Source organism: Phaeobacter sp., assembly GCF_022825805.1.
Lineage (GTDB): Bacteria > Pseudomonadota > Alphaproteobacteria > Rhodobacterales > Rhodobacteraceae > Phaeobacter.
Window position 1 is genome coordinate 1 of sequence record NZ_JAJDWC010000120.1, and the last position, 43,579, is coordinate 43,579.

Below are 43,579 nucleotides of genomic sequence, written 5' to 3' on the forward strand. Positions count from 1 at the left end.
CCTTCTTCTTGAGCTTCGAGCTTAACGGCCCGCGCCCCGTTCGATTTTTGAATATTTAAGGTTCAAAAATCGCCCAGGACGCTACCAACTGGGGAAATTTCAAACGCCCCTTTTGGGGAGATTACATCCGGCACTTACACCTCGCTAGGCGCCTCCCCAACGGACGCTGCGCCGAGAGCCGGGCGCTCGCCGCGGTTCATCGCTTCAAGATGGGTCGAAAGACCGGTGGGACCGGCCTCGCGCAACAGCGATTGCACCTCTTTGATCGACAGCCCGTGGTCATGCAGCAACCCTTTGATGCTGCCGAGCAAATCGACATCGGCCGGACGATAATAGCGTCGCCCGCCTGCACGTTTCACCGGTTTGATTTGGTTGAACTTACTTTCCCAGAACCGCAGAACATGCGCCTGGATCCCCAACCATTCCGCAACTTCACTAATCGTGCGAAAGGCATCCGGTGATTTTGACATTTGAAAATTTGTCCTGTGGTATCAGACCGTTACTTTCGGTTGCCGCCAGCAACCCGGTCTTTCATCAAATGAGACGGGCGGAAGGTCAACACCCGGCGGGGCTGAATGGGCACCTCTTCGCCGGTCTTGGGATTGCGGCCAACGCGGGCAGATTTGTCGCGCACGCTGAAGGTGCCGAAGGACGAAATCTTCACCTGTTCGCCTTTTACCAGCGCGTCAGACATATGCTGCAACATGCTTTCGACCAGCTGTGCGCTTTCGTTTCGCGACAGTCCGACTTCGCGGAATACAGCTTCACTCAGGTCCATTCGTGTAAGTGTTTTTTCGCCCATGACTATCCCCATTGTTTCATAAAGCATATGGCGCGGGGAATTTAGCTGTCAATATCAATGAATTGCATCACCGGGCGTGCTCCGTTAATCGGCCGCCAAAAGTGACCTTTATGGCAGCATCCTTCGCGGGTTTTGGCCGAACCACCTGTTTGGAGCACGATCTGGCCCAAAACTGTGGCGGTGTGAGGCTGAGCGTTGAGCGCAGGTTGCCACCTGTCTGATACCAGCCAGAAACCGCGCGAACAGGAGGCGAAGGACCAGAGCAGGAGCCGCCGCGAGACCCTTCGCAATGTCGCAGCTACCCTGTTACCAGCGCAGCACCACGGATCCCCAGGCGAGACCGCCGCCAATGGCCTCCGTCACGATCAGATCGCCAGGTTTGATCTGACCACGGGATTTGCCAACCGACAGGGCCAGCGGGATGGAGGCCGCGGAGGTGTTGCCGTGATCCTGAACGGTGACTACAACTTTCTCCATGGGCAGACCCATCTTTTTGGCAGTGCCCTGGATGATGCGGATATTGGCCTGATGCGGCACGATCCAATCCACGTCATCCGCGCTCAGCTCTGCGCGCTCAAGCGAGGTATGCGCTGTGGAGGCCAGTTTTTCCACCGCATGGCGGAACACCTGATTGCCCTGCATCCGCAGATGCCCGGTGTTCTGCGTGGACACGCCGCCATCCACATAAAGCAGATCCTTGTAGCGGCCGTCGGAATTGAGATCGGTTGCCAGAATACCGCGGTCGTCGCTTTGGCCGGTGCCATCCTGGGCCTCCAGAACCAGCGCGCCGGCACCATCGCCAAACAACACGCAGGTGGAACGATCGGTCCAATCCATGATCTTGCTGAAGGTCTCGGCCCCGATCACCAACACCCGGTTCGCCTGACCAGAGGCCACCAGCGCGTTTGCATTGCTCAGCGCATAAACAAAACCGGCGCACACCGCCTGCACGTCAAAGGCAAAACCGCGGGTCATGCCCAGCTGCGCCTGCACCATGGTGGCAGCAGAGGGGAACGTCAGGTCCGCGGTGGAGGTGGCAACCACGATGGCGTCGATGTCATCTGCGCTCAGCCCCGCATCGGCCAGAGCGTTCTGCGCTGCTTTGGTCGCCATGTTGGAGGTGGTTTCGCCTTCGGCCGCGAAATGGCGCCGCTCAATACCGGATCGGCTGCGAATCCATTCATCGGTGGTGTCCAGCGTCGCTTCAAACTCTGCGTTTTCGACAATGCGCTCCGGGAGATAATGCCCGATTCCTGCAATAACTGCGCGTCGCGTCATGTTTGCTGCTGCCTCTATGCGTCGTTGGTCACCGGCGTCCGGTTACTCTGCCGGATCGGCAGAACGCGAAGCGGACGCAGCGTTATCTTGGGTAAGCGCCGCAGAGGATGCAACCCGCGCCGCCAGTTTTTCTGCAAAGCCTTGCTGCGCAAGACGGAATGCCAGTTTCACCGCAGCGGACACACCGGTTGCATCGGCCCCGCCGTGGGATTTGATGACGGTGCCATTCAGGCCCAGGAACACCCCACCGTTGACCCGCCGTGGATCCAGCCGCTTGGACAGGCGCCGCAGGGATGTCATCGCCAACAAAGCGGCCATTTTGGACAGGATCGAATAGGAGAACGCATCCCGCATCGCGGTGCGCATCAGGCTTGCGGTGCCTTCGCCGGTTTTGATGGCGACATTGCCGGTGAACCCGTCGGTCACAATCACATCGACCACATTGCCGGGGATGTCGCCGCCTTCGACAAAACCCACAAATTCGAACTGGGCGTCGTCAGCATAGCTGGCGATCAGGCTGTGCGCCTCTTTCAGTTCGGCGTGGCCTTTGTGCTCTTCGGTGCCCACATTCAGCAGACCCACCCGGGGGCGGGTGATGTCCATCGAGTTGCGCACATAAGACGTGCCCATCAGCGCATACTGCAGAAGATCCTGCGCGTCGGCGCGCACATCCGCCCCCACATCCAGCATCACGTTGAACCCTTGGGGGTTCAGCGACGGCCAGAGGATGGCGATGGCCGGGCGATTCACACCCGGTAGCTTGCGCAACCGCAGCATCGACAGCGCCATCAGGGCGCCGGTGTTGCCACAGGATACTGCACCGGCAGCTTCACCCTGTTTGACGGAATCAAGCGCCGACCACATGGACGTGCCTTTGCCATTGCGCATGACCTGGCTGGGCTTGTCCTCCATGGTCACCACATCCGGGGCATCGCGAAAGGCAACGCGCCCGTCAAGAATGCGCTTCTTGGCGACCAGGGGTTTCAGCTCGGCTTCGGGGCCATGCAGGATAAAGCCGATGTCCGGGTTCTTATCCGCAGACATAGCAATACCGGCCACCACAACCGCGGGGCCGGCATCTCCGCCCATGGCGTCAACCGAAATGATTATGCGGCTGGCATCTTTATCACTGTGATCGGGTTTACCCGCCATAAAAATGCCTGCCTGCCATAAATCTGCTTCGGACGCAGCTTAGGCCGCGTCTTCGTCCATGTCGATCTCGTTTGCAGCTGCGACGATTTCTTTATCGTCGTAGTGGCCGCAAGACGGGCAGACGTGGTGAGGACGACGCAGTTCACCGCAGTTGGAGCATTCGTTCGGGTTTGCAGCAACCAGTGCATCGTGCGCGCGGCGGTTGTTGCGACGCGACTTGGATACTTTGTTCTGTTGGACAGCCATGTCTCAACCTTTGTAACTTGGGGCCTTGGGGCTGTCCCCGCGGCGCGTTTCACTTTGTGTTTCGATCGGTCTGCCGAGCGTTTAGGCCCAGGCTGCGCCGATGTCCAACCAAAATTCCGATGAGCGCGCGAAAATACTGTGAATTGTCGCTGGCGCAAGCGGTTTTTTGTCCGAACCGGCCCTCAAGCCCGTGTCTGGCCCATTACAGCTCCTATAGAGACCTGTGACAGACCCTGGATTGCCCCGCGATCTGCCAGCAGCTGGCCTCTCGCGATGGGTCCGGGCGGTGCGGACGGAATCGACTTCCTGCTGTATTCTCAGTCTTCTGCAGCGCCGTCAAGCTGGTCGCGCAGGGCCGCGAGCCCGGCAAAGGGGCGGGTGTCTTCGTCCCGCATGGGCGTGACACCGGCTTCGGCGTGAACCGATTCCCCCAGAACAGCGCCGTCTTTGCGCGGGTATTGCGGCAGATAGAGCGCGAGGGCTTCGGCCATCACCTCAGCCACATCAATATGACTGCCGAGCGGTTCGCTGCTGTCGTCCTCGGGCATCTCGACCTCTTCCTCAGAGGTGTCAAACGCCAACCCGGCGATGAACTGGAGGCGGACCGGCTGATCGATGCGTGTGGTCACCGGATCCAGCGTGACAACGCAGGGCTGCACCACTGTGGCGCCGATTTCAGCGACCAGTTCCCAGTCTTTTTTGCCCATGGCGCGCAGCTCGCCTGCAAACCGCAGTTTGCGCAATTCGCTCAGGCCCATGGCCTCTGCCAATGCGGCCCGCTCGGAAGAATCGGGGCGCAAATCAAAACGGGTGGCGCGATTCTGCGGCAGATCTGCGACGCGAAATGCGGTGGTCTCGGACATTTGTTGAACTTTCGTTTCTTGAACCGGAGGCCGGGTTTAGGTAATCCGGTTCCAAGGCGTATTCAAGCCGGGGGGCAAGAGAGTAGCATGGTACCAAAACACGCATCGTCGCTGAAAACAGCGGCACGGATCCTGGTTGTTGGTCTGGCAGGGCTTGCTGCAACCGCCTGCGCCCCGATTTATTCCAAACACGGCTACGTCCCAACAGAGGAAATGCTGGCCGAAGTGGTTGTTGGCGTCGACACCAAAGACAGCGTTGCCGAAACCATTGGGGTGCCAGCCGCTGAGGGCGTGTTGACCGATGGTGGTTACTACTACGTCTCAACCCTGATGCGCCGCCGTGGGGCCTCTGCGACCAAGCCGGTTTCGCGTGAGTTGGTGGCCGTCAGCTTTGATCAGCGCGGCGTTGTGAGCGGGATCGAACGTTATGGCCTGGAACAGGGGCGGGTGATTCCCCTGCAACGGCGCGTCACCAGCTCCAACGTGCAGGACAAAACCTTCCTGCGGCAGCTGCTGGGCAGCCTCGGCAACTTTGGCCCCGGTGGTTTGATCGAGTAACTGTGGTCTAATCGAGTAACTGTGGTCTTGGCCGTTCTGCGCGCCGGACCTCTGGCTGTAATGATCAACCTCTGTCGTTAAACGCTGCCCCGCAGGATCGGGGCAAGATCGCGGTACAGATGCGCATGATCGCCGCTGTGGTTGTCCATCCCCGGTTTGGTCAATGTTCCACTGTTGGGCCTGATGTAGCTGTCGATGCGGCGCACGGGGGCCTCTGACCAGGTCAGGTTGAATGCCGCGTTCTTTGGGAAGAAGAACATCTTGCTGTAGGGCAGGTGATCATGGATCCACCAGGCCAGCGCGGTCCAGCTGACACCGCGCTCATAAAGCGGGACAAAGGTAGGCACCACCAGACAGACCGTAGCCCCCATGTGACCGGCAGCATCGCGTTCGTCCCAGATGTGGCAGCCATAGGTGCGTTCGTTCGCAGAACAGCTGTAGCCGGATTTGCCCGCTCGCTGTTGGGCATTGCCAAAGGCGTTGACCGTTTTCGACCGATAGGCCGAGCGGATGGCCAACCGGCCAAATTGATCTTGCAGCGGCTCCAGCAATTCGGTGCAGATCTTGCGACCAGCGGCGATGGCCAGATCGGGATTTTCGGGCCAGTTTTCCAAACCGTGGAAATGCGCGATCTCACTATAGAGAAAATCCCGCATGAAAAAGCTGCGCGACAGTTGTACGCGGCCCAGATCGTCCAGCGCGGCAACGGATTTTGGCGGATGTTTGGGTCTTGATGACGACATGTCCGAACCTGTCCTTTATGCGGTCGATTGCGTGGGGCCGCCTTTCGGGTGTTGCCTGTGTGGGTGGCTTTGATGGTGGCGGGCCGCTGCGGAATTGACGCTGGCCTTTTAACGGCGCAGCGCCTAGCAAGGGTGGCGCAGCCCGCAGTCGATGACAAGCGGCCATCGGCTCAGGTGCCAACACCAGAAACGGGGTCCGTGCACGTGGCACGCCGGATCTGTGCAATCATCCTATGGGTGGTCAGACGGGTCTCAAAGCTGGCAACAGCTTAAGTAGCAGGGCAGATGAACGGGGCAATTGAATGGGGCAGGTGACAGGAATGACATTGACCACAGCCAGCCCTGCAGAAGCCGCCAGCGGGTCCCTTGTGTTTGATCCCACAGCCCTGGCACAGGGCAGATACAGATTGCGGCTGGTTGCGGGAACGGACCCGGCGGTTGCGGTGGCGCAACAGCTGCGCGCCACGTGTTTTGGACTGCCAGAGGCCGATAAGGACCAGTTTGACGCCGCCGCACAGCATTTGCTCGTGGAAACCACAGATGAAGGCGAATTGGTGGCCTGTTGCAGGCTCTGTCTCTTGACGGCGGCTGAAGCGGGGAACGCAGCGGCAACTGCAGGGGCCGATCTGTCGGGCAGCTATACCGCCAGTCGATACGATCTCTCCGCGCTCACGGCGCAGAACCTGCCGATGCTGGAGCTGGGCCGTTTTTGCATCCACCCTGAACGGCCGGATGCGGATATTCTGCGGCTGATCTGGGGCGCGCTGGCGCAGATGGTGGACCACGCCCAGGTGCGCATGCTGATCGGTTGCACCTCCTTTGTAGGTTGTGATCCAGCGCCTTATCTGCAGGCGCTGACCCAGCTGTATCACCACCATCAGCCGCCCAATGGATGGTCGATCACTGCGCAGGTGGAGCCGCATCTGCCGCTGGCGGATCTGGCACTGCCGACCTGTGATCTGCGTCAGGCCCAGCGACAGATGCCTGCGTTGCTGCGCAGCTATCTGGCTATGGGGGGCTGGGTTGGCGATCATCTGGTGGTGGATCATGCGCTGGACACGCTGCATGTGTTTACTGCCGTGGATATCGCCGCCATTCCGCCTGCGCGCAAACGCTGGCTGCGGGCTGTGTCTGATACCCGGTCCTGACTGACCCATCTGTCTGGGACATCTTTCTGGCACATCCTTCTGACAATCGCTTGGCCGCGGCGCGGGACACCAGGCGCCGCGGATGATCTCTGACATCGGTGCCAACGGTGCCCATCTGAACTGCGCGCCGCTCGGGATATGCGGGGCGGACTGTGCCATTCTTGACGCGCTCGCCCTGCCGGTTTAGCTGGCTGTCATGGCACGTATTCCTCTCTTACAGATGTCCGGCATCTCCCTTACCTTTGGGGGCGATCCGGTGTTCGCGGATCTTGATCTTGTGGTGCAGCCCGGCGACCGGGTCGCTTTGGTTGGGCGCAACGGGTCTGGCAAATCCACCTTGATGAAGGTGATGGCCGGTTTGGTGGAGGCCGATCAGGGCAGTCTGGTGATTCCGCCAGGCAAATCCGTCGGCTACATGGAGCAGGATCCCAAGATGGAGGGGTTTGCCACGCTTGGTGATTTTGCGGCCAGCGGGCTGGAGCCGGGCGAACTCTACAAGGTGGAACGCGCAGGCGAGGGGCTGAAATTTGATCCCGCCCGTCCCGTGGCCACCGCATCCGGTGGCGAGCGGCGGCGCGCGGCACTTGCCAAACTGATGGCCGAAGCGCCGGATCTGATGCTGCTGGATGAGCCGACCAACCACCTGGATATCGAGGCGATCACCTGGCTCGAAGATGAGCTGAAATCGACCCGCGCCGCCTTTGTGCTGATTTCGCACGACCGGGCGTTTCTGCGCGCTCTGACACGGGCCACGCTTTGGGTGGATCGGGGGCAGGTGCGTCGCCAGGACAAAGGGTTTGAGGATTTCGAGAGCTGGCGCGACAAGATCTGGGAGGAAGAAGACCAGCAGCGCCACAAGCTGAACCGCCTGATCAAATCCGAAAGCCGCTGGGCGGTCGAGGGCATTTCCGCCCGGCGCAAACGCAACATGGGCCGGGTGCGTGCGCTGCAGGATCTGAAGGCCGAACGCGCCAACCAGATCAAACGGCAGGGCACCGCGGAACTGGCCTTGGAGTCCGGTCCAAAATCGGGTCGCAAGGTGATCGAGGCGGAGGGGCTGACCAAATCCTTTGGTGACAAAACTCTGGTGCGCGATTTCTCGATCAAGGTGCAGCGCGGCGACCGGGTGGCTTTTGTCGGGCCAAACGGGGCTGGGAAGACCACATTGCTCAAAATGCTGCTGGATCTGGAACCGGCGGACGCGGGGACTGTGCGGCTGGGCACCAATCTCGATCTGGCGCTGTTTGACCAGACCCGCGATCAGCTCGATGGGGATGCGAGCCTGTGGGAAAACCTGACCTCGGATCCGTTGCTGGGGATTTCCGGCAAGGCCGATCAGGTCATGGTGCGCGGCCAGCCCAAACATGTGGTTGGCTATCTCAAGGAGTTTCTGTTTGACGAGGCGCAGGCACGGGCCCCGGTTCGGTCCCTGTCCGGCGGTGAAAAGGCACGTCTGCTGCTGGCACGTCTGATGGCGCGTTCGTCGAACTTGCTGGTGCTCGACGAGCCGACCAACGATCTGGATGTCGAAACGCTCGACCTGCTGCAGGAGCTGCTGGACAGCTATGATGGCACCGTTCTGTTGGTGAGCCACGACCGGGATTTTCTGGATCGCGTCGCGACCACCACGATCGCTATGGACGGGCGGGGCAATGTGACGGCCTATGCCGGTGGGTGGACCGATTACCTGTCGCAACGCGGCCCGGTGGCGGGCGCTGTTGAGAAGGCGGAAAAGGTGAAATCCGCCAAACCGAAACCCAAGCAGGAACAGACCCCGAAAGAGGGGCTCAGCTTCAAGGAAAAGCACCGGCTGGAGGCTTTGCCCGGGGAGATGGCGCGGCTGGAAGCGGAGATCGCAAAGCTGCAAGAGTTGATGGCAGATCCTGATCTGTTCACTCGCGAGCCTGTGAAGTTCAAGAAGGCCACAGAGGCGCTGGTGGAACGGCAGGAGAAGCTGGCGGCGGCCGAAGATGAATGGCTGGAGCTGGAAGAAAAAGCCGCTGGGTGAGCCGTCGTGGCGGTGCAGCTGACGCTGGGATCCGCTCGTTTATGCGGCCTGGAGCGGTGGCAGAAACAGCGATGAGACTGGCGGCTGGGGCGGGGTATTGAGGCGATTTCTAACGCCTGATTTAGGACAGCCTGACTGACCGAATGTTTCGCACGCGAAACATTTGGTCAAAGAACCTGCCGTAAATATCTGATAAATAACGAAACCCTGCCGCAACATATTGCGGGGCGGTTAACGCGGCGCACGCAACAGGGCGCCAGGATATCTTGTGGCGCGGGGCCGCGTTCTACCGGATTTTGTAGCGCAGCCTGCGCCATTTGGGGGCGGGGCAGAAAGGGTTAACATTCTGCCCGGCTCCGCGCGTTGTGTTTGGCTGCGCGTAAAGGTCAGCGCATCCGCAGCGCGCCATCAAGGCGGATCACTTCGCCGTTGAGGTATCCCATTTCAACGATGAAGCCCGCCAGTCGGCCGTATTCCGCCGGGTCGCCCAGACGTGCGGGGTTGGGCACATCTGCGGCCAGTTGCTGCTGCACCTCTTCCGGCAGGCCCGCGAGCATCGGTGTCATGAAGATCCCCGGTGCGATGGTCATCACCCGCACGCCGGAGGACGCCAGATCGCGCGCCATCGGCAGGCACATGCCAACCACGCCCCCCTTTGAGGCGGCATAAGCGGCCTGGCCTTTTTGGCCGTCGAAGGCGGCGATGGAGGCCGTGTTGATGATAACGCCGCGACCGCCATCCTCGGCGGCGTCGCATTTGGCGATCTCAACCGCGGCCAAGCGGGCCACATTGAAGGTGCCAACCAGGTTGATGTCGATGGTGCGCTGATAGGCATCCAGCGGATGGGCGCCGTCGCGGTCCACGGTTTTGATGCCAAGGGCGATGCCCGCGCAGTTCACACAGGCGTTGATCTTGCCCATCTGCTGGCTGGCATGGGTCATAGCTGCGGCCACGGAGGCTTCATCGGTGACGTCGGTTTCAGCGAAATGGCCGCCGATCTCGGCAGCGACCGCCTGGCCGCGTTCCACATCGCGGTCCAGCAGGGTGACCTGCGCGCCGTTGGCGGCAAAATGACGGGCCGTGGCCTCGCCCAGACCCGAAGCCCCGCCGGTGATGACGGCGGCGGTTTGCGACAATTGCATGAGACTGTCCCCTCCCAAGGATCGATGTTCGTGAACATCGGTAAATGAACATGTGTTCAGATAACCATGCCGACAGCGGACTGTCCAGCGTGATCCTTGGGCCCGGCCTGCAGAGATGCCTGTGTCGCGGGAGGCGTGGAAGGGAGGAAGGCGCGCCACAATGGGCGGCGCGCCTTAGCTGTAGCTGGATAGACCGCCGCTCATCAGCTTTTTGTCCAGCGCCGCAATCGGGCGCAGCAGGCGACCCATCGGGCCCCAATAGGCCCAGGTGCCGCCCAATTGGTGCAGCTGCGCGCCTGTGCCCAGTTTGAAACGAGCCAGACCCGCTGCGTCCTCGGTGTTGATCACGCCGAGATCGAGCCGCGCCACGCCCTGTTTCGCGAGCCAGGTCATCACCTCCCACATCAGGAGATTATGGGCAGACAGGCCCCGGCCGCGCGCGGTGGTATGGGCGATGTGATAAGTGGCGCCGCGACCATGGCGCAACACGACGATACCGGCGACGACCTCTTTGCCCTCATGGGCCTCGAAAATCTTGGCCTGGCTTTTGTTTTCGCGCGCGTAGGCCAGCGTCAGCTCGACCGGCCAGCCGGTATAACGGCGGGCGCTTTGCTGGGCGGCATCGGCGGCAAAAATCCAATGTGCAGGGTTTTGCGGCAGCGACTGGCGGGTGATACGCAGCCCCTGACGTTCGGCGTGGACCAGCCGGTTGCGCCATTTCTGATGCAGCCGGGCGCGGCGCTGATCGGGGTCACCGGTCAGATCGAGCAGGCCGATATGGGCGGGGCTGACCAGGGGCACGGCACCGTGGCGGGCCAGCGCGGGTGTTGGCTGTTCCGGCGAGAGAATCACCGGCGTGCGGTGCAGGCCCTGTTCGCTCAGCACTTCGATCAGGCGCAGCGGCTTGTCGATGTTGGCACGGGTCACCATGGCGGCGTCAAACCGGCCCAGCAGTTTGCGGCGCAGCACCACGGTGTTTTTCAACTGCTCCAGCACCAGCGGCGCTTGGCCAGTGGCGGTCAGCGCGCGGGCGAATTCTTGCGATTGTTGCAGCGCTAGGATGGTCTCGTCGCGCGGGATCTGGCGGGGCATGACATCAGCAGGCGTAAAATCAAACATGGCGCCATTAACCGCTGGGAAACCTAAATGATGGTTAATGGGATCATGAAAAATGAAAATAAAATTTTGAAGCACTCCGCACCAGGCGCGCGCATGACACGGTCGGCGGCATTCTTGCTGGCTGTCGCGCTCTCGATGCCGGTGGGCATTGTATTGATGTTGGTGGATATTCTGCTGATTTGATGCCCAAGTTGGTGCCCAGTTTGATGCCCGGTTAGCGCCTGGTCAGAGGCCTGTTAACGGCCTGTGTGATCCCAGGGGTCACCGTGCGACTGCGCCAAACTGGTTAAAACAGCCTGGTTAAACAGCCTTATAAAACAACAAAGGGGGCCGCGGTGGCCCCCTTTTTCATCGTCATAGACTGGCGATGTCGATCGCGTGATGACGGATCGGCAGGCGATCAGCACTCCAGCTGGACCAATGCGTGGCGTTTTTTGCCCGCAGACAGTTTGATCGGGGAGGCCAGGGCCGCGGCATCAATCATCAGGCCTGCGTCTGTCAGCGGCTTGTCATCGATCTTGGCGCCATTTTCGTTGATCAGGCGTTTGGCATCCTTGCCGGATTTGGCCAGACCCGATTTGACGATCAGCTGCACAATCGAAATCCCGTCACCGAGATCAGCGGCGGAGAGTGACAGGGTGGGCAGGTCGTCGCCAATGCCGCCTTTTTCGAACACTTCACGGGCGGTGGCCTCTGCGGCCTCGGCTGCGGCGCGACCATGCAGCAGGGCGGTGACCTCATTGGCGAGGATGACCTTGGCGGCATTCACCTCGGACCCCTGCAACGCGCCGAGACGGTTGCATTCATCCACCGGCAGTTCGGTGTAGAGTTTCAGGAACCGGCCCACATCGGCGTCGGTGGTGTTGCGCCAGAACTGCCAGAATTCATAGGTGCTGAGCATATCCGCGTTCAGCCAGACGGCGCCGTTTTGGGATTTGCCCATCTTCTTGCCGTCCGAGGTGGTCAGAAGCGGTGAGGTCAGACCGTAGATTTCGTGGTCCAGCACCCGGCGGGTCAGGTCGATGCCGTTGACGATATTGCCCCATTGATCCGAGCCACCCATCTGCAGGATGCAGCCGTAGCGGCGGTTCAGCTCCAGGAAGTCATAGGCCTGCAGGATCATGTAGTTGAATTCAAGGAACGACAGCGACTGTTCCCGATCCAGCCGGGATTTCACGCTTTCAAACGACAGCATCCGGTTGACCGAAAAATGCCGACCGATGTCGCGCAGGAAGCTGAGGTAGTTTAGATCGTCCAGCCATTCGGCGTTGTTCAGCATCATGGCGCCATTTTCGGCACCGGTGTCATAGTCGATGTAGGCGGCGAAGACTTTTTTGATGCCCGCGATATTGTCGTTGATCTTATCATCGGTCAGCAGCGGGCGTTCGTCCGCGCGGAAGGAGGGATCGCCCACTTTGGTGGTGCCGCCGCCCATCAGGGTGATCGGTTTGTGGCCGGTTTTCTGGAACCAGCGCAGCATCATGATCTGGATCAGCGAGCCGACATGTAGCGAGGTCGCAGTGGCGTCAAAGCCGATGTAGGCGGCCTGGCCGGGGGTCATCAGTGCCTCGTCGAGCCCCTGATAATCGGTGCAGTCGGCCAGATAGCCGCGCTCCATCATGGTTGCGATGAAGTCCGATTTGGGATGATAGGTCATGACGTGCCTCGGGTGACTGAATTGCGCGCTGCTGTATAAAACGCAAATGGCGCGGGGGAAAGCTGTCTGAACGGCTTTGCGGCAGAAAATCCCTGTTGTAGTTTGGGCTTTGCCACGCGCGGAGTGCGTTTGGCGCGACTTCTGACAGGCAAAACAGCGAGCAGACGAACACGATGTCCAGAACACAGAACCGAGCCATTGCAAAATCGGGTGTCGTCCGGGCCCTGGGCACCATGAGCGGCACCTCGCTGGATGGGGTGGATGCGGCGGTGGTGGAGACCGATGGCGTGGTGATTGCGGGCTTCGGGCCCAGCCGCTATCGCGCCTATGAACCGGTGGATCGGGCCTTGCTTGCCTCGGCGCTGGGGCAGTGGGATGGCCCGCAGGTGGCGGCGGCAGGCGAAACGGTCACGCGGGTGCATCAGTATCTGTTGGCCCCCTTTCTGGAGGCGCTGCGCGCGGCAGACGGCGACCCCGAGACGCAGGAAGATGCGGGCAAGGCGGTAGAGGTGATCGGCTTTCACGGCCAGACATTGGCCCATGCACCCAGACAACAGGGCACGCTGCAGGTCGGAGATGGCGCGGCGCTGGCGCAGGCGCTGGGCACGCCTGTGGTCTGGGATTTTCGCAGCGATGATGTGCGTCTTGGCGGCGAGGGCGCGCCACTGGCGCCGTTTTTCCACTTTGCCTGCGCCAAATATCTGAAGCGGGACAAGCCGTTGTGTTTTCTGAACCTCGGAGGGGTCGGCAACATCACCTATGTCGATCCACGGTTTGATGCGCCCGAAGAGCCCGGCGCGTTGCTTGCGTTTGACACCGGGCCTGCCAATGCGCCGATCAACGATCTGGTGCAGGCGCGCTGTGGTCAGGCGATGGATGAAGGCGGGCGGATCGCGCTGGGCGGTGAGGTTGAAACCGGCGCGTTGGAGCTGTTTCTGGCGGAGCCTTATTTTGCGCGGATGCCGCCCAAGTCGCTGGATCGCAACGATTTTGCGGAGATGATCAATCTCGTCAGCGAGCTGAGCGACCGGGATGCGACGGCGACCCTGACCGCGATGTGCGCGGCAGCTGTGGCGCAAGGAATGGATCATTGCCCCGAGCCGCTGGAGGTGGTGCTGGTCACCGGTGGCGGACGGCACAATCCGGTGTTGATGGAAATGCTGCGCGTGTCGCTTGATTGCCCGGTGGCGCCAATCGAAAGCGTCGGGCTGGACGGAGACATGCTGGAGGCGCAGGCCTTTGCCCATCTGGCGGTGCGGGTGGCGCGGGGATTGCCGACCTCCTGTCCCGGCACCACCGGCGTCAGCGCTTGTGTCGGTGGCGGCGTGGTCAGCGTACCGGGACAGGAAGGCTGAGCGCGCCTGAGCGGAACGCTCTGTGACGAGATGCGGGTTCAGCCGCGGGGGATATCAAATCCCGGCGCGGCCAGTTCAAAGCCCTCGAACATGAACCCCGGCGAGACCGTGCAACTGACCAGCGTGTACTCCCCGGTGGTGCGGGCGGCCTGCCAGTGGCCTTCGGGAACGATCAGCGGCGGCGCGCCCTCGGCCAGATCGGGGCTGAGCAGATGGTCCTGTGCGGGGCCTTCGTCGCTGGCGGAGAGGGACAGCACCAGCGGCGCGCCTGCGTGATAGAGCCAGATCTCGGTGGCATCGACCCGGTGCCAATGGCTGCTTTCGCCGGCTTTCAGTAGGAAATAGATGCAGGTGCCGCTGGCGCGGCCATTGTGGCTGTCGGCGTTCTCGGCAATCCAGGTCTGGCGGTAATAGCCGCCTTCGGGGTGCGGTTGGAGGTCCAGCTTGGCGATGATCTCATCTGCGGTCATGTCTGTGCTCCGTTTGTTTTGTTGGTTATGCGCATCTGCGGCTCTGGCAATTTGGCGTTTGCCGCATATGTTTGGGCCATGACATTGCACATCCCCTTTGACAATACATATGCCGCGCTGCCGCCGGTGTTCTACACGAAACAGGCCCCCGTTCCGGTCAAGGCACCTGAGTTGCTGGCCTATAACGCAGCCCTTGGGGCAGAGCTGGGCATTGTGCCGGGCGAGGCGTCGGGTGAGGCGGCAGATCAGGCGGAGCAGGCCGAACTGGCCGAGATTTTTGCGGGCAATCATGTACCGGAGGGCAGTGATCCCCTGGCGCAGCTCTATGCAGGCCATCAATTTGGCAACTACAACCCGCAGCTGGGGGATGGGCGTGCGATTCTGTTGGGCGAGGTTGTTGGTACGGGCGGGCAGCGGCGTGACATCCAGTTGAAAGGCTCGGGGCGCACGCCTTATTCCCGTGGCGGGGACGGGCGGGCCTGGCTTGGCCCGGTTCTGCGGGAATATGTGGTCAGCGAAGCGATGCACAGCCTTGGCATTTCCACCACCCGCGCATTGGCGGCGGTGGCCACCGGCGAACTGGTCTGGCGGGAGCAAGGCGGCTTGCCCGGTGCGGTTCTGACGCGGGTGGCCAGCAGCCATCTGCGCGTCGGGACATTCCAGATCTTTGCCGCACGGGGCGAGCAGGCGGCGCTGCGCCAACTGACAGAGTATGCGATCCAGCGCCACTACCCCGAGGCAGATGGGCCGATGGGGTTGCTGCGCGCAGTGCGGGACCGCCAGTCAGAGCTGATTGCAGCCTGGATGTCGGTGGGGTTCATCCATGGGGTGATGAACACGGACAATTCGTCCATCTCGGGCGAGACGATTGATTACGGGCCATGCGCCTTCATGGATGTCTATCATCCCAGCACCGTGTTCAGTTCGATTGACCGGATGGGGCGCTATGCCTATTCCAACCAGCCCGATATCGGCGTGTGGAACCTGGCGCAGCTGGCCACCGCGCTGATCCAAGGGAGCGAAGATCCGCAAGCGATGGTGGAGGAGGCGACCGAGATCGTCCACGCCATGCCCGCCCTGACAGAGGCCGCCTGGTTGCGCCGGTTCGGGGCCAAGATCGGCATTGCCGAGGCAACGCGCGAGGATATGCCGCTGATCACCGATCTGATGCAGCGCATGGCAGCGGGGCAGGCAGATTTCACCAATACATTCCGGGCTTTGGTTGACGCAGTTGACAGTGATGCCGCATCCGCGCGGGCGCAGTTTCTGGATCCGGAGGCATTTGAGAGCTGGGCCACGGACTGGCGCGCCCGGCTGGAGCGCGAGGCGGACCCGGCGGCGGTGATGGCTGCGGCCAACCCGGTCTACATTCCGCGCAACCACCGGATCGAGGCGATGATCGAAGCGGCGGTGGCGGGCGATATGGCACCGTTCGAGCGGCTGAATGCGGTCCTGTCGGATCCGTTCACGGTGCAGCCTGATGCGGAAGATCTGCGGCGTCCCCCAGCGAAACATGAGGTGGTTGCAGCGACCTTCTGTGGCACCTGAGGCTTATTTGCGATTGATCAAAAGGATCCCGGTGGCAACCAGCGCCAGCGCGCCCCAGATCTGCGGATAGATCACCTCGGCCAGTAGCAGCCAGCCCAGCAGGGCGGCAATCACCGGCGACAGGAAGCTGAAGGAGGCGACGGCGTTGGCGCGGTAGATGCTGATCAGCCAGAGCCACAGAAGATATCCGAGGCTGGCGACTGCGACGGCCTGAAACAACACACCCGCCACATGCAGCGCGCTGGGGTCGCGCAGCAGCGGGCCAAACAGCGGTGAGATCGCCAATAGGACCACCGCTGATGTGGCCAGTTGATAGGCCAACTGATGGAGTGGTGGCACCGTCGCAAGCGGTGTGATGCGGGCGCAAAGCGCGATGCCCGCCCAGGCAAGGGTCGAAAGCAGCGCCAGCGCATCCCCCAGCAGCGATGCGGTGCCCCCGTTGCGGTGCAGCACAGCGAGGATGACGCCAGCCATGGCCAGCACCAGTCCCAGAGTGCGTGCCCGGCTTAGCCGTTCCCCCGGCAGCAGCAGGTGACCGGCAAGGGCCAGCCAGACCGGCATTGAGTTGAAGATGATGGTCACGCGCGAGACCGACGACAGGTCTAGGGCGATGTAGAGGCAGACAAATTCGAGGGTGAACAACAGCCCCGCGACCAGACCCCAGAGATGGACGGATTGGTGCCACGGGGACCGGCCAGCCGGGTGCGCGGCGGTGGAGGGGGCCCCTGTTGGGGCGGGGTTTGTGGCGCCGTTGTTTGCGGCATGAGTTGCGCGGCGGCGCCCTGCGGTCCAGGCCATCCAGGCCAGCAGAACCCCCAGCCCGATCAACGAGCGCAGCCCAGCCTGAAACACCGGGCCAAAGCCACCGTTGGTGACCTTGATGACCACCTGATTGAGACCCATCAGCCCGCTGAAGCCGATCAGCATTGCGGCGCCGAGGCCGTCCATTGCGCGTTTTTCACCCATGGCGCCACAGAAGGCCGCGGCTGGCGGAGTGTCAATGCGCGCGGCCCGGGCTGGTGTGCGATTTAGCCCTGACCGCGCGTCTTTTTATCGGCTCTGCAGGCGCTTGGTCGTATTGCGCACGTGCGGCGCTGTTTGGCCATGCGGCATGGGCTATAAACAGTAAAACCGGAGCAGATGAACTGCTCCGGTCTGATCCCCCAATATGCTGGGGTGCGGTTTTGAATGGTTCAGGTGGCGCTGCGGCGCTGGCCGCCACCGGGTTTGCCCTTGCCACGGCCCTGCCGCTGACCTTGGCCCTGACCTTGGCCCTGACCTTGCCGCTGCCCACCACCATTGCCGCCGCCACGGCTTTGCTGGCCTGCGCCACCGCCACCGCTGCGACGACGGCGATGACCGCCGGGCTTGCCACCACCGGGTTTGCCACCGCCACGTCGATTGGCGGGTGCTGTGGGATCTGGCATGGCCTCCCACGGGCGACCCGACGCCACCGGAATGGTGATCTTCATGGTTTTCTGGATCGCCTTCAGCTCGTCCATTTCATCCGGTGCGCAGAACGCCACGGCCTGGCCGTCCTTACCGGCGCGCGCGGTGCGGCCGATGCGGTGGACATAAGCGTCCGGCACATTGGGCAGCTCGTAGTTGTAGACGAATTTCACGTCCGGAATATCAAGACCACGGGCCGCCACATCGGTGGCCACCAGGATTTTGACCTCACCGGATTTGAAGGCCGCCAATGCCCGCTCGCGCTGGCCTTGGGATTTGTTGCCGTGGATTGCGGCAGCGGAGAACCCGGCGGCGGAGAGGGTCTTCATCAGTTTTTCCATGCCGTGTTTGGTGCGGCCAAAGACCAGCGTGCGCTCGTCTTTGTGCTCTGCCAGCAGCTCTTTCAGCAGCGACAGTTTTTCGGCTTTGGCGATGAAATGGACCGATTGGGTGATCTTGTCGGCGGCCTTGCCCGGAGGGGATACCTCGATCCGGACGGGAGCGTTCAGATAGGAATTCGCGATCTCGTTCATCTGCTTGGGCATGGTGGCCGAAAACAGCATGGTCTGGCGCTCTTGCGGCAGCAGGGATGAGATTTTGCGCAGAGCGTGGATAAAGCCGAGGTCCAGCATCTGGTCGGCCTCGTCCAGCACCAGAAAATCGCAGGAGCCAAGATCCAGCGCGCCGCGGTCCAGAATGTCCAGCAGGCGCCCTGGTGTGGCGATCAGGATGTCGGTGCCGCGCGACAGACGGGAGATCTGCGGGTTGATCGACACGCCGCCAACAACCAGTCCGGTCTTGAGCGGGGTGCCTTCGGTCAGGCCCTTGAGCGTGGCGGCAATCTGGTTGGCCAGTTCGCGGGTTGGTGCCAGCACCAGACCGCGCACGGTCTTGGCGGCGGGTTTGCGGCCATATTGCATCATCTGCGCAATCAGCGGCACGCCAAAGGCAGCGGTCTTGCCGGTGCCGGTCTGGGCCAGGCCCAACACGTCCTGGCCATTCAGCGCATGGGGAATGGCGCGGGCTTGGATCGGTGTAGGGTCTTTGAAGCCCATATCGGAAATACGGGTCAGGAGCTTTTCGGGCAGCCCCATGGTGGAGAATTCAGTCACGTCTCGTCCTTTCGCGGCCGGGCGGATGCCATGGCCGGTGCCGCCCACGGCTGCGGGCGGTCTGTCGTTGGGGCAGGGACCTCAGGCAGTCTGACGGCATGTCAGCCCGCTGGTCGCTGCAAATGCCCCACGCGTGATATTGGGAACGGTGGCATATCCTGTCAGGGGTCGGTGGGGTGCGCCTGTGGTCCGGTCCTGCTGTCGATGACAACGAAACCGGCCTGGCGGTTCCGCGCTTCAGCTGCGGCCCGACGCCCTCTGCTCACGCGGCAGGGAGGGATGCCTGTTGCGGCAGATGGCGCGGTTGGGCCACAAAGTCAATGGTGCAGGGCCGCATATTCCTGTGGATGAGCCGCGAAAGCCGGTTTTCAGCCCGGCTGGCATTGGTTAAACAGTGAAGCCAAGCTGATAAAGGGACGGCTATGAGCGAAACGATTATCGCACGGTGTGAAGCCAAGGGGTTGCGCATGACGGGCCAGCGGCGGGTGATTGCCCGGGTGCTGGAGGACAGCGAAGATCACCCCGATGTCGAGGAGCTCTATGCCCGGGCCAGCGCGCTGGATGGCGCGATTTCACTGGCGACGGTCTATCGCACGGTCAAACTGTTCGATGAGGCAGGCATTCTGGATCGGCTGGAATTTGGGGACGGGCGCGCGCGCTATGAAGATGCCGACCGCGAGCACCATGATCATCTGATCGACATGAATTCCGGCAAGGTGATCGAATTCTGCGATCCCGAAATTGAGGCGCTGCAGGAAAAGATCGCCGAGAAGCTGGGGTATGAACTGCGGGGCCACCGGCTGGAACTTTACGGTGTGCCGTTGAAAAAGAGCTGAGACGCCGCGCTGATCGGACTAACGCGCTGATCGGACCAGCGCCCTGATCAGGGGATGAGCGGTCCGGCCGGTATAGCGTTCGGGCTACTCTATCGTTCGGGGCGCGCGGCGCGCCTCTCGGCGGCCATACGCAGTTTCACCCCAAAATCAAAGAACGGACGCGGTGGGATCAGATTGGGTTTGATCAGCGACAGCGCATCCGACAGCAGCGGATTGTCCTGACCACAGGCGTAATCCGCAATCAGCTTGCCCATTATGCTGCCGCGCGACACGCCCGAGGCATTGTAACCGCCACATAGAAACAGGCCTGGCTGGCTTTGCTCGAACACCGGTTTGGCGTTGCGGCTGATGCAGATGCTGCCGGACCAGGAATAGGCGATTGCGTCGCGTTGCAGGAAGGGGAAGCGCTTGGCCAGCCCATCGGCATGCACCTGCACGCGGCTGTCCAGCCGCCGGCTATCGATGCCTGAGGGGCGGTATTCGGCCGTGTTGCGGATCAGGATCCGGCGGTCCTGCGTCAGCCGCATGGTGGCCCCAAGCGACTGTGGGCTGAGCACGCCCCAGCTGGGCGCGTGGCCGATCTGCGCCTCTTCCTCGGCGGTCAAAGGACGGGTCAGGGAGGCGGTCAGGGCCAGAGGGAACAGACGCAGTGATTTCAGCGCAAGGCGCGGGAAAAACGCGTTGACGGCGACGATGACCTGAGGCGCGGTGATGGTCCCGCCCGCCAGCTCCAGCAGCCAGCCAGCGCCGTCGCGATCAATGCGTCGCACCGGGCTGTTGTCATAACAGGTGACCTGATCGGGCAGGGTGGTGGCCAGCCCTTGGGCCAGTTTTGCGGGTTGCAGCAGCGCGCCACCACGAGATTCGACGCCAAGGCTGTAAAACGAGGTGCCAAGGCGGCTGTGCAGATCCTTGCCTTCGATCAAGCGGGCATCAATGCGGAGGCGCTGAAAAGTTTCTGCGTGATGGCGCAGCCGGTCGAAGTTCGCCGGATCATGGGCCGCATGAATGGAGCCTGTGTCCTCCCATTGGCAATCGATCCCAAGCTGGCCTGTCAGCTGACGCAGCTCCGCGACACCGGCATGATCCAAACGGTTCATTGTGCGGTAGCTGGCGAGGCCACTGTCCGTGTGCAGCTGGGCGTGGCCTGGGCTTTCGTTGGCGACAGCGAAGCCCGAGTTGCGCGCGCTTGCGCCTTCGCCAATGCGTTTGCCATCGATCAGCGCAATCCGCGCAGAGGGGCGCAGGGCCGCCAGTTGGCGCGCGGCGGCCAGACCGGTAAAGCCGCCACCGATGATGGCCACATCTGCCGTCTGCGTGCCGCGCAGAGGTGCGAAATCGGCGCGGTGTCCGGCCAGCGCGGTCCAGCCACAAATGTCCTCAACCAAGGGGTGTCCTCCAGCGTGCAATGTCCGGGCCAAATCGGTACCGAAGCGCCGGGGAAATGCAAGAGGGGATGGGTGACTGGAACACCTGCAGGTCTGGTGCGTTATCACCTATCACGGGATGTGATGATCAGATCCACGTCTTGTCATGGATTGGGGTCGCAAACGGAGTTGCCGTTGTCGCTGCGCTGTAGTTCTGTGGCGCGATGCCGGGGCGGATCTGTCCGCGCCCGGTTTCCAGTTAACAGGTGTTTCCAGCCAACGGGTCGCACAGGGCCCTTAACAATCAGGATGGGCCAGATGAACAATGTCACCGGAATTTTGCTGATCATCGTCGCGATGGCGGGGTTTTCGCTGGAGGATATGTTCATCAAACAGCTGTCGGCCCATATGCCGGTGGGCCAGATTCTGGTGATGTTGGGGCTGGGCAGCGGCTTGGTCTTTGTGATCTGGGCCAAGATCCAAGGGCATCGGATTCTGGCAGCCCCCAATTGGCGCTGGCAACCGGTGGTGCGGGCCTCGACCGAGGCGTTTGCGGCCGTGAGTTTTGCCACCGCGCTGTCGATTGTGGATATCTCCATCGTTGCTGCCGTGTTTCAGGCCATGCCGCTGGTGGTGACCATGGGGGCGGCGCTGTTTCTGGGCGAAGAGGTCGGTTGGCGGCGCTGGAGCGCGATCCTTGTCGGGTTTGCGGGCGTTTTGCTGATTGTGCGCCCAGGTCTCGAAGGGTTTGAACCTGGGGTGCTGTTGGTTCTGATTTCGGTGGTGGCAGTGGCCGCGCGTGATCTGATGACGCGGGTGATGGATACGGCGGTGCCCTCTGCGGTGGTCAGCAGCCAGGCCTTTGGCTCACTGTTGTTGGCGGGTCTGGTGATGCTGGCGATACTGCCCGGCGCGCCCGTGGCGCTGGAGCCTGTACATTGGGCGATGATGCTGGGCGGCATCGTGTTTGGGGTGCTGGCCTATGCCAGCATCGTGACCGCCACGCGGATTGGCGATGCGGCGGTTGTCACACCGTTCCGCTACAGCCGTTTGGTGTTTTCCATCGCCATCGGTGTTGTGGTCTTTGGCGAGACCCCTGATGCGCTGACGTTGACGGGATCCGGGCTGATCATTGCTTCGGGGCTCTATTCCTTCCTGCGAGAGCGGCGGCTGGCCAAAGTGGGGCGCGAGACTGCGGCGTCGCAGTTGGCGGCCTGATCACGGGCAGCTCCTCTGCGGCTGATTGCGCAAACAGCGATTTGTTAGCCCTAACCCCACAAAATATGTGACGTTAGCGGTAACGAACGCGGTTTACATTTTGTTGGGTACTGATATGACGCTGGCAACCAATGCCACTATCAGGGACCTGAGTGATGAGCACCATTATTGATATCCACGCCCGTGAAATCCTCGACAGCCGCGGCAACCCCACGGTTGAGGTCGACGTCATGCTGGAAGACGGCACCATGGGCCGCGCTGCGGTTCCATCGGGGGCCTCCACCGGCGCCTATGAGGCGGTGGAAAAACGTGATGGCGATGCGTCACGGTATCTCGGCAAAGGTGTCCTGGAGGCCGTCGCGGCGGTCAACGGCGAGATCGCCGAAGAGCTCGTCGGCTTTGACGCCACCGAACAGGTCGCTGTTGACGGTGCGATGATCGAACTGGACGGCACCGAGAACAAGGGCCGCCTGGGCGCCAATGCGATCCTGGGCGTGTCGATGGCGGTGGCCAAGGCCGCTGCGGATTTCACCACCCAGCCGCTTTATCGCTACATCGGCGGGACGTCGGCGCGGGTGCTGCCGGTGCCGATGATGAACATCATCAACGGTGGTGAGCATGCCGACAATCCGATCGACATTCAGGAATTCATGATCATGCCGGTGGCGGCAGAGAACATCCGCGATGCTGTGCGGATGGGATCTGAGGTGTTTCACACGCTGAGGAAAGAACTGTCTGCCGCAGGTCTGTCCACCGGGATCGGCGATGAGGGTGGCTTTGCGCCGAACATCGCCTCCACCCGCGAAGCGCTGGATTTCGTTCTGAAATCCATCGAGAAAGCGGGCTACAAGCCGGGTGAGGAGATCTATCTCGCGCTCGATTGTGCGGCGACGGAATACTACAAAGACGGCAAATATGTTCTGTCCGGCGAAGGCAAAACACTGAGCTCTGCAGAAAATGTGGCCTATCTGGCGGCGCTGGTGAATGATTATCCGATCATCTCCATCGAAGACGGCATGAGCGAAGACGACTGGGACGGCTGGAAAGCGCTGACAGACGAGCTGGGCGGCAAGGTGCAGCTGGTCGGTGACGATCTGTTCGTGACCAACCCTGCGCGCCTCGCGGATGGGATTTCCCGTGGCTGTGCCAACTCCATGCTGGTCAAAGTGAACCAGATCGGCACCCTGACCGAGACGCTGCAGGCCGTGGATATGGCGCATCGCGCGCGCTACACAAACGTTATGTCGCACCGTTCGGGCGAGACCGAGGATGCCACCATCGCCGATCTGGCGGTGGCCACCAACTGTGGACAGATCAAAACCGGCTCGCTGGCGCGTTCTGACCGGTTGGCGAAATACAACCAGCTGATCCGCATCGAAGAGGCGCTTGCCGAAACCGCGGAATATGCTGGTCGTTCGATCCTGAAGTGATCACCAGCGCCAGACCATGAGACCGAAGACCCCGTCATCCGTGATGGGGTCTTTGTTTTGGAGAGTTGCGGAGGGCAGCCAGTGGATGCGCCATCTGAAGAGAATGGTTTTCAGGCCGATCATGCGGCGCTGCTGATCACCTCGCATCAACGGGTGACCGGACGCGCGCTGTTGGACGGCGGCGATGCCAAGGCGCTTTATCATGCGCCATTTCCGATCCTGTCCCATGATGGGGCGGCTGATCCGATCCTGACCTATGGCAATCTGGCGGCACAGGCGCTGTGGGAGATGGGGTGGGATGCGCTGACTGCGATGCCTTCCCGGCTGACGGCGGAACCGGCGCATCGTGACCAGCGTGATGCGATGTTTGCCGAAATGCGTGCCCGCGGTTTTGTCGAGAACTATTGTGGCGTGCGGATCAGCGCCAGTGGCGCGCGGTTTGAGATTCGCGATGCGGTGATCTGGCCGCTGTTGGATCGCGACGGCCATAAACGCGGGGAGGCCGCGTGGTTTGACACCTGGCGGCCGCTGGATTGAGACATGGATTTAGACCTGAGTTGAATCCTAGGTATTGACCTGTGCTGAGTGAGGCACCTGGTCGTGTGACCTACAATTTGCGGGTCATCAGGCTGACATCGCTCCTGAGTTCGAACCGTGCCCTGCTGTAGAGGCCGCGGGCTCGGTCGTTGTCGGTGCTGACCTCGAGGTGCAGGGCTTTGATCCCAGCATCGGCCAGGGTGCGGGGCAGGGCAAACAGCACCTCGGTCGCGATGCCGCGTCCGCGTACCGGCGGGCGGATGAACAGCTCGTCCACATAGCCATCCATGCCGCCCAGTTCCACAGACCAGCTGAAGGTCACAACGATATAGCCCACGGGCGCACGACTGGGCCCGATCAGGTAAACCGCGCCATAGGGCAGCCCCTCGAGCAGCGGTTCAATCCCGGCGCGGCGGGTAGCGTCATCCGAGGAAATGCCTGTTTCCGCGTGAAAGGCCGTGACCAGATCGAGGATGCGATCCAGATCTTCGGGGCGGGCGAGATGCAGGGCGGCGCTCATGATCTGTCCTCTTCTGTCAGGCCCGTTCAGTCAGGCCGGTTTTATTAGGCCGGTTTTATTAGGTCGGTTTTAGCAGGTCGGGCGAAGGGCTGTATTGGGCCAGTGCGCGGGCCTCCACCTTCTTGATCCAGCCCGATTTGCAATCGCCATACCCGCTGAGATCGCCGGGATGCAGCGCAGCACATTTGCCTTTGACCGCGCTGTAGCCAGCCCGCAGACTTGCATTGTCGCGCAGTGCGTCGCGAAAGGCCAGATGCCGGGTGATTTCGCCAGAGCCTGCAACATAGCAATGGGCCTGAAACAGCCGCCGACCCGTTTGCGGATCGTCTCGGCGGCAGTAGCGTCGACCGGGCAGGCCGAATTCGCCCATCCATTCATATCCCAATGCTTCGATCTGCGGGCGTGCCGCATCCAGTGCATCCATGTCTGCAAACACTGGCAGCATATCGATGATGGGCTTGGCCGGCAGGCCCGGCACTGCGGTTGACCCAATGTGATGGACTTGCACCAGCCCGGTCAGGCCGGCCTCGCGCCAGCGGTCGGCCTCTGCGTGGCATTGGGCAGGCCAACCGGGGTCAGGCGCCACCAGAGGCGTCATAGCCGCCCCAGGCGTTTGGTGATCAGATCAAACAGCCCGTCGCTGTCCACATCGCCGATAAACAGCGCATTGGCGGCGCGGTCGGTGACGCCCCACCAATCCGCGACAGTCATGCCCAATGTCAGGTCCGAGCCGGTTTCCACCATAACATTGATATGGCGACCCGAAAACAGATCGGGTCGGATCAGATAGGCGATCACGCAAGGGTCATGCAGAGGTCCCCCATCGGAGCCGTATTTTTCCACATCAAACCGTTCGAAAAAATCCAACATTTCGGCGGTGAAGGTGCCAACCCGCGAGTTCAAGGCGCGGATGGCGTCGATCCGGGGCCGGGTGGCCAGCGCCTTATGGGTGACATCCAACGGCATCATGGTGACGGGTATGCCTGCGCCCAGCACGGCTTGGGCCGCTTCGGGATCGACGTAGATGTTGAACTCTGCCGCTGGTGTGATGTTGCCCACCTCAAAGTAGGCACCCCCCATCAACACGACCTCTTGCACCCGTTCGATGATATCCGGCGCCTGTTCAAAGGCAGCGGCGATATTCGTCAGCGGGCCAAGGGGGCACAACGTGACGGTGCCAGCGGGTTCTCTGCGCAGGGTGTCGATGATGAAGGTGACGCCATCCACCGGCGAGAGCGGCATGGTCGGCTCCCACAGGTCCGGGCCATCGAGACCGGTCTTGCCGTGAACGTGCTCAGCGGTCACCAGCGGGCGCTGCAATGGCGCAGCGCAACCGGCATGCACCGCCACATCCGACCGCCCAGCCACTTCGCAGACGCGACGGGCGTTGGTCTGCGTCAGCGCGAGTGGGACATTGCCTGCAACACAGGTGATCCCCAGAAGGTCGATGTCCTCCGGGCTGGCCAGGGCCAATAGAATGGCCACGGCATCATCCTGTCCGGGGTCCGTATCAATGATTATTTTGCGGGGGGGCGTTGCGGTCTGCTCGCTCATATCGGGGTCCTTCAGGTCGTCGGGGGAACCCTTGCAAGCGGACGCCGGAATGTCCAGCCGCAGCAGGCGCCGCGGTTGGACATCGGTCATGTGGCTTCGTGCGCTGATGGCGCCCGGAGTATGATGCGTCAGGCGGCTGCCGCCTCCATGGTGTCCTCGATGGCGGACAGCACGATGGCGGCGATCACATCCAGCTCATCCTCGCGCAACCGCACCGGCAGGCGCACATCACAGGCCCGCATCAGCATGGCGCGGGTCTGCGGCAGCGACTGTTGTTCCGGCAGAAACTGCCAGTTCCAGAAGGCACGGGCGTTGTCTTCGGACAGGCCAAAGACCTGAACTTTCACGCCTTTCGCAGCGGAGGCTTTGGCAAAGCGGCGCACTTCGTCATCGGACATGCCAACCAGGTTGAACTGGATCGAATCTGGTGCGCGCTTTTCCGGCGCCAGCGGTGCTGGAACGGTGATATAGGGCGATTGGTTCAGCTGATCGGCCACGTAGTCGTGGTTCTTTAACCCATCGCTCACCCGGCGGGCCAGTTCCGGCAACTGCGGGCGGATCACCACGGCGGAGAGATTGCTCATCCGCAGATTATAGAGCGGCAGTTTGTTCTGCCATTTGGCAAAGGCCGCTTGCAGCGCGCCGGTTGCGTCATCTGTTTCAGTGCTCGGCGCGGATTTGTGTTTCTGCCAATTGTGTTCATACGCGCCCGACATGATCACGGCGCGCGCCACCAGCTCGGCATCATCGGTGATCAGAATGCCGCCTTCCCCCGCGTTGATCATCTTGTAGGACTGGAAGGAAAAACACCCGATGGCCCCAAGGGTTCCGATCTTGCGCCCGTGCCAGGTGGTGCCGAGCGAATGGGCTGCATCCTCCACCACGGGAATGTCGCGCGCGGCACAAAGCGCCAGGATCGCATCCATGTCCGAGGTATGGCCGCGCATATGGCTGATGATCACCGCTTGAACGTTGTCCAGCTTGGCTTCGAAATCGGCCATATCCACGCGGTAGTTCTCTCCCACCTCGCACAGAACCGGAATGCAATCGGCATGCACGACGGATGATGGCACCGCGGCAAAGGTAAAGCCGGGGATCAAAACGCGCGCATCGCGTGGCAGATCCAGTGCTTTCAGCGACAGGAACAGCGCCGCAGAACAGGAAGAAACCGCGAGCGCATATTTCGCCCCCAGCAATTGGGCAAACTCCGCCTCCAGCAGAGCCACCGGCGCATCCTGCGGCGCGGTGTAGCGAAACAGGTCCCCCGATTGCATCAGCGCTTCAATTGCAGCGCGGGCGGCGTCGGGGATCGCTTCTGCCTGATGGACATCGGGCACGGGGCCCATCGGGGCGCGCAGGGAGGTTTGGCTCATATTTCAAATTCCTGAATTTAACCTTCCAGAAACTTAAAACAGTGCGCGGCGAATTGCAAAGCGATCTGGCGGTAAAAACGCCAAATGGGCAAAGTTTCACGCAAGTCTTTGGAGCTGGGCAGCTGTGGGTCGTCGCGGCTGGATCAGATCCCCAGCTTGTCGCGCAGGGAAAACCACGTCATCGCCAGCACAAGGAGCGGACTGCGCAGGGCGCTGCCACCGGGAAAGGCGGGGGCGGGCACCCGGGCCAATGTGTCAAATCCGTCCCCATCGCCCTCCACCGCGAGGGCCATCAATTGGCCTGCATGGGTGGCTGTGCCAACACCATGGCCGGAATAGCCTGAGGCGGTCAGGATATTGGGGGCCAGCCGGGCCAGATAAGGCATCCGCTTCATCGTGATGCCAAGGGTGCCCCCCCAGGCGTAGTCGATCTTCACATCCTGCAGATGGGGAAAAATCTGCCGCATAGGCTTGCGCACGGTGGCGGCAATATCCGTTGGAAAGTGGTAGCCGTAGCTCTCACCGCCGCCGAACAGCAGCCGCTTGTCCTGGCTCAGCCGGAAGTAGTTGACCACGAATTTGCTGTCCGCCACGGCCACATCCCGTGTCAGCACCCGTTCCGCGTCGTCGCCCAGGGGCTCTGTGGCGATGATGAAATTGTTGATCGGCATCACCCGCGCCGCCACCTGCCGGTTCAGACCACCCAGGTAGCCGTTGCAGGCGAGGATCAGATGATCGGCACGCACTTGGCCCTGCGCGGTTTTGATCCGCAGCTTCGGTCCGTCTTCGATGGCGACGACTTCGCTGGTTTCATGGATCTCCGCGCCTGCTGCATTGGCCGCGCGCGCGAGGCTGAGCGCGTAGTTCAATGGGTGCAGATGGGCGGCGCCGTGATCCAGAAACCCGCCCACATAATCGGGAGAGGGGCACAGCGCATGGCAGGCCTCAGCATCAAGCCGTTCAATCTGGTCATAGCCATAGCGCTCTTCCAGGCGGCTGGCATACTCATGCAGATCCGCCGTATCCGCAGCGCTGGAGGCGGTCCAGGCGACGCCGGGCTTCAGCTGGCAATCCTGCCCGTGGCGCGCGATGAGCGCGCGGACCAGATCCTTGGCCGCTTCGCCCATCTGCCAGAGTTTGGCGGCCTCTGCATGGCCCATCAGAGATTCGAGCCCGTCTTGATCCATGCGCTGGCCGCTGCCCAGTTGGCCGCCATTGCGCCCGGAGGCGCCAAAACCGACGCGGTTGGCCTCCAGCAACACCACGGAACGACCACGTTCGGCCAGATGGAGCGCCGCCGACAGGCCGGTGTACCCGCCACCCACGATGCAGACATCGGCTGTGACTTCTGCGTTCAGCGAGGCAAACCGGGGCAGGGGCGTGGCGGTGGCCGCATACCAGCTGTTGGGATAATCCCCCTTCTTGTCGTTGGCGTACAACAGGTTCAATGCCATCTGGTCCCTCCTTCGTCCCCCGCCCAGCGGGTTCAAATCGCAGCCTGTCACCGGCGGGGGGCGCTGCTGCTTGTCATCTTTCCAAAAATACTCATCTGCGCATCGCAGGCCGCCTGCGCCACATCAGAAGGAGGCAGGCGGCTGCACTGCAAGGGGGCAAACCGGATCAGACGGCTTCAGGCCAGACGGCCAAAGGCCCGATCAGATCAGACCCTGCCGCGTCAGACATTGAGCAGCAGATGCTCGCGCTCCCAAGGGGAGATCACTTGCAGGAACTCCTCATATTCGGCGCGTTTGACGCAGCTGTAGACACGGGCAAATTCTGGCCCCAGAACCTCATGCAGGGCTTCGGCCTGTTCAAACAGATCCAACGCCTGGCCCATCACCTGCGGGATGTCGCCCTCGCCTTCATAGGCATCGCCTTTGAATTGTCGGGTGGGGCGCTGTTCTTCGATCAGACCGAGGTAGCCACAGGCCAGGGACACAGCGATCCCCAGGTATGGGTTGCAGTCCATACCGGCGATGCGGTTCTCCACCCGCCGCGCTTCGGGGCTGGACAGCGGGATGCGAATGCCCGTGGTGCGGTTGTCGCGGGCCCATTCCAGGTTGATGGGCGCGGCGTGGTCTTTCACATAGCGGCGGTAGGAATTCACATAAGGCGCCATCACCGCAAGCCCTGCGGGCAGGTGGTATTGCAGACCGGCAATGAAGTGATAAAACGCGTCCGTTTCACCGCCCTGTGGCCCGGAGAAGATGTTGTCGCCGGTTTCCATGTCGATGATCGAGTGATGGATGTGCATGGCAGAGCCGGGTTCATCCGCGATCGGTTTTGCCATGAAGGTGGCAAAGCAATCATGGCGCAGCGCCGCTTCGCGGATCAGCCGTTTGAAATAGAACACTTCATCCGCCAGCTTCACCGGGTTGCCGTGGCGCAGGTTGATTTCCAACTGGCCAGCGCCGCCTTCTTGGGTGATGCCGTCGATTTCAAATCCTTGCGCTTCGGCGAAATCATAGATGTCGTCGATGACGGGGCCAAATTCATCCACCGCAGTCATGGAATAGGCCTGCCGCGCGGCCGCCGGACGGCCGGAGCGGCCCATCATAGGCTCGATGTCGCGCGCGGGATCGACGTTGCGGGCAACCAGAAAGAACTCCATCTCCGGGGCCACGATCGGCTTCCAGCCCTTGGCTTCATAGAGCCCGACCACACGTTTGAGCACATTTCGCGGGCTGAAGGGCACAGGTTTGTCGTCGCGGTCATAAGCGTCGTGGATCACCTGCAGCGTCCAGTCCCCAGTCCAGGGCGCGGCGGTTGCGGTGGACATGTCCGGTTTGAGGGTCATGTCCTTTTCGATCCAGCCGTCTTCATCGGCAGCTTCGGCCCAATCCCCGGTGATGGTCTGATAGAAAATGCTGTCAGGCAGATGGAAGAAATCCTGTTTGGCAAATTTCGATGCTGGCACGGCCTTCCCGCGGGCAATGCCCGGGAGGTCCGAGATAACGCATTCAACCTCGTCGAGACGACGGCCCTCCAGATAGGTTTTGACGGCTTCGGGAAGGGTGTCGAGCCAAGCTGACATTAGGTCCTCTCTTTCAGGAAAAAGGCATTGAGGAAGGTTGCAATTTCATCCGATTGGATGGGGAGATCGAGTTGTGCCTTCGCGGCATCCAGCAGGGGATCGGGCACGACACCACGGCCGCGGCTGTCGATCAGCCCATCCACAAAGCTGCTGGTGAATTCTGGGTGCGGCTGGGCGGTCCAGATGTGATCGCCATAGGCCAAGATGCCATTGGCGCAATGATCATTGCCTGCCAGCACGCGCGCCTCTTCGGGCAGGCGCACCACCTGATCCTGATGCCAGGCATTGAGCCGCAGGGGTTTGCCGGCCTGTTCATAGGTGACGGGGCCAACAGCCCAACCGCCTGCGAATTTCTCGACCCTGCCGCCAAGGGCCTGGGCGATGATCTGGTGGCCAAAACAGATGCCAACCAGCGGCAGTTTGCGGGCATGGATCTGCTGGATCAGCGTCTCAAGCGGTGGGATCCAGTCGTGGTCTTCATAGGCGCCATGTTTGGATCCGGTGATCAGCCAGCCATCCGCAGCCTCGGGGCCGGTGGGGAATTGGTTGTCCACAACGGCGAAGGTTTCAAACTCGAAACCACCATCGGCGAGCAATCTGCGGAACATGTCGTCATAGTTCCCAGCGCTGTCGATGAGAGTGTCAGGCGCATGGCCGGTTTGCAGGATGCCGATTTTCATGGTTCACCAAATTTGATCAAATTGAGCCTAGCGGAGCACAATGCGCCAAACAAGGGGCCGCTTTGCGCGCCGCGGTCTCGCCCCGGTTGGGACAGAGACTGCTGGCTCATACCGCCTCCAGCCAAGAGAGCCAATGTGTCTGCGCGGGGCGGTCTGCGAAACCGGCAATTTCCTGTCGTTTGGTCATCACAAGGTTGCGGATGATCCGGTCTGGAAGGATGCGGGCGATCATCGCGTCTGTGTCGAACAGATCGACGGCGGCCTGCCAGCTGGGGGCGAGTTGGGGCAAGCCCTGGATGTCGTAGATGTTGCCTTCTGATGGGGCGGGTGGCTGGGCGTTGTCTTCGATGCCGACAAGCGCAGCGCCAAGGACAACAGCGAGCATCAGGTAGGGGTTGATGTCACCACCTGCCACGCGATGCTCGATGCGCCGGGCTTTGGGGCTGCCGCCAGGGATGCGAATGGCGGCAGTGCGGTTTTCATAGGCCCAGGCGGCGTCGACCGGCGCATGGGCGCCAGGCACCAGACGGTCATAGGAATTGGCGTGCGGGGCAAATATCAACGTGCTGGCGGGCATCGCAGCGAGACAGCCCGCCACAGCATTCAGCAACAGATCAGAGCCCCGTTCGGTGCCGTCATCAAAGATATTGTTGCCATCCGTGTCGACAACCGAGAAATGCACATGCATGCCATTGCCCGCTTCTTCAGCGTAGGGTTTCGCCATGAAGGTGGCTGCAAACCCATGTTTGCGGGCGAGACCCCGAACCAGCGATTTGAACAGCCAGGCGTCATCGGCAGCGCGCAGGGCGTTTTGGTGATTGAGGTTGATTTCAAACTGGCCCAGCCCGGCCTCGGAAATCGCGGATTGCGCAGGAATGCCCATTGCCGCCGCGCCCTCATAGAGATCGGAGAAAAACGCATCAAAAGCGTCCAGCTCGGCAACCGACAGGACCGATTGCTGATCCAGCGGGCGGCCAGTGCGCGGATCGGGGGGCGGGGCTGGTTGATCGCCGCTATCATCCAGCAGGCAGAATTCCATTTCGGTGGCCGCCATCACCTGCCAGCCGCGTTTTGCATAGCGGGCCAGGATTTCTTCCAGCACATGTCTGGGATCCCCCATGAAGGGGCGGCCATCTTCCCAGTACATGCTCATAGGAACCAATGCAGAGGGTGTGGCCAGCCAGGGCATTGGCACTGCGCCGCGGTCTGTTGGCAGCATCACCCCATCAGCGTCGCCGGTTTCAAACACCAGCGGGTTGTCTTCGACGTCGCGCCCCCAGAGATCAACGTTGAGCGTGGAGATCGGCATCCGGGCTGCGCCATCGGCCAATTTGTCAGCAAGTTCCGCAGGCAGGCGTTTGCCGCGCATCTGGCCGTTCACGTCACAGGCGGCAATGCGAAGTGTGCGCAGATTGGACAGATCCATCGGAGGGCTCCCTTGCTCGTTATCACTGTTCTACTGCAGGTTTTCGCATCCGCAAAGGAAATTTGATCAAAAAATTCACAAGTCAGCCACGCGCCTCATCCGTGCGTCAGAAAATTGGACGTTTTTTCAAGCGAGAGCCCAGTGCGGCCAAAGAAAAAGGCGCCGGTGAGGCGCCTTGTTCGAAGTTCATTTGATCAAGTCTCGGCAGGATCAGCGGATCAGATTCATCCGCAACCGCATCTTGGCCTTTTTCTCCTGCGGCAGATGAGCGTTCAGACGCCGGTTTACAAGGCCAAACAGGCCGATCACACAGAGCGTCAGAAGGATGAAGTAGAACGCCAGGATCGGGTAGGGGACAAACGGGTTGAAGGTCTTATCCGCGAAGTAGTTCGCATAATAGAGCGCATCGCCCTGTTGCCGCCAGGCGGGGAAGCCGGAGAAAAACACCAGTGTCGTGGCGTGGAACAGGAAAATGGCCTCATTGGTGTAGGAGGGCCAGGCCAGCCGCATCATGGTGGGCCACATGATCCGACGGAAGCGGCTCCAGCCGGATAGCCCGTAAGCGTCGGCAGCTTCGATGTCACCTTTGGGGATGGACCGCAGCGCGCCATAGAAGATTTCAGCAGAGTAAGCGGCCGTGTTCAGGATCAGCACGATCAACGCGCCGAGCCATGCGGCGGAGAACGGATCGAAGATCGGCGACACCGATTTCAGCTGCAGGAACAGGAAATAGGCAAAGAAGAACTGGATGAACAGCGGTGAGCCGCGGAACAGGAAGATGAACCATTCTGCCGATTTGCGAATGGGGGTGGAGCTGGCGTTTTTGCCCAACGCAACCCCGTTGGCGATGACAAACCCGATCAGCACCGCAAGGACGCCGAAGTAGACGTTCCAGATCATGCCGGAGCCGATGAGCACGAATTGATCGCACAGGGTAAAGTCAGAGCGCGGCAGCAAGCGTTCGCCATAGCCGAGTGAGCGCAGCCCATAGTCCTGCAGGGTCTGAAGACAGCTCATGCCGCTTTCCTTTGTGCTTCGCCCGCGAGCGTGGCCTGTCCACGGGACAGGCGTTTGCTGAGGCGTTCAAGCACAACCTCGGAGACTTTGGTGAAGGCGAGATAGAAGACCAGCAGACCGAAGAAATACTGCATCCGCCAATCCCCATGGGGGTAATCGGTGAAGCGTTCGGTCTTGGAGCCGCCCAGCTCACGGGCCCAATAGACGATGTCTTCGACGCCAAGCAGGAACAGCAGGGGCGTGGCTTTGATCAGCACCATCCACAGGTTGGACAGACCCGGCAGCGCATAGGTCCACATCTGCGGCACCAGAATGCGCCAGAACGCTTGCGTATGTGTCATGCCATAGGCTTCGGCGGTTTCGATCTGCGCGCGTGGCACCGCCCGCATCGCGCCAAACAGCACATTGGCGGCAAAGGCGCCGAATACGATTGCAAAGGTGACCACAGCGAGCGTGAAGCCATAGATTTCGTGCACCCATTGATCCGCGGTGTTCAGCGGCATTTTGGCCGCGTCACAGACCACAAAGTCATTGCCCTGACGCACCGCTGCCTCCCAATCGGGGCATTTGATCCGATGGCGCAGGTATTCGATGCCCTGGTCCAGTGCGATGACAAAAAACAGGAAAAACGCGATATCAGGCACGCCGCGCACAATGGCGATATAGGCTTTGCCAATCCACGACAGCGGCGCAAACCGCGCCCGAGCCGCCATGGCCCCACCAAATCCGAACAACAGCGCCGTCGGCGCGGTGATCGCCAGCAACAACAGCACGGTGCCAAAAGAGGTGTAGAAGGCAAAATGCTTGCCAGTTGTCAGATAACAGCTCAGCCACTGGAACGTTTCCAGGCTGGCCGGGTCAGAGCAATAGGAGAAGATGGCGGGCCTCTTTCAGATCGGGACCGGCAGAGGGGTGCGGTGGCGCAACCGGTCATGGGCGAAAGGGGGCCTTGAGCCCCCTTTCCAGTGTTTTCAAAGGGCTAAGCGTTGGGCTTAGAACTTGCCTTCGATTTCCCACTTGTCCAGCAGCGCGTTCAGCGAACCGTCTGCTTTCATGGTGTCGATTGCTGCGTCGAATTTGGCGCGCAGCTCATCGTCGGACTGGCGGAATGCCATGCCGATGCCGTCGCCCAGGAAAACGTCTTCTGCGATGAACTGCAGGTCGCTGCCTTCAACGATCGGGATCAGGAAGTCTTTGTCGGCCATAACGGCGTCGACTTCGCCTGCGGTGACCGCTGCGATGGTTTCATCGGGAGTCGGGAATTCGACCAGGGTCGCGCCGGTGGATGCCACATGTGCGGACTGGATGGTGGAGGCCTGAGCTGAGATCACAGCGGAGCTGACGTCAACATCTGCCAGTGCGGCATAGGCGGAAGGCGAGGGACGGGTGTAGCCCTGCGTGAAGTTGACCACTTCCTTGCGCTCGTCAGTGATCGACATGCCTGCAATGATGGTGTCGTAGTTGCCGGACAGTAGGTTCGGAATGATGGAATCCCAATCGTTGGTGACCCATTCGCAGTCCAGTTCAGCACGTTTGCACAGCTCGTCGCCCAGCTCGCGCTCGAACCCGTCAACTTCGCCTGCATCGTTCAGGAAGTTGTAGGGAGGGTAGGCGCCTTCGGTGCCGAGACGAACGGTGTCCGCCATCGCAAAACCGGCGGTCAAAGCAAGTGCGGCTGTGCCGAGAAACAGAGATTTCATAAAAGTAACTCCCATTTTGGTTGGTTCTTGGTTTTCGTTATCGTCCGTGATGTGTCGATGCAAGGAACCCGCGCAGTCGTTCGGACTGGGTATTGCCAAAGACATCCTCCGGCAGGCCTTGTTCTTCGATCCGACCCTGGTGGAGAAAAACCACATTGTCGGACACATCTGCGGCCAGATTCATGTCGTGGGTGACAATCATCATGGTCCGGCCTTCTGCTGCGAGGTCTTTGATGACCTTTACCACTTCTTGCTCCAGCTCCGGGTCCAGCGCAGAGGTCGGCTCGTCAAACAGCAGGGCCTCCGGCTCCATGCAGAGCGCGCGTGCAATTGCGGCCCGCTGTTGTTGACCGCCGGAGAGCTGGGCGGGGAAGGCATCGCATTTGTCGCCAATGCCGACCTTCGTGAGATATTTGCGGGCGGCGTCCTCGACCTCGCCGGGCTCGCGGCCCAGAACGGTGACCGGCGCTTCCATGACATTTTCCAAAATCGTCATATGTGCCCAGAGATTAAACTGTTGGAACACCATCGACAGATTTGTGCGGATGCGCAGCACCTGTTTGGCGTCGGCTGGCCTGCGCGCAAGACCACTGCCTGCCCATTTGATCGGCTCGCCTTTGAACAGGATGTCGCCTTGTTGGCTGTCTTCGAGCAGATTGCAGCAGCGCAGAAGTGTCGACTTGCCAGAGCCCGACGAGCCGATGAGCGACACCACATCGCCGCGCTTTGCCGCGATATCGACACCTTTGATGACTTCCAACTCGCCATAGGACTTGTGAAGGTCTTTGATTTCCAAAACAGCGTTTGTGTCAGCCAAGGTCTCGCCCGTAACTCGTGTTGTTCAACCTGCCCTTATTGGACCAAAAAAAAGACTGGATGCAACGTGCAAACCGTTTGGGTCGGAACGTAATTCGGCATTTTGACCGGTGAAATGGTCGAAATGATCGGATTTTGGCCGTCCTGCGGTAGGTCTGACGATGCGGCCTTTTGCTTTGATCCTGGACTGCGGCAGGTGGCTGGGCGAAAGCGGCGCGCAGCCTTCGCGCCAGAGTAGCTGAGGGTCAGCCTGCAGGCGCAGTATGGCCCTGCAGGCGGATGGTTTGTTCGGTCAGAACCGGGCCAAGCGGGGTTGGCACGGCAAGATACTCCGCCGCAGGGATCTCGACCAAGCCGAACAGATGGAGGGTGTCGCGCTGCTCGGGTGAGAGGCCTTCGATGGCGGTTCGGATTGCAGCTCTCAATGGGGCGGGATCTTCGGATTTTGCGATGATCAGCGGCAGGCCGGGTGTGGGTGGGGTCTCGGCGATGACAACCAGATCCGCGGCAAAGCCATCATGACGGCTCATGTGCAGCCAGCTGACGCAATCAAGGGCCGCGAAATCAGCCTGTCCGTCGGCCACAGCCTGGGCCGAGGCACGGTGGGCGCCAGTTTGCAGCAGGCTGCCCGGCAGCATGTTGTTGTCCCGCATAAGCGTGATCGGCGCGGCCCAGCCGGATTGCGACACGCCATCGTTATAGGCAAAGCGCTGACCGGCGAAGCGGCTGAGTGGATCCTGTGCGCGGTCGCGCTGTGCCACTATCACACTGTTGTAATACCCAGCCGGTTTGACCAACCCGTGGTCGAGCGTGCCGACCAATGTCACCTTGTCATAAAGACGCGTCCGGTAGGGCATCCCGCAGGTCTGTCCCAACAGCAAGGATGGCGCGGTCCATACCTGCCAGAGGTCGGCGTCACGTGTCAGCGCCTCGGGCGCATCGCTGCGATCAAGATGAGTTCTGATGCCTTGCCACAAGGCGTCCCAAGCCTCTGCCGTTTCCGGCCGGTCGTACATCGACAGGCTGGCGATCATTGCGCCTGTTCCGCGCGTTGCCGTGCCCGCGCACTGTCCACATCGCTGACACCCAACAGGTTGGCAGACAGGCGCAGCAGCGCATCCTCGGCGGCGTCGCGGTGACCATCAGCCAGCACCACCTGCCACAGCGCTTCCACAACGCCCATGCGGTTGTCATAGGGCACCGCGTCTTTGATTGCGCGGGTAAATCGCACGGTGTCTGGGGCCTCCGCTTCGAGCGCTTCGGCCTGTTCGCGCAGCAGAATCGCACCGCCAATATCGAGCCCGTAGCGCGTGCGTATGATCCGGTCGATCCGGTCACGTTCGTCATCAGAGTAGTTGTGATCAGAGCGCGCGATCCGCACCAGCAGTGCAGATAGTGCAAGGCGGGCGTCTTCGTCACCCAGCGGTTCGGGCGCCGGTGCGAGCAATTTGTTCAGCAGATCCATAATCATGATTGGGGCTCACTTTCGTCGGAACTGTTTGCGGCAAGGGACGTCGCGGCGCCGAGGCGGGCCGGGTCGGTTTGGGACGCGCTTGTTGCGTCGGCTTGTGCATCACTCCGTGGGGCGGGCTGCGGATCTGTCACTTTGCTCTGCGCGCGCAGCCGGGCGGTGTCGCTGTCGGCTCTGGACAGGCCCATGGCTTTGCGCGCGTCTTCGACGATGCGCATTTCGCCGGGGTGCTCGCGCCCATCGGCCAGCACCACCTCCCACAGCGCATCAAGCGCGGCCAATCGCTCCTCCAGCCCCGTTGTTTCGCGGATCAGCTTGCCAAAGGTGTCGGTTTCCGGTGCCGCAACATGCAGTTTCTCACAGGCGGCACGCACCTTTGCGGCCTCGATCGCGTTGTGCTGATACATCCGCGCGAGGATCCGGTCGATCAGGCTGATCTCTTCCAGCTGATAGTCCCGATCCGACTGGGCCACGCGCACCAGCAGGGCACCCAGTGCCAATTCGGCATCCGGATCGGGTGCGGTTGGGGTTTGCGGGGGTCGAAAGACCTGGAACAGTTTTTTCAGCATGACAGTAGTCTATCCCTGGGCGGGCCTCAGGCCAAGCGAGGCTTAGCCATCATAACCTTCGACGATTTCCATATCTCCGGTCGAAACCGGATCGCGCAGGGCTTTGGCCTGTTGGTAGGCAACAGAGTCATAGCAGGCCTTGGCGGTGGCAAAATCCTTGAATTCGATCACCACGGTGCGGGCTCGTGTCTGGCCTTCGCGCACCTCTTTGGGGCCGCCGCGGATGAGGAACCTGGCGCCGTATTCGGCAAAGGGAGCAGCATTTGCGGCGATGTAGTCTTTGTAGCGTTCCATGTCATCGACATCGACATGTGCCACCCAATAACCTTTGGGCATGGGGCTCCTCCTGATGTTGCATCGCGGTTGCCCACAGGCTGGTATAGAACTGCGGCAAAGGCAATGTCTCGTATGCGGGGATTTTCCCCGTATTCAGAAGATTTTATGTCGCAGACGCCGGTTCACTGCGGAGCGCGCGCCTCAGATGTGGGCGAACCATGTCAGGACCGACCCGGAAAACAGGCCCGCCCAAAGAAAAACAGGCCCGCCGGAGGAAAACCAGGCCTGCCCGAAGTAGAACAGGCCCACCCGAGGGTGGACCTGTGAGACAAAAGCTATCCGATGCGACGGCCTGCGGCTGGATCAGCCGATTTCGGCCAACCGGGCCAGCGCCTCGGTTATGCGGGTCTCTTCTTCTTCCCGCGCCGCCAGGTTTTCCTGTGCTTCGGCGACCACATCTTCCGGTGCGGAGGCCACGAATTTCGGATTGTTCAGACGTCCGCGCAGACCGCCAAGTTCCTTGGCCAATTTGGCGAGGTTCTTTTCCTGGCGGGCCTTTTCGGCTGCCACGTCGATGATCTCTGCCAAGGGCAGGCCAAGGGTCGCGCCGGGAACGGGGATGGTGATGCAGCCTTTTGGCATGGCGGCCACATCATCCAGGCTTTCGATCCGCGCCATACGCTTGATCAGGGCCTCGTTGCGGGCCCAGTATCCCCGTGCGTCTGCGTCCATTTCGGTGGTGACCATCGGCACAATCGCACCGGCGGGCACGTTCAGCTGTGCCCGTGCGGAGCGGGTGTTGTCGATCACGGCGATGACCCAGGCCATTTCCGCTTCGGCCTCGGCATCGACCAGCTCGGCAGCCGTGTAGCTGGGCCATGTCGCGTGGACCAACATGTCCGCCGCGGTGCCAGAGGCATAGCCGCGCCCTTCGGTCACATTCCACAGCTCTTCGGTCACAAACGGCATGATGGGATGCATCATGATCAGCGCCTGATCCACCGCCCAGGCATAGGTCGTACGGGTTTCGTCCTGCGCGCTCTGATCGCCGCTTTCGCCATCTCGGCTTTGGAAGATCGGTTTGGTGAATTCGAGGTAACGGGCGCAGAAGGTGTTCCAGAAGAAACCATAAAGCGCGCTGGCCGCATCATTGAAGCGGAACGATTCAAAGGCTGCGTCGACCTCTTCGCGCACCTTAGCGACCTCGCCGATGATCCAGCGGTTGAGGGGCAGGGTCGCCTTGGGTGGTTCTGCGCCGCGCTCGGCGGAGAAGGCATCAATCTGGCTATCGCCGTAAGAGGACGCCTGCCAGATCTTGGTGACGAAATTCCGGTAGCCTTCGATCCGCTTCATGTCGAGCTTCAGCACACCACCCAGCGACGCCATCGCCGCATTGGTGAAGCGCAGCGCATCGGCGCCGTATTCATCGATGATGTCCAGCGGGTCGATGACGTTGCCGGTGGATTTCGACATCTTCTTACCCTTGGCATCGCGCACGAGGCCGTGGAGGTAGACGGTGTCAAACGGAATGTCATCCACGACCGCCAGCTGCATCATCATCATGCGCGCAACCCAGAAGAACAGGATGTCCTGCCCGGTGATCAGCGTTGAGGTCGGGAAGTATTTCGAGGTTTCCTCAGTCCACTCAGGCCAGCCAAGCGTGCCGATGGGCCAGAGGCCGGAGGAGAACCAAGTGTCGAGGACATCGGGGTCGCGGGTTATTGTAACTTCACGGATCTTCCCTGTTCCGTCGAAGCTGACAGAAGTTCCAGATGAAGCTAGATTGCGACCTTTCTCGGCCTGCATTGCGGAGATAGCATCTTCAGCAACGTCCTGAACATGTACTTTGATTTCGTACCCAAGTACTTGGTCGTAATATTCTTTTGCTTTTTGTCGAGCTTCTTCGGCGCTAGACGCGCAGAACTGTTGCTCGTTTGGCTGTCGGGCACGACCATCTTCGATGATGGGCCCGAACCAAACCGGAATCTGATGGCCCCACCAGAGCTGACGGGAAATACACCAGGGCTCGATGTTCTCCAGCCAATGATAATAGGTCTTCTCGCCGCTTTCCGGCATGATTTTCACCGTGCCGTCTTTCACAGCATCCAGCGCCGGGCCGACAACTTTTTCGGCGTCCACGAACCATTGGTCGGTCAGCATCGGTTCGATCACGACCTTGGATCGATCACCGAAGGGCTGCATGATCGGCTTGTTTTCGACCAACGGCGCGGTCTCGGAGATCTCGCTCTCGTTGCCGTCTTCGTCCGTCACCGTCTTGGTGATGGTCTGCATCACGGCCAGACCTTCATCAGTGATCTGCTGCACCACCAGTTTACGTGCCTCGAAGCGGTCCAGACCGCGCAGATCGTCCGGCACCAGGTTGATGGCATCGACCTCGTTTTCAGTGAATTCCGCACCGTTGGCATGGGCCTGCGCCTTGGCGGCCTCATCTGCGTAGGGAGCACCATTCTCACGCATTGTGCCATCTTTATCCATCAGGCGATACATGGGGATGCCGCCACGTTTGGCAACCTGATAGTCGTTGAAGTCATGGGCACCCGTGATCTTCACCGCACCAGAGCCGAAATTCATGTCTGGGTATTCGTCGGTGATGATCGGGATCAGGCGGCGGTGCTCTTTCGGACCAACGGGGATCTCGACCAGTTTGCCGACGATGGGGGCGTAGCGTTCATCATCAGGGTGCACGGCCACCGCGCCATCGCCTAGCATGGTCTCGGGCCGGGTGGTGGCGATGGAGATGTAATTGCGTTCTTCGGTCAGGGTGACGTTGCCGTCCTCATCTTTCTCGACATAGGTGTAGGTGGCGCCGCCGGCGAGCGGGTATTTGAAGTGCCACATGTGGCCCGCCACCTCGATGTTCTCCACCTCGAGATCGGAGATCGCGGTTTCAAAATGCGGGTCCCAGTTCACCAGACGTTTGCCGCGGTAGATCAGGCCTTTGTTGTACATCTCAACGAAGACTTTGATCACGGCGTCGTGGAAATTGGGGGAGTTTTCGTGGCCGGTGCGGGTATCCCCTGCAGCACCCGCCATGGTGAAGGCGGTGCGGTCAAAATCACAGGATGCGCCGAGGCGCTTCAACTGGTTGATGATGGTGCCACCGGACTGCTCTTTCCACTCCCAGACTTTTTCGAGGAACTTTTCACGGCCCAGTTCAGCGCGGGAGGGCTGCTGGTTTTTCGCCAGTTCACGCTCCACCACCATCTGGGTCGCAATGCCTGCGTGGTCGGTGCCAGGCTGCCACAGGGTGTCGAAGCCTTGCATACGCTTCCAGCGGATCAGAATGTCCTGCAGCGTGTTGTTGAAGGCGTGGCCCATGTGCAGCACGCCGGTGACATTCGGCGGTGGGATCATGATGCAGTAGGTTGATGCATCAGGTTTGGCGTTTGCGCCTGCGCGGAAGCAGCCAGCCTCTTCCCAGGCTTTCGAAAGTCGTGCTTCGGCTTCGGCTGCGTTAAATGTCTTGTCCATCGCCATCGAAATGTCCTGCCTGCATGTGCTGTGATCGGCCTTTCCCATATCCAATAATATGTGAAAGGAAAAGGCCCCTTGGCGGCAACGGGGAGGTAGGCCAATAGGCGACATCACGGGGCGGCATCATGGGCCTGTGCGCTGGCGCTACCGGCTTTGCGAGCGTCCTATGAAACAACTCTAGGCTACGTGCGGTCGGCTGGGTTGGTCACGCGGACCAGTCGCTCGCTGACAGGCCAGTGGCCTGCTAGTGCCCTGCGCGGTCCAGTTTGGTTGCGAGATGGATCAGACTTTCGGAGGAGCGCACGCCGCGGGCTTCGCCGATGCGGTCAATCGTTTCGTCCAATTCGCTGGTGGTGTGCGCGACGACCTGCGCCAGCAGATCAAACCGTCCGGATGTGGTGTGGACAATTTCGACCCCAGGCAGGCTGCGCAACCGGGCCAGAACCTCCGGTCCGCTGCGCGGTTCGATCGAGATCAGCACCGTCGCCTGCAAGGGCGGGCGCGCGGTTTGCGATGTGCGCAGGGTATAGCCGGTGATCACCCCGGTGGTTTCCAGCTTTTCCAATCGCGCCTGCACCGTGGTGCGCGCGAGCCCGAGACGGCGGGCCAGATCCGCAACAGGTCTGCGGGCGTTTTCCCGCAACAGCGCGATCAATTGCTGGTCGATTTCGTCGTTCTGCATAGCCTGCCTGCGAATTGCCGTTTGTTTTCGTCACTATAATCATTCTGACGAGCGATATCGACGGGAAACTGGCGGAAACTGAGAAAAACTTGGTTTATGAGGTTTGTCGTGATGCAGCAGATACCGCCGCTTTGGTTGTCGCCTGAAACTCATCTGGCGCGTAGCCAGCCGGATCATCCAATCCTGTATTTTTCGCCGCGTGTTTTGCACGAGGTGGCCAACCGGTTCCAGACCGGATTTCCCGGTTTGGTGACATACGCGGTGAAGGCCAACCCCCATCCGGCGGTACTGTCGAATTTGGTGGCGGCGGGTGTCACGGCCTTTGATGTGGCTTCGCCTGCGGAAATGGCCGCAGTGCGCGCCGCCAGCCCGGATGCGGTGATGCACTACAACAATCCGGTCAGGTCCGATGCGGAAATCGCCGAGGGCATTGCCCATGGTGTCGCCAGTTGGTCGGTTGATGATGCCAGCGAATTGGCGAAATTGGCCGATGTCCCGAAAACCTGCGAAATTGCGGTGCGCTTTGCCCTGCCAGTGAGCGGCGCCGCATATGATTTTGGCAGTAAATTCGGCGCGGAACCCGCAGCGGCGGTGGGGCTGTTGCAACAGGTTGCGGCAGGGGGCTGGCAGCCGTCATTGTGTTTTCATCCCGGCACCCAATGCGAAGACGAAAGCGCCTGGGTCGAATACATCGATGCCGCGCGCCAGATCGTGGCGCAGGCGGGCGTGCCCATCGCGCGGCTGAATGTTGGCGGTGGCTTTGCGGCGAACCGGGATGGCGCAGCACCGGACCTAGATGTGGAGCCTCAATAGGTTGTTCCGATTTAATCGTAACCGGCTGATTGGTGGTTTTGATTTTAGGGCCGCGTGTGGTCTGTGCCAATTGTAGAGATGTGTCCAGACGGGCAGATCGGCGGCGCGCTCGTCT

General features: G+C 61.1%; 42 protein-coding genes and 2 pseudogenes. 11 read left to right on the forward strand and 33 right to left on the reverse strand.

Annotated features, from left to right (window positions below; genetic code table 11):
* Positions 1–134: 134 nt before the first annotated feature.
* From Q0C28_RS13820 to Q0C28_RS13845, 6 genes are all read right to left on the reverse strand, one after another.
* Complete coding sequence (locus tag Q0C28_RS13820; RefSeq protein ID WP_293576714.1) at positions 135–470, reverse strand: MerR family transcriptional regulator; 336 nt, start codon at positions 468–470, stop codon at positions 135–137.
* 29 nt (positions 471–499) lie between these two features.
* Positions 500–802, reverse strand: a complete 303-nt coding sequence (gene ihfA / locus Q0C28_RS13825; RefSeq protein WP_293576715.1) for an integration host factor subunit alpha — start codon at positions 800–802, stop codon at positions 500–502.
* A 306-nt stretch (positions 803–1,108) separates the two neighbouring features.
* The gene (locus Q0C28_RS13830; protein ID WP_293576716.1) at positions 1,109–2,080 is read right to left on the reverse strand and encodes a beta-ketoacyl-ACP synthase III; all 972 of its coding nucleotides are present in this window, start codon (positions 2,078–2,080) and stop codon (positions 1,109–1,111) included.
* 42 nt (positions 2,081–2,122) lie between these two features.
* The gene (gene plsX, locus Q0C28_RS13835; protein ID WP_293576718.1) at positions 2,123–3,232 is read right to left on the reverse strand and encodes a phosphate acyltransferase PlsX; all 1,110 of its coding nucleotides are present in this window, start codon (positions 3,230–3,232) and stop codon (positions 2,123–2,125) included.
* Positions 3,233–3,271: 39 nt separating this feature from the next.
* On the reverse strand, positions 3,272–3,478 hold the full coding sequence (gene rpmF, locus Q0C28_RS13840; RefSeq protein ID WP_008561999.1) for a 50S ribosomal protein L32: 207 nt from the start codon (positions 3,476–3,478) through the stop codon (positions 3,272–3,274).
* A 317-nt stretch (positions 3,479–3,795) separates the two neighbouring features.
* A complete protein-coding gene (locus tag Q0C28_RS13845; protein ID WP_293576719.1) occupies positions 3,796–4,341 on the reverse strand; it encodes a DUF177 domain-containing protein in 546 nt (181 codons plus the stop codon).
* Between the two features lie 87 nt (positions 4,342–4,428).
* On the opposite strand from Q0C28_RS13845, the gene bamE reads away from it, so the two are divergent.
* Positions 4,429–4,899, forward strand: coding sequence for an outer membrane protein assembly factor BamE (gene bamE / locus Q0C28_RS13850; RefSeq protein ID WP_293576720.1), 471 nt, complete (start codon positions 4,429–4,431; stop codon positions 4,897–4,899).
* Between the two features lie 77 nt (positions 4,900–4,976).
* Here bamE and Q0C28_RS13855 read toward each other — a convergent pair whose 3' ends face one another.
* Positions 4,977–5,642 (reverse strand): hypothetical protein, encoded by a 666-nt coding sequence (locus tag Q0C28_RS13855; protein WP_293576721.1) that lies wholly within the window; start codon positions 5,640–5,642, stop codon positions 4,977–4,979.
* A gap of 320 nt (positions 5,643–5,962) precedes the next feature.
* Here Q0C28_RS13855 and Q0C28_RS13860 point away from each other — a divergent pair, with 320 nt between their 5' ends.
* Positions 5,963–6,790 (forward strand): GNAT family N-acetyltransferase, encoded by an 828-nt coding sequence (locus tag Q0C28_RS13860; RefSeq protein WP_293576722.1) that lies wholly within the window; start codon positions 5,963–5,965, stop codon positions 6,788–6,790.
* 220 nt (positions 6,791–7,010) lie between these two features.
* Entirely contained in the window at positions 7,011–8,798 is a 1,788-nt protein-coding gene (locus tag Q0C28_RS13865; RefSeq protein WP_293576758.1) for an ATP-binding cassette domain-containing protein, read from the forward strand.
* Positions 8,799–9,184: 386 nt separating this feature from the next.
* On the opposite strand, the gene Q0C28_RS13870 is transcribed toward Q0C28_RS13865, so the two are convergent.
* Together Q0C28_RS13870 and Q0C28_RS13875 are read right to left on the reverse strand one after the other, a co-directional pair.
* On the reverse strand, positions 9,185–9,940 hold the full coding sequence (locus tag Q0C28_RS13870; RefSeq protein ID WP_293576724.1) for an SDR family NAD(P)-dependent oxidoreductase: 756 nt from the start codon (positions 9,938–9,940) through the stop codon (positions 9,185–9,187).
* A 174-nt stretch (positions 9,941–10,114) separates the two neighbouring features.
* Positions 10,115–11,059 (reverse strand): GNAT family N-acetyltransferase, encoded by a 945-nt coding sequence (locus Q0C28_RS13875; protein WP_293576725.1) that lies wholly within the window; start codon positions 11,057–11,059, stop codon positions 10,115–10,117.
* A gap of 27 nt (positions 11,060–11,086) precedes the next feature.
* On the opposite strand from Q0C28_RS13875, the gene Q0C28_RS13880 reads away from it, so the two are divergent.
* Complete coding sequence (locus Q0C28_RS13880; protein ID WP_293576726.1) at positions 11,087–11,242, forward strand: hypothetical protein; 156 nt, start codon at positions 11,087–11,089, stop codon at positions 11,240–11,242.
* A 217-nt stretch (positions 11,243–11,459) separates the two neighbouring features.
* Here Q0C28_RS13880 and tyrS read toward each other — a convergent pair whose 3' ends face one another.
* The gene (gene tyrS, locus Q0C28_RS13885; protein ID WP_293576727.1) at positions 11,460–12,716 is read right to left on the reverse strand and encodes a tyrosine--tRNA ligase; all 1,257 of its coding nucleotides are present in this window, start codon (positions 12,714–12,716) and stop codon (positions 11,460–11,462) included.
* Between the two features lie 173 nt (positions 12,717–12,889).
* Here tyrS and Q0C28_RS13890 point away from each other — a divergent pair, with 173 nt between their 5' ends.
* Positions 12,890–14,071: an anhydro-N-acetylmuramic acid kinase gene (locus Q0C28_RS13890; protein WP_293576728.1), complete on the forward strand. Its 1,182-nt coding sequence runs from the start codon at positions 12,890–12,892 to the stop codon at positions 14,069–14,071.
* A 38-nt stretch (positions 14,072–14,109) separates the two neighbouring features.
* On the opposite strand, the gene Q0C28_RS13895 is transcribed toward Q0C28_RS13890, so the two are convergent.
* Complete coding sequence (locus Q0C28_RS13895; RefSeq protein ID WP_293576729.1) at positions 14,110–14,541, reverse strand: cupin domain-containing protein; 432 nt, start codon at positions 14,539–14,541, stop codon at positions 14,110–14,112.
* A gap of 78 nt (positions 14,542–14,619) precedes the next feature.
* Here Q0C28_RS13895 and Q0C28_RS13900 point away from each other — a divergent pair, with 78 nt between their 5' ends.
* The gene (locus tag Q0C28_RS13900; protein WP_293576730.1) at positions 14,620–16,089 is read left to right on the forward strand and encodes a YdiU family protein; all 1,470 of its coding nucleotides are present in this window, start codon (positions 14,620–14,622) and stop codon (positions 16,087–16,089) included.
* Positions 16,090–16,092: 3 nt separating this feature from the next.
* Here Q0C28_RS13900 and Q0C28_RS13905 read toward each other — a convergent pair whose 3' ends face one another.
* Complete coding sequence (locus Q0C28_RS13905) at positions 16,093–17,055, reverse strand: DMT family transporter (RefSeq protein WP_293576731.1); 963 nt, start codon at positions 17,053–17,055, stop codon at positions 16,093–16,095.
* Positions 17,056–17,282: 227 nt separating this feature from the next.
* Positions 17,283–18,650: a DEAD/DEAH box helicase gene (locus Q0C28_RS13910; RefSeq protein WP_293576733.1), complete on the reverse strand. Its 1,368-nt coding sequence runs from the start codon at positions 18,648–18,650 to the stop codon at positions 17,283–17,285.
* 422 nt (positions 18,651–19,072) lie between these two features.
* On the opposite strand from Q0C28_RS13910, the gene Q0C28_RS13915 reads away from it, so the two are divergent.
* Positions 19,073–19,486 carry a Fur family transcriptional regulator gene (locus Q0C28_RS13915; RefSeq protein WP_293576734.1) on the forward strand — a complete coding sequence of 138 codons (414 nt, stop codon included), beginning with the start codon at positions 19,073–19,075 and terminating at the stop codon, positions 19,484–19,486.
* An 89-nt stretch (positions 19,487–19,575) separates the two neighbouring features.
* Here the strand turns inward: Q0C28_RS13915 and Q0C28_RS13920 are convergent, their stop codons facing one another.
* On the reverse strand, positions 19,576–20,874 hold the full coding sequence (locus Q0C28_RS13920; RefSeq protein ID WP_293576735.1) for an FAD-binding oxidoreductase: 1,299 nt from the start codon (positions 20,872–20,874) through the stop codon (positions 19,576–19,578).
* A 297-nt stretch (positions 20,875–21,171) separates the two neighbouring features.
* Here Q0C28_RS13920 and Q0C28_RS13925 point away from each other — a divergent pair, with 297 nt between their 5' ends.
* The 3 genes from Q0C28_RS13925 to Q0C28_RS13935 all read left to right on the forward strand — a co-directional run bounded on the left by Q0C28_RS13925 (position 21,172) and on the right by Q0C28_RS13935 (position 24,038).
* A complete protein-coding gene (locus tag Q0C28_RS13925) occupies positions 21,172–22,071 on the forward strand; it encodes a DMT family transporter (protein ID WP_293576736.1) in 900 nt (299 codons plus the stop codon).
* A gap of 155 nt (positions 22,072–22,226) precedes the next feature.
* Complete coding sequence (gene eno / locus Q0C28_RS13930; RefSeq protein ID WP_293576737.1) at positions 22,227–23,501, forward strand: phosphopyruvate hydratase; 1,275 nt, start codon at positions 22,227–22,229, stop codon at positions 23,499–23,501.
* A gap of 81 nt (positions 23,502–23,582) precedes the next feature.
* Positions 23,583–24,038, forward strand: a complete 456-nt coding sequence (locus Q0C28_RS13935) for an MEKHLA domain-containing protein (RefSeq protein WP_293576738.1) — start codon at positions 23,583–23,585, stop codon at positions 24,036–24,038.
* Positions 24,039–24,108: 70 nt separating this feature from the next.
* On the opposite strand, the gene Q0C28_RS13940 is transcribed toward Q0C28_RS13935, so the two are convergent.
* From Q0C28_RS13940 to Q0C28_RS14025, 18 genes are all read right to left on the reverse strand, one after another.
* Positions 24,109–24,558 (reverse strand): N-acetyltransferase, encoded by a 450-nt coding sequence (locus Q0C28_RS13940; RefSeq protein WP_293576739.1) that lies wholly within the window; start codon positions 24,556–24,558, stop codon positions 24,109–24,111.
* Between the two features lie 58 nt (positions 24,559–24,616).
* A complete protein-coding gene (locus tag Q0C28_RS13945) occupies positions 24,617–25,156 on the reverse strand; it encodes a GrpB family protein (protein WP_293576740.1) in 540 nt (179 codons plus the stop codon).
* Complete coding sequence (locus Q0C28_RS13950; RefSeq protein WP_293576742.1) at positions 25,153–26,112, reverse strand: nucleoside hydrolase; 960 nt, start codon at positions 26,110–26,112, stop codon at positions 25,153–25,155. Before Q0C28_RS13950 ends, Q0C28_RS13945 begins: the two co-directional genes overlap by 4 nt.
* Positions 26,113–26,240: 128 nt before the next feature.
* Positions 26,241–27,458, reverse strand: a complete 1,218-nt coding sequence (locus Q0C28_RS13955) for an aminotransferase class I/II-fold pyridoxal phosphate-dependent enzyme (protein WP_293576759.1) — start codon at positions 27,456–27,458, stop codon at positions 26,241–26,243.
* A 170-nt stretch (positions 27,459–27,628) separates the two neighbouring features.
* On the reverse strand, positions 27,629–28,939 hold the full coding sequence (locus tag Q0C28_RS13960) for an FAD-binding oxidoreductase (RefSeq protein ID WP_293576743.1): 1,311 nt from the start codon (positions 28,937–28,939) through the stop codon (positions 27,629–27,631).
* A 221-nt stretch (positions 28,940–29,160) separates the two neighbouring features.
* Positions 29,161–30,519, reverse strand: coding sequence for a glutamine synthetase family protein (locus tag Q0C28_RS13965; RefSeq protein ID WP_293576744.1), 1,359 nt, complete (start codon positions 30,517–30,519; stop codon positions 29,161–29,163).
* Positions 30,519–31,199, reverse strand: coding sequence for a type 1 glutamine amidotransferase (locus Q0C28_RS13970; protein WP_293576745.1), 681 nt, complete (start codon positions 31,197–31,199; stop codon positions 30,519–30,521). The genes Q0C28_RS13965 and Q0C28_RS13970 overlap by 1 nt, the downstream gene beginning before the upstream one ends.
* A 106-nt stretch (positions 31,200–31,305) precedes the next feature.
* A complete protein-coding gene (locus tag Q0C28_RS13975) occupies positions 31,306–32,625 on the reverse strand; it encodes a glutamine synthetase family protein (RefSeq protein ID WP_293576746.1) in 1,320 nt (439 codons plus the stop codon).
* Positions 32,626–32,835: 210 nt separating this feature from the next.
* Positions 32,836–33,642: an ABC transporter permease subunit gene (locus tag Q0C28_RS13980; protein ID WP_293576747.1), complete on the reverse strand. Its 807-nt coding sequence runs from the start codon at positions 33,640–33,642 to the stop codon at positions 32,836–32,838.
* Positions 33,639–34,520 carry an ABC transporter permease gene (locus tag Q0C28_RS13985; RefSeq protein WP_293576760.1) on the reverse strand — a complete coding sequence of 294 codons (882 nt, stop codon included), beginning with the start codon at positions 34,518–34,520 and terminating at the stop codon, positions 33,639–33,641. Before Q0C28_RS13985 ends, Q0C28_RS13980 begins: the two co-directional genes overlap by 4 nt.
* 114 nt (positions 34,521–34,634) lie before the next feature.
* The gene (locus Q0C28_RS13990) at positions 34,635–35,342 is read right to left on the reverse strand and encodes a transporter substrate-binding domain-containing protein (RefSeq protein WP_293576749.1); all 708 of its coding nucleotides are present in this window, start codon (positions 35,340–35,342) and stop codon (positions 34,635–34,637) included.
* Positions 35,343–35,379: 37 nt separating this feature from the next.
* On the reverse strand, positions 35,380–36,159 hold the full coding sequence (locus Q0C28_RS13995; protein WP_293576750.1) for an amino acid ABC transporter ATP-binding protein: 780 nt from the start codon (positions 36,157–36,159) through the stop codon (positions 35,380–35,382).
* Between the two features lie 244 nt (positions 36,160–36,403).
* Positions 36,404–37,192 (reverse strand): PhnD/SsuA/transferrin family substrate-binding protein, encoded by a 789-nt coding sequence (locus Q0C28_RS14000; RefSeq protein WP_293576751.1) that lies wholly within the window; start codon positions 37,190–37,192, stop codon positions 36,404–36,406.
* Positions 37,189–37,629, reverse strand: coding sequence for a TerB family tellurite resistance protein (locus tag Q0C28_RS14005; protein ID WP_293576752.1), 441 nt, complete (start codon positions 37,627–37,629; stop codon positions 37,189–37,191). The genes Q0C28_RS14000 and Q0C28_RS14005 overlap by 4 nt, the downstream gene beginning before the upstream one ends.
* Positions 37,626–38,198, reverse strand: coding sequence for a TerB family tellurite resistance protein (locus Q0C28_RS14010; protein WP_293576753.1), 573 nt, complete (start codon positions 38,196–38,198; stop codon positions 37,626–37,628). The genes Q0C28_RS14005 and Q0C28_RS14010 overlap by 4 nt, the downstream gene beginning before the upstream one ends.
* 42 nt (positions 38,199–38,240) lie before the next feature.
* Positions 38,241–38,534, reverse strand: a complete 294-nt coding sequence (locus Q0C28_RS14015) for a DUF1330 domain-containing protein (RefSeq protein ID WP_293576754.1) — start codon at positions 38,532–38,534, stop codon at positions 38,241–38,243.
* 303 nt (positions 38,535–38,837) lie between these two features.
* On the reverse strand, positions 38,838–41,972 hold the full coding sequence (locus Q0C28_RS14020; RefSeq protein WP_293576755.1) for a valine--tRNA ligase: 3,135 nt from the start codon (positions 41,970–41,972) through the stop codon (positions 38,838–38,840).
* 241 nt (positions 41,973–42,213) lie between these two features.
* The gene (locus tag Q0C28_RS14025; RefSeq protein WP_293576757.1) at positions 42,214–42,651 is read right to left on the reverse strand and encodes an Lrp/AsnC family transcriptional regulator; all 438 of its coding nucleotides are present in this window, start codon (positions 42,649–42,651) and stop codon (positions 42,214–42,216) included.
* 111 nt (positions 42,652–42,762) lie between these two features.
* Between Q0C28_RS14025 and Q0C28_RS14030 the strand changes: the two are divergent.
* A pseudogene (locus Q0C28_RS14030) lies at positions 42,763–43,449 on the forward strand (type III PLP-dependent enzyme); the annotation flags it as partial.
* Here the strand turns inward: Q0C28_RS14030 and Q0C28_RS14035 are convergent.
* Positions 43,444–43,579 (reverse strand): annotated as a pseudogene (locus Q0C28_RS14035) (IS481 family transposase); the annotation flags it as partial. The pseudogenes Q0C28_RS14030 and Q0C28_RS14035 overlap by 6 nt on opposite strands.

Bases quoted from the DNA above. Each gene is read 5' to 3' on its own strand.
- Q0C28_RS13820 (WP_293576714.1), bottom strand. From the start codon at position 470: ATGTCAAAATCACCGGATGCCTTTCGCACGATTAGTGAAGTTGCGGAA.
- ihfA (WP_293576715.1), bottom strand. From the start codon at position 802: ATGGGCGAAAAAACACTTACACGAATGGACCTGAGTGAAGCTGTATTC.
- Q0C28_RS13830 (WP_293576716.1), bottom strand. From the start codon at position 2,080: ATGACGCGACGCGCAGTTATTGCAGGAATCGGGCATTATCTCCCGGAG.
- plsX (WP_293576718.1), bottom strand. From the start codon at position 3,232: ATGGCGGGTAAACCCGATCACAGTGATAAAGATGCCAGCCGCATAATC.
- rpmF (WP_008561999.1), bottom strand. From the start codon at position 3,478: ATGGCTGTCCAACAGAACAAAGTATCCAAGTCGCGTCGCAACAACCGC.
- Q0C28_RS13845 (WP_293576719.1), bottom strand. From the start codon at position 4,341: ATGTCCGAGACCACCGCATTTCGCGTCGCAGATCTGCCGCAGAATCGC.
- bamE (WP_293576720.1), top strand. From the start codon at position 4,429: ATGGTACCAAAACACGCATCGTCGCTGAAAACAGCGGCACGGATCCTG.
- Q0C28_RS13855 (WP_293576721.1), bottom strand. From the start codon at position 5,642: ATGTCGTCATCAAGACCCAAACATCCGCCAAAATCCGTTGCCGCGCTG.
- Q0C28_RS13860 (WP_293576722.1), top strand. From the start codon at position 5,963: ATGACATTGACCACAGCCAGCCCTGCAGAAGCCGCCAGCGGGTCCCTT.
- Q0C28_RS13865 (WP_293576758.1), top strand. From the start codon at position 7,011: ATGTCCGGCATCTCCCTTACCTTTGGGGGCGATCCGGTGTTCGCGGAT.
- Q0C28_RS13870 (WP_293576724.1), bottom strand. From the start codon at position 9,940: ATGCAATTGTCGCAAACCGCCGCCGTCATCACCGGCGGGGCTTCGGGT.
- Q0C28_RS13875 (WP_293576725.1), bottom strand. From the start codon at position 11,059: ATGTTTGATTTTACGCCTGCTGATGTCATGCCCCGCCAGATCCCGCGC.
- Q0C28_RS13880 (WP_293576726.1), top strand. From the start codon at position 11,087: ATGATGGTTAATGGGATCATGAAAAATGAAAATAAAATTTTGAAGCAC.
- tyrS (WP_293576727.1), bottom strand. From the start codon at position 12,716: ATGACCTATCATCCCAAATCGGACTTCATCGCAACCATGATGGAGCGC.
- Q0C28_RS13890 (WP_293576728.1), top strand. From the start codon at position 12,890: ATGTCCAGAACACAGAACCGAGCCATTGCAAAATCGGGTGTCGTCCGG.
- Q0C28_RS13895 (WP_293576729.1), bottom strand. From the start codon at position 14,541: ATGACCGCAGATGAGATCATCGCCAAGCTGGACCTCCAACCGCACCCC.
- Q0C28_RS13900 (WP_293576730.1), top strand. From the start codon at position 14,620: ATGACATTGCACATCCCCTTTGACAATACATATGCCGCGCTGCCGCCG.
- Q0C28_RS13905 (WP_293576731.1), bottom strand. From the start codon at position 17,055: ATGGGTGAAAAACGCGCAATGGACGGCCTCGGCGCCGCAATGCTGATC.
- Q0C28_RS13915 (WP_293576734.1), top strand. From the start codon at position 19,073: ATGAGCGAAACGATTATCGCACGGTGTGAAGCCAAGGGGTTGCGCATG.
- Q0C28_RS13925 (WP_293576736.1), top strand. From the start codon at position 21,172: ATGAACAATGTCACCGGAATTTTGCTGATCATCGTCGCGATGGCGGGG.
- eno (WP_293576737.1), top strand. From the start codon at position 22,227: ATGAGCACCATTATTGATATCCACGCCCGTGAAATCCTCGACAGCCGC.
- Q0C28_RS13940 (WP_293576739.1), bottom strand. From the start codon at position 24,558: ATGAGCGCCGCCCTGCATCTCGCCCGCCCCGAAGATCTGGATCGCATC.
- Q0C28_RS13945 (WP_293576740.1), bottom strand. From the start codon at position 25,156: ATGACGCCTCTGGTGGCGCCTGACCCCGGTTGGCCTGCCCAATGCCAC.
- Q0C28_RS13950 (WP_293576742.1), bottom strand. From the start codon at position 26,112: ATGAGCGAGCAGACCGCAACGCCCCCCCGCAAAATAATCATTGATACG.
- Q0C28_RS13955 (WP_293576759.1), bottom strand. From the start codon at position 27,458: ATGGGCCCCGTGCCCGATGTCCATCAGGCAGAAGCGATCCCCGACGCC.
- Q0C28_RS13960 (WP_293576743.1), bottom strand. From the start codon at position 28,939: ATGGCATTGAACCTGTTGTACGCCAACGACAAGAAGGGGGATTATCCC.
- Q0C28_RS13965 (WP_293576744.1), bottom strand. From the start codon at position 30,519: ATGTCAGCTTGGCTCGACACCCTTCCCGAAGCCGTCAAAACCTATCTG.
- Q0C28_RS13970 (WP_293576745.1), bottom strand. From the start codon at position 31,199: ATGAAAATCGGCATCCTGCAAACCGGCCATGCGCCTGACACTCTCATC.
- Q0C28_RS13975 (WP_293576746.1), bottom strand. From the start codon at position 32,625: ATGGATCTGTCCAATCTGCGCACACTTCGCATTGCCGCCTGTGACGTG.
- Q0C28_RS13980 (WP_293576747.1), bottom strand. From the start codon at position 33,642: ATGAGCTGTCTTCAGACCCTGCAGGACTATGGGCTGCGCTCACTCGGC.
- Q0C28_RS13990 (WP_293576749.1), bottom strand. From the start codon at position 35,342: ATGAAATCTCTGTTTCTCGGCACAGCCGCACTTGCTTTGACCGCCGGT.
- Q0C28_RS14000 (WP_293576751.1), bottom strand. From the start codon at position 37,192: ATGATCGCCAGCCTGTCGATGTACGACCGGCCGGAAACGGCAGAGGCT.
- Q0C28_RS14005 (WP_293576752.1), bottom strand. From the start codon at position 37,629: ATGATTATGGATCTGCTGAACAAATTGCTCGCACCGGCGCCCGAACCG.
- Q0C28_RS14010 (WP_293576753.1), bottom strand. From the start codon at position 38,198: ATGCTGAAAAAACTGTTCCAGGTCTTTCGACCCCCGCAAACCCCAACC.
- Q0C28_RS14015 (WP_293576754.1), bottom strand. From the start codon at position 38,534: ATGCCCAAAGGTTATTGGGTGGCACATGTCGATGTCGATGACATGGAA.
- Q0C28_RS14020 (WP_293576755.1), bottom strand. From the start codon at position 41,972: ATGGCGATGGACAAGACATTTAACGCAGCCGAAGCCGAAGCACGACTT.
- Q0C28_RS14025 (WP_293576757.1), bottom strand. From the start codon at position 42,651: ATGCAGAACGACGAAATCGACCAGCAATTGATCGCGCTGTTGCGGGAA.